Genomic DNA, 56,541 nt, shown 5'->3' on the forward strand with positions numbered 1-56,541 from the left:
TGAGCGCTTGCTTGTCCGTGCCGAAGCCCAAAAGCGTTTTGCCGACGTCAAGCGGACTGAGCCGTATGTATCCGGTGTTCATGCTGATTACGAAAACGACGACGACGAGCAGCGCCAATCCGACGACCGTGGACCATGCCTTCGCTCTTCGTTTGGTGTCCGAGGCTGCATAGATCGATTTCGCGGCCATCACAGCTCCCTCCTTTCGCGTCTGGCCAGATACAGGAGGAACGGCACGCCAATGATGGCGATAAGCGCGCCGACAGGCGTCTCGGAGCCCGGACGCACCATTCTGGCGCCCAGATCCGCGAGCACGAACAACAATGCCCCCAGGATGGCCGAGCATGGAATGATCCATCGGTAGCTGACGCCGACCAGATAGCGGGTAATATGCGGCACCATCAGCCCGATAAAGCTCACGAAGCCGACGACCGCCACGGATGCGCCCGCCAGGATCAGAATGATGATGGCACCGATAAACTTAATCAGGCCGACACGCACGCCGATGCCCGCTGCCGTCTCTTCGCCGAGGCTAAGCAGCGTGATGTACCGAGCCAGCACCATGGACGCCAGCAAGCCGCCGCCGATCCACCACAGAATGACGTCCACCTGCGCCCATCGGACGCCTGCGGCGCCGCCGAACAGCCAGAAATCCAGGCTCTGCCCGATCCGATACTTCAAGGCGATGCCTTCGCTGATTGCGAGCAGCAGTGCCGAAACGGCCGAGCCGGCCAGCGCCAGTCGGACCGGCGTCAGACCGCCCCGCGACAGACTGCCCAGGCCGTAGATCAGCGCCGTTGCGCCTGCAGCGCCGGCGAACGACATCCAGATCAACTGATTGAACAGCAGATGCGGGATAAACGCAAAGCTGATCGCCAGCATGAAGCCTGCGCCCGCGTTAATCCCGAGTAGTCCGGGGTCGGCCAGCGGATTGCGTGTCATGCCCTGCATGACGGAGCCGGCGACAGCGAATGCTGCCCCCGTGAGCGCGCAAGCAAGCGTACGAGGCATCCGCAACGAGCGGATAATCTGATGATCCGTCAGATCTTTATTAAAGTGCCGGATTGCTTCCCAGACGACGGATAAACTGATATCCTTGGCTCCGATCGAGATGGATAAAGCCATGGAAAATGCGAGCAGCGCCAAGCCGCCTATCAAGATGACGGACGCTGCCAGAGGCCGGGTGCGAAGCCTCTTCGTCGAAGCTGCCGCACCCTCCCCGTTCGAAACTGTTGCCATAGGTTCAATACCTGCCTCGACTCTAACGTTAAATGACTACCGTGCTGCGCTGAATTGAGCTTGGTGAAGACGGCTGTAAATACCGCCCGTCCGTACGAGTTCTTCATGCCTGCCTTGCTCCGCAATGCCGTCCTCCGTAACGACGACGATGCGGTCCGCGTCCTTGATGGTAGCGAGCCGATGCGCGATCACAAGCGTCGTACGGCCTTCGGAAAGCTCGGACAACGATTGCTGGATCGCAGCTTCCGTCTCGGTATCGAGTGCGGAGGTCGCTTCGTCGAGGATCAGGATCGGCGGATTTTTCAGGAACATGCGCGCGATGGCGAGCCGCTGCTTCTGACCGCCGGACAGCTTCACGCCGCGTTCGCCGATGATCGTATCCAGACCAAGCGGCTGCGCGCGGATGAAGTCCTCGAGCTTCGCTCTGCGCGCGGCCATCCAGATTTCCTCTTCGTCAGCGCCCAGCTTGCCGTAAGCAATATTTTCCCGTACCGTCCCTGAGAAAAGAAAGACGTCCTGCTGCACGACGCCGATCTGTCTTCGCAGCGAAGCGAGCTTCATCCGGCGGATATCGATGCCGTCAATCGTGATCGAGCCGCCGGACACCTCGTAGAAGCGCGGCAGCAAGCTGCACAGCGTCGTCTTCCCCGCGCCCGACGGACCGACGAACGCGATTGTCTCTCCCGCCCGAATAGACAGGTTGATGCCGCTCAATGCCTGCGTATGCGACTCATAACCGAACGATACGTTCTGGTAGCGTATTTCGCCGACGAGCTTGCGTACGTCGACCGCATCGTCCGCGTCGGACACGTCGGGCTCGGTATCCATAAGCTCGACGTACCTTTTGAATCCGGCGATGCCTTTCGGATACAGCTCGATAACCGCGTTGATTTTCTCGATCGGTCTGAACAGCACGTTGGTCAGCAAAATAAACGCCAGAAATTCGCCGTAATGGAGTTCGCCCCGAATGACGAACCAGGCGCCCGCGACCATAACAACCAGCGATACGAGACGCATCAACATATAGCTTGCAGTCGAGCTGCGCGCCAAAATCTTGTAGCCGAGCAGCTTAGCCTTCCGGAACAACTGATTGTTGACCTTGAACAGCGACATCTCGTGTTCTTCGTTGCCGAACGCTTGCACGACGCGGATGCCCCCGATATTGTCTTCGACCCGGGCGTTGTAATCTCCCATGCTGCCGAACATTTTGTTCATCGCGCCGGTCATTCTGCCGTTGAAATAGATCGAGAGCACGATCATGACGGGAACGGTGGCGAAGGTGATGATCGCCATCTCCGGATGGATGTACAGCATGAGACCGAACGCGCCGGCCAGCGTCATGACGGCGATGAACACGTCTTCAGGACCGTGGTGGGCGACTTCGCCGATGTCCATCAGATCGGTGGACATGCGGGACATCAAATGGCCGGTCTTTGTATTGTCGTAGAACTTGAAGGATAGCTTCTGCAAATGCGCGAACAGGTTGCGGCGCATATCGGTCTCGATGTTAATTCCGAGCATATGTCCCCAGTAGGTCACGACGAATTGCATAAAGGCGTTGATCACGTATACGGCGAGAAGGCCTCCGCACGCCCACAGGATGGGTTGCCAATCCTTGCTCGGCAAAAGCTTGTCGACAACATGGTTCAGCGCGAGCGGAAAGCCAAGCTCCAGGAGCGCCGCAAAAATCGCACAGCAAAAATCGAGATAAAACAGCCCTTTATAAGGTTTGTAATAAGACATAAAACGGCGAATCAAATCCATTTCCTCCCATGGACGGCAGCCGGTTAACGTTAGCTCCGCCGTTTGCGTCTGCGCTCCGACCGTCGAAACGCGATGTGACCAGCATACCCCGCCCGATCCGGGTTACACAAGGACGAATGCGCATGTTTCAATGATAATGAATATCATTCTTGATTTCAATCATTTTTGACAAATGAATTTTGAACGCCAAACAAAACCGCCGCCTCTCCGAAGAGAAAGCGGCGGCTTGTCTTGAAGCCATCGGTAAGATGGACGCAGTTGAAAGCTTATTGGCTTGCGCTGGCGGAAGCCGACGCGGATGCGGCCGGGGAAGACCCAGGCGATGCGGATGCGGACGCGGACGGTTCTTCTTTCTTCGTCAGCAGGTTTTCGTAGCCTGCATCCTTTTTAGCCGTTTCAATCCACTCGGATGCGCCCTCGTTCACTTTCTCGTCGAGATAAGCGGACTTGACCTTGTCCTTAACCGAGTCGTACGTAGCCGACACGGCGTCCTTGTGGTCCGTGACGAGTATGATGTGGAAGCCGTTCGGCGATTCGACGACGCCGCTCATCTCGTTTTTCTTAAGCTTAAAGGCAGCCGTCTCGAACTGCTCGTTCATAACGCCTTTGCCGAAGAAGCCTAGATCGCCGCCATTGGCCTGTGAGCCGGTGTCGGTCGACTTCTCCTTCGCGACCGTCGCAAAGTCCGCGCCGCCTTTAAGATCCTTGAGGACAGCTTCGGCTTCCTCTTTGGTTGCCAGCAAAATATGCGAGGCGCGAACCTGCTCGGCCGTATCGAAGTTGGCTTTGTTCTTATCGAAATAGGCTTTGAGATCCTCTTCCTTAGGCGCCAGCTTCTTTTCGAAAATCGCGCGAAGCTCGACTTGCGGCAGAATCTGGTTTTTTTTGTAAGCCTCTAGCGTCGTGCCGCTCGAAGACAATGCGTTTTCAAAATCGGCGTCCGTCGCGAAGTTGTATTGCGCCTTGATCTTGACGACTTCCTGATCGACGGCTTCCTGTGCAGCCGCTTCGGTCAGGCCCGCTTTCTCGGCTTCGCCTTCGATCAGCTTCAGCGTCATGTAGTTGTCAAGCATGGAGCCTGCCTGGTCCTTGCCGACCTGATCGTACATCACCGTATAAAAGTCCGACTTGGTGATGTCCTTCCCGTTTAACGTGCCGACCGCGCCTTTAAGGGTATCGCCGCCATCATTCTGGCGAATCAATACGACAGCAAGCGCGATGACCGCGATGACGGCGACGATCCAAGGCACGATGACCGATGCTTTGGATCCTGCAGCCGCCGGCGTGTTTGCAGCGGGTTCCACTGCCGATACAGGAACCTCCGGCGCGATATCTTCTTTGTACGAGTCGGCCGGTTCTGCCGCATCATCGATGGATTCTACACGCGTTTGATCGCTATTGTCGTCCGAAGCCCCATCCCTTCTGGCTGGGTTGTTCGGGTCCTTTTCCAAGTCGCTCATTCCTATTATTCCTCCTCAAATGTTAACGAATCATTCATCCACTATATCAAATTATGGACAAGATACCTTAAATCCAGCTAAAAATTGAAGCGCGAACGGATAAATTCGAGCGCCTTGCGATTTTGGTCGCCGCCAACCGCATGTCCCTGAAACGGGTAAACCTCGATCCGCTTGTCCGTTTCGATCCGGTTGTAGGCCGCGAATATCGTTTCTGGCATCGTGACCGGGTCCTTAAGACCGACCGAGACAAGCAGCGGAATGCGAATGCGGTGCGCCAGGTTCATCATGTCGAAGTAGCTGAGCGTCCGCAGCACCTGTTCGAGCTTGTCCGGAAAACGATTCAAGAAGTCGGCGGCTTCGGTGAGCGAGCTGGTTGAGTTCAAAATGCCGAAATCCATATGGCACATGTTAGGGATATGCGCAATTGCGATCGAGGGAACCTCGGACAACGCTGCGGCAAGGAGCGCAAGTCCTCCCCCCTGGCTGCCTCCCATTACGCATATGCGTCCGGCGTCGACTTCCGGTTGGGCGGCAGCCCACTCGAGCGCCTTCAGCGCATCAAGCGAGATCGCTTTATAGTAACATTCGTCTTTGTCCAAAATGTTTTGCGTCAGCCATCCGCGCGTCATTCCGTGCCGCTGCGCGAGCAAATTGCCCGTATCTCCGCCTTGACCGCGAATATCTATTGCGAATGCGGCAATGCCCATCATCGCATACTGCGCCAAGTCTTCGGGATATCCCTTGCTGCCCGTATAGCCGTGATAAAGAACGACGCAAGGGAGTTTCGCATCGATCGGCCTGTTACTCGGCAAAATGAACCAGCCGTGGATGCGGGTGCTGTCGAAGCCTTCATATTCGACTTTATACGCTTCCATGCCGGAAAGCGGCGTCTCTGTCAACTGCCGCGTGCCGTTAAGCGGCTTAGCTTGCGCAGCCGAGAGCGTATCGTTCCAAAAGGATTCTAAATCCGGTTCCGCTGTCAACGCCGGACGGTACTGCTCAAGATCGGCGATGCGTCTTTCGATCGCATGATTCATTTTGCATGACCCCCTTGTTTCTATTGCCTAGTCTCGCGTTCACCAATTGGACACAACAGGCCTATCTTACCATCCTATACCAACAGTGTCGACAATAAATAACGCCGCCACATCGTCGGCTGCAAGCATCCGATGATGTAGCGGCGTGTCAGAAACAATTGCGCGAACGTACGATTCGCTTTATTTCGCCCCGTTTCCTAGCTAACCTTGTGCTCGATCCGAAGTTTGTCGGCCACCATCGCGATGAACTCGGAGTTCGTCGGCTTGGACTTGGCGATATTGATCGCTCGGAGCCCGCGTCCTGACGGCAATCTGTCGGAGTTTCAGACGTAACCCTTTTCGCGATTCCAATAAACTTTACGCGTGTCTATCGGAAGCCCTAACGTAACCTTTATCGCTAAGGAGATGCCGATAAATATGAAACGTAGTGAACCGAAGTTTGGATTCGTCAGCCGGCGCAGTCCCGCGGTTAAATTCGATATGGAAACTCAGCTTCAGCGATTTTTGGACGCAAAGCGTTTAGCCAAACGGTCTAATGAGACGATCGACGCGTATTCACAGGCGCTTGGTCAATTTCGTAAATGGCACGCTGAAAAAGGGGCTCCTCCAATTGACTCGGAGTTCATACGGGACTACATACGTTTCCTCTCATTTGAGAAGACGCGCTGGGACGATCATCCTACGAGTCCGAGCGCTGGCGTAGGTCTCTCCGCGAGAACAGTTAACAATGTGATACGAAATATGAAGATATTTTTCAACTATCTCGTCTCGGAGCGTGTTATTAATGACACTCCTCTCGATTCAATCGATTATCAGACGGAGGAAAAGGAAACCTTCGAGGTCTTTACGGATGAGGATGTATTAAAATTACTCTCCGCGCCAAATCGCAGAGTCTACACAGGCCGCCGCGATTACTGTATGATGCTCGTTTTAATTGACGGAGGTCTTCGCATAGGTGAGCTAACTAACCTCCGTAAAACGGATATCAACCTTAAGCTGCGTCAAATCGTCGTTCGTGGTGAGATTGCGAAAACTAAGACTACGCGGGTAGTCCCTATGTCCCAACGCACGATAAAAGAATTGGAAACGCTCATTAACTATATGGATACGGGTGAGGATGACTACGTTTGGTTAACGCAATTTGGGGAGAGATATTACGGGGATTCCTTTGCGAAGTTGCTGAAGATGTACGCTAAGAGGGCCGGAGTAACCGGTGTCCGAGTATCTCCGCATACCTTCCGTCATTATATGGCGGTGAAGTTCCTACGTGAAGGCGGCGATCCTATGGCACTAGCGCGAATTCTCGGACACACCTCGCTGAATATGACGCAAGTTTACGTAAGATTCACCGGTACAGACTTGCGCGAGCAACACGATAAGGCATCGCCCGTTACGAATCTGATCGACGATGGCAACGATCGCAAGCGCGGTAAGCACAAGTTTAGATAAACGAAAAAAAAGCCCGTATGATCCACGATATTATTCGCAGACCATACGGGCTCTTATTATTGAAGGAACGCGGAAATGGAATTCAAAGGTATTTTTGATGCGTAGATTTGTGTCGGACCTGATTCGGCGGCTCCTCGATACCCCCTTGGGGGGTCACGCCGTCCCGTCGCTTCAGGACGCAGCTTGCTGGAACCTTCCCATCGTACCGATCGATTTATGCATCCTTATACATAACTAACGTCATAAAATCCACATTTTGTGAAGTAGTCACATTTCAAGAACCGCGTCATTACGCGCTTTTTCTGATGCGCAACAGTATTCGAATATGCATCGTTTATGCATAACACTGAGAACCCGCGTCCTTATACGTTTTGATACGAAATGACACGCAGGCACATTATGTACCCCCCTCTCCGTTTATGCATCGTTTATGCATCGGCCGATCGCATGATTAAGACGTGATTGCCCGGTCGCTGGCGTCGTGTTTGAAAAATTCCGGATAGACGCGCGCCGGAGGCTCCGTGCAGATAATTTCGGATAGAATCCAGTAATGTAACGGTCTATCCCGTCCGCTCAACGCTTCTCCGGCGCGTGTATACGAAAGAATCCGAAGACTTATACGAATCCACTTGCGTTAAAGAACCACACGTGGTCCTCTAGCGTAGTTAGCGCGAACTTATCCTTGAGCTCACGTTCCCTCTTGCGCATCACCTTCGCCGTCTCCTTACGCAATTCCCTCGCGAAGTCAGGACGATGCCGCCAACGGTATAACGTCATCCTACTTACGCCAAGCTCCGCAGCTACATCCCCGTAATTGACGTGCAGACCGGCGAGTTGCTTAATCGCGCGTCTATGTTCCGGCTGAAGCGGTAGGCGACGAGAGGGTCGTTTACGCAGGCTCCGACGTTTGGTCCGACGATACGGTCGCGGCATCTGTCGTAGCTCCCCTCGCTCTCAGAGCTTCTACGCGCGCCTTCAACGCTTCGATGTCCGTTGGCCTTTGTTCAATCGCAGTCGACCGAAGCTCAAGCTTATCCGTCAACATCCCGTTAATTTGTAGTGCAAGCTTAGCGCCGGCGGCGTTTCGATCCGCGATAGCCATCGAAGTAACTGCCGCGACGATATCCGGCAAATCATCGCGAGCATAACGGACGATCTGGCGAAGCAACTCCTGTTCGAATACGGGATCACGCTGCCAATTGTAGATTGTAGCTTTGCTTACGCGACATTCTGCGGCAATTTCTTCGATTGACGGCCGCTGTGCTTTCGGAAATGCGAGAAATTGAATCGCGGTTAGCTGGGCCGCGCTTAGTGTTTGTGATACCATATAATCCCTCCGTGTACGTTTTGCCCTATAATAGGTTTGTTTATCTTATTGCAACGCTAATCTTACACATCCTAATCGAGAGTAGCGGTCGCTAAGCATCGTTACAGACGCTTGGTCCCAACGCTTAACGACTGTAATATACTGCGTCAATAGCCGGCGTACGCGATGATTTGCCGAGCGATCGCGTCGATATCCGAATCCTTACGTACGGTCATCGACTGCACGTTAACCGTAACGTTCGGGGCAGCCTTCTTTCCGGATTGCTCCGCGCGCCAATCGGACGCTTCCGTTTTAGTAAGGACCGCTTCGTCGCGGTGCAAGCGCGATACATATCCGTTGTATGGCACGCGGTCTAGACCGGACGCGTTAGAACCATCAACCTCCGAGTTGCCGCCGCCGAATACAAACGACTTTACCGCGCTAAATCCCTTCTTGGCGATGGTAGCCGGTAACTGCGCAGGAGAAAAGCTATTTGCTTTCTGAACTACGCTGGCGACATCGTTCAGTTTAGTGATATTCTTCGGATTTTTTACGGCGTCCATTACGGAATTGCCGATCCCCTCCGCAATACCTGCCGCTATCTTCGACCCGATGTCAATGCCGATCTTTGCGAGAATGGGGCCGCTCACTTCGACCGCACTAGCCATGACATTGATAACACGAGAAGTCGCGTCGATAATTGCTTGCCTGCCGCCCGATTCATACCACGCATTAAATGAGTCCATCAACTTACCGAAAATAAACTCGATCTTCTGTTTAACGGTAGGAAGCTGTGAAAACTCCGGATTGTTGATGAAATTTTCCTTGATGTACGCTTTCGCCTTGTTGACCGCGTTTTCCATGCCGGCCGTAATTTGCGGAGTATATTTCGTAACATAATCCGCGGCGGCGTTCGCGAGTTTCTTTAGAATTGGTAGCGTCGGCATCAACGCAGAAATTTGCAAGGTGTCAATTGCGCTACGGAACTGTTCGACTGCCCCTGCCGCGTTGTTCAGCTTCTTCTGTGCGACGTCTAGCGCAGTTACTTTCGACATTTCCTTTCGGAAACTATCTACTCCTTCTGCGCCCTTTTCGTAAAGGATATTCGCGGCTCTCACAGCGTCCGTGCCGAATAGTGTTTCGAGCGCAAGGGATCGTTGCTGATTCGTCAACTTGGCGAGTCTATTATGCAGCAAGCCAGCAATATCACGCATTTCCTTGATGTTTCCCTTCGCATCATAGAACGCGTTAGAACCCTTCGAGGTCATTAGGCCAAGCGCTTTAAACAACTTAATTTGATCCTTCGTAGTGGGCTGCAGATTCTGCAACATCGTTTTCAGTGAAGTACCTGCGTCAGATCCCTCGATACCTTTATTTGCGAACAAGCCAATTGCAATGCTTGTATCTTCTAACGTTAGCCCTAGTCCAGCCGCTACGGCAGATACTTGTGCAAGACCCGTTTTTATCTCGGAGACTCCTGTTGCTGACGCGTTCGCGGTCCCTGCGAGAATATCCGCAGCTCTTGCCGCAGCTAGTCCGTCATTACTGAATGCGTTGAGGGACGTAGACATAATCGCAGCAGCATCGGCGAGATTAAGCTCACCTGCCGTTGCTAGGTTTAACGCGGCTTCGAGTGCTCCCGACTGTACTTTTGCCGGCGTAATGCCCGCCTTCAGCAACTCTTCGATTCCTTGCGCAGCTTCAAATGCGCTGTACTTCGTGTTCGCGCCCATCTTCAATGCGAGGTCTTGCATATTCGTCATTTCCGCCGCCGTTGCGCCGGTTAGCGCTTGAATCGTAGATAACTCTGACTCAAAATCCATCGCTTTCTTTACACTGTTTGTCGCGATCGCTGCTGCGGAGAAGGTCGCGCCCAATCCAGCTACTGCTACGCCAGCCCCGAGAAGTTTACTTGTTAAATTAGTCGCGCCAAGTGCGGCCTTTTTTAGTCCCGACGTCATCATATCGTCGAGGCGCAGCCGCGCAAGTAAATCAATCACTATTCTCCGCCACCTTTGCGTCTAACGCCCTTGCTGCAGCGTCCCACTGAACCGCTGCGACGTACATTTCCTGTATTTTCGTATGAAAATCCGCTGTTTCCGCTTCTGCTGCATCGACCGCCGCAACTGACGCAATAAACTCACGCATTGTAACGCCAAGCCTGCGCAGTAATAGTTTTTTGGATCGTATAAACAACGCGGCTGCGTTTGTCATAACCGCGTACTCACGCGGGAACAGTTCGCGGAATTTAAATTTCCCCGGTCGGTTATATTCGAGAATCTGCACCAAGACCGCGCCAGCTATCCGTATCGCCTCTAATGCTCCTATCTCTTTCTGCGTAACCTTCACGCGCTCACCTCCGTAAATTTGCGTAATGAAAAAGACGGCCCGTTATGGACCGCCTACTTCGAGTTCTTTCTTAAGCTCTGCTATCTGACGATCAGTTTCCGCAATTCGGAAGCCACCGACAACTAACGGACCACTTGTACCAGTAGACCCGTCTTTGTACCTAACCTCTACCGGAGGATATCGCGCTATTAGTCGATCGCGTTCCACCATAAGGTCACGGATAAACAACGCCTTCTGAAGATTATTCACCGATCTGAATCCGCAACGCGTAGCCCAGGTTGGAAGCGCGCATACTCTGTTCGTGTCGAGATTGTCGCGATTGGCTGTCCGGATTGAACGAGACATACGCTTCTTTCGCAAAAAATTCGTGCGACGAGTTGAGATGACGCTGATATTCCTGCCCGAACATTTCTTGCACCGTTGTCCCCAATGAGTGAACGTTAAATAGCGAGGGGTTCGCCTCGCTCGCTTTCGCCGCTTCAAGGATTTCGCGGGCTTCGCTCACTTCATCCGTGTCGTGGCTCGTTTTGAGCCGCTGAAACAGCGTCGATAACTGCGCCCGCACCTCCGAATCAGATCCCGGAGCGCCAATAATACTCGACGCCAGCGTACCGTATTCCTCACGAAATACCCCCGCGAGATAAGGATCGTCAAGCTTACCGGCAAACTCCGACAACTTAGCTAGCCCTCGTCCCGCGTTTGGCGAAAGTAGAAGCTCCGTCTTCAGCTCGCGGAGATCAGCTTCAAATTTCGCTACTTTTTCCGCCTTCGGTTTCTTGACCGCGGAGTTGATAAAGGATTCAGCGGCCGTAACTGCGCTGCGTAAATAACCGAGGTATTCACTACGACGCTTATGGACCGCCTGCATAAACTCCATCCCAATAACGCCGCGAATCTCGTCTTTTACGATCTGCCGGCCTTCCTCATTCAACCCTTTGTTACGGGAAATCTTTGCGTTCTCCTCGTAGAACCGGTTACGGAACCCCAACACAAACGTAGCGCCATTCTGTCTAAGTTCGAAAGCTTGATTATAGCTATCACGTGCTTGCTGTAATTTGGTCATTTAACTTCTCCTTTAGTTTGAAGTACGCTTAACGCCGGCTGGCAACGATTTACGGTCATGAACGCAACTAAGGTCGTCATTAGTGATTTGCGGCAGATCGCGAAGTGTTGCGACTTCGTGCGTCGTCAACCAACCGTCAGGTCCACGCATTGACCCGGCCTTATCTCTCATATCGTTATAAAGCGGTGCGTATTTACGGCGCAGTTCGTAGAAGTCGAGGACAGCGTTCAGGTACGTTTCACGCGCAGCCGCCATACGCTCCGTAATCGGCTTTAGCTCCTTATCGCGGACTTGCGCGCGGTATGGCCCATTCCATTCCTGCACGAGCTGGACCGGAGTGATGCGGTCTACCTCGCCGGCCTCTCGTGCAAAGTCGTAAGCTTTTGTCCGCTCTAACTCGGCCGCCGCTAGTTCGCGTTCTGCCTCCGTAATGTCTGCGCGCGTCCTGGTCTTATCTACTTTGCGATCTTTACCCGTAGCGAACTCTTCACGCAGAATGGCGGCTTGCTGCGCTTTGAGATCGGCTAGTCTCGTACCGGCTTCGCGCGCTTTCTGCTCGTACCGTTCGATGACACCTCGGAATTTCTCGCCCTGCACGTCATACTTCTCTTTCAGATCAAATTTTTGCATCGATTAACATCCCCTTGGTTTAGTTTTTAAGTCACCGCCAGATTGACGGTCGCTTCGTTTCGACTTCCGTATTTGCTAATCTTCTATGCGCCTCATTCGTGGATCACCCGTACATTCGCGGCTCCGTCCTTTTACGCGGCTTGTCGTGCCGGCGCGGACTAATCGCCATACTCCGACCGATCCGCGAGAATACTTCGTCCATTTCCGGTCCCTTAAGGCCGTCCCATACGTAATTATGCTGCTTCACTTTCTAACTCCTCCACTTCCTCTATAAATCGATCGTCGACGCCCGCGCCTTTCGAATGGACAAAAATCCAATCAACATCGCATTCGGCACTAACAGCTTCGTTGACGCCATTAGTAGAGGAATTGTACGCAATAGGAACATTCGGAAGCATACCGTCTTTCACTAAATCCTCCGCCTCATAGATTCCTCGCCACATCGCCCCTGTTCCCGACTTTACTGCGTCTTTACCTAACATATTTGCAATCGCATATGCCTCTAAGACTCCATCGTAATGAATGGTGACAATGTCTTTGCCTTTACTTTGTCTATGGCCGACGGCAATACAGTTCACTTAATCCCTCTCCCCTTCGCTACAAATGGAGCGCGCCAGTAAATCGACGCCTCACTAATCGAATCTCCGAAGTAAACTTCGTGCCGTTCGCCCGTCTTCACGTTGACCATCCGCACGCGCTTCCGGTGATACGGCGCAGGCTCAATCGCGATGACCATTACTTCGGGTTCATACGCTTTCCTCTGCTTGGTTCGCGCCACGTTATGCGCCTCCTCGGAGTTATCGTTTTGGACGCGGCCAGGTATCGCAATTAACCCGCCGGCACGCGGTATTCCCTAATCTTTGCACAGCAAAAAAGCCGGACGGTACGCGGCCGACTTCGCTCAATTAAATAAAACGGACATTGCTCGGACCTGTGTGAGGCCGCTATGATTGCCTGCGAAAATCACGCGAGGATTAACAACGATTCGACGCTTACGTTTATCGTGAACATCTTCAACGAAGACGAACACGGGAGCGCCTCCGAGTTTCACGCCGTTCATTGCACGCTTCATCTTTCCGGTATCGGAGTAGTGAAGCAGCGCGGCCAACTTATCGACGGTCATCGGCTGTATTTTGTCCACGTAGTATTCCTGCGGATTGTAGCAGACGACGTTTGTATTGTAGTGCAGAAACGGAATTACGCTGAAAACTATCGCGAGCTGCTTTACGTCGCGTCCCTGACCATACCGTTCGTAAAGTTCCCGGATAGTTTTCCTGTAGACCCGTATCCGCTGAATATCGGCCGACTCACCATCGATCTCCCCACGCTGAAATAATTCGGGGTTCATTAGTAGTACGTCGTCAGCCTCGCGGATAACTTCGGCTGACACAAGCCGTCCGTAGAACTCGGAGAACCGTGCGCGGCTTAACCCAGTAAGTTTCGCTAGCGATGCTCGGGTTATTGACGTACCATTATCGTGGCGGAGCCGGCCGTCATCGTAACCCGTATATGTTCCGATAAACATCAACCTCGCGAGATCGGACTGCGATAACGACGGGAACCGGTCGGCCATCGTCACGCACGATTCATAGAACGCAGTAACATATCCGCCATTCTCCTCCGCGAACATCCCCATTATCGAGCGGTTGCGAACGAATGCCTGCTGCGCGTATGTTTTCCTAACTACGAGTTGAAGTCGGTGAGAGACGTTCACTCCGTCAGGCGCGATTACTGACCCATTTACTATCGATGCGTTTTGCATCGTTTCAAGTAATCGGGCTTTCTGTCGATGCGGCATTTGCTTCCATTCCAGCATACTTTCTACGCTCAACCGAACACCTCCTAAAAATACATGGCCTTTCGGGAACAAACCAGGGCAAATACCATGCCTTTCGGGAACACTTAAAAATCCCCGACTTACCTACTGCCACAAGGGATTTCAAGTATTTCGAAAGGCTGTGTCCCTCTTCTCTTATAATTTTCCGTTTTCAAAATCCGCGATCCATATACTATGTGAATCTAACTTCGAGCATGATAATCAAATTGCTCGCGTTGAGTGTTGCCACTCTTCGGGAGCGTAGATGGCTCCGGATAAAGCGTCCCGGACCCCCGTATTCGAGTAAGACCGTCTCGAATCCGGAACAATTGATATACAGGGTTCAATCTCATTTGTTTAAGAATCCGCGAGAAAGTCTTGTTGTCCTAGACGCGGAAGGTTTGGCCGCGGCTAGTATCAATTGACCTTAAGCTCCCGAAGAATGTCCACATTCAACGCGAGCACTACGTTATTATCCTGTAGCGTACACTTCCGCGAACCTCGCAAACTTACCGGACTTCTGAATCGCTAGTATTCTCGTCAGCTTCTCCGGAGTCAAACCGAGTTCATCTTCCAGTCTCATCGCGCGATATTCGGGGAGGATTCGTTCACCGCGCTCTACGTACGAGACGAATCGACCGGAGACGTCCATTAATGCGCCGATCTCATCGCATGACAGCCGGTAGAACATGCGTATCTTTCCGAGGTTGTCTCCGTTAACGATCGACATTGGCGTCACCTCCTCCCGTTCTAATTTTCGGAACTATATGCGCAATTAAAAAGACGCCATCACCCGGCCAAGCATCCCGGACGATCGCGAAACTTTACCCCTCATATACATAGCCATTAAATCGAGAAAAAAGGAACTCCTACTTACGTAGCCGTGAGATTGCGGAAAATATACGGTCCCCTCATATACATAGCCGTTAAAACGTGTAAAATACAGGGTCATTACGAAAATGTTCATAAATTGTTCACATATTACAAGCGGTCCGCTCGCTCTCCGACTCGTCCGCTACCATTTTGCATCGCGCATACCCTCATGTACCACTTATCTCCGAGATGTTGCTCCGGCGCACACGTATCCTATTTCGTGGTAAGTACCACGGTTTGAATCGCCAAGTTACTTCGTGGCAAGCGCGCCATCCGAAAAGCACCCCACATAGTCGCTTTCGTCTACTAGGTGTTTGCACGCTCGAACATCCACGATCGGACTCGATTATATATATACTCAAATGGGACACCGCGCCTGAATCGTTACCTTCCGATATACACGTCTTGACAGCGGAAATCAACGCCTACAAGCGGATAGCGGGCGAGGCTATCTTTGAAATCGGACGGAGGCTAAAGGAGGTACGCGACGCTAAGCGCGATAGTCCAGACGCGCGTATTCAGATGCGGAATCACTTGCCGAACTGGTCGCGGCGTTCCGTGTTGAATATCAACGTGTGACCGACGTTGTAACGCGGCAATTAATCCACCGGAAGACGAGCGGAGTGTAATCGTAGCGGCCAGCGCTTGACGGCGTGTTTTCACAAAGGGACTGGAATGAGCACAATACAGGAAGCAAAATATTCCATAGTTCTACAATATCAATTATAATTAATTTCGTACTTTATCCGAGAAATGGAAGGTTGTTTATGATGGCTGCATACGTCGACTATAAATTCAAGAGAGGGTTCATCTTAACCGAAGAAAATATTAGAAAAATTCACGACATTCTTAGTAAACGATTCCATGAACAGAATGTACCAATATTATACCGTGTGTACCGTGAGGATTCCTTTAGCTATGTTACAAGTGACGTAGATAGCTTAATAAATGAGGATAATAATAAAGGTTATAGAATTGTTGAACTAGTCATCTCTGTAGTTAAATCAGATGTGGAAAATGAAGACATAAATTTTAAATTAATATTTTCAAAAGAAGGAAGTAGACTGAAGATTGAAGGCTATAATCGTGACTTTGTCTTTTTATTAAGCTCTGACATTAAAGAACACTACTACAATAATATTGCTACCTCTTTAGTTAGTTCGTACAAATTGCTAAATTTCAGTTTATTTAGAATAGTTATCTTAATAACAATGTGCTATTTAATATATTCTTTTATCATTGCACCCAGCACTTTAGTAAGAACGGATAGCAGTGGTGCTGATGCAGCTTTACACTCCAAATCCATCGAGGAAAAATTAAATTTCTTGATTACAAATACGACTTTAGAATACGCTTTAAAAACTTTTAATTTATCTCGCTTATGGCCATTATTACTACTCCCCTTAGTTATAATTTTAGACTTATCCGGAACTCCCAAATATTTAATAAAATCGCTGTTCCCGACTAATATATTTCATATTGGGCGAGAGAAGGACTATCAAGAAAAGTTAGGAAAGTTAAAGGGAAACATTCTATGGGGCGTAATTATTGCATTTGTTATTGGTGCTGCAGCAAGCTTCTTAGTTTGGAAGTTAACTTTACCAGGTTGACAAATAGAATCTTGGAACTTGTGAACATTTAGCACGTATTTACCAACATAGCGACTCACTCCCCAGCTTGTCGAGAACGAGCCGCTCATTAAATGTTAGCCCCCGCCGATCGGTTGCCGCCAACCAACGGGGAGATATCGCGGTAAGGACTGTTAGCGCAGCCCGGCCCCGCATGGTGATAGCGCAGTTGCCGCTACGCCGACGTACATAACCCGCGTGAAACCGTTTCCGAGGCAGATTCACGCTGGGACAACGAGGTTAACCCGCCAGCTTTCTTAACAATTGAAACGAACGCCGTACAATTTCGTGATGTATGCCGTGGTCCTCTCCGATCTCCGAGACAGTAGCGCCGCGATAATATGCGTTTGCCACTACTCGTGCGCGCTCACTCGGACATCGGTCGATCAACTCCGCAATCGTGGCGCGACTAATGACGCTATCCTCTACAGATTCGGCCGCGGGCTCGGTGAGCGTTGACCGTTCGTACGCTTCCATACGCTGGCGCCGGCTACGAAGCTTGCGGTAAAGGTCGATCGCCGCGTAACGGAGCGAGTTAAATACCATCCCTTCGTCCGTATAGCCGCCATCGTACAAAATCCATAACCTTTCCGTCATTACGCTTACGTAGTCGTCGTGCGTGGTCTCAGATGGCCGAGTGAAGTGGCGGGCGATCCGCGTTATCTTTTCGCGGTGAATAGCGTAATAAGTATCAAATGGCACGTTGACCCTCCGCTTCAATATACATTTCTTAAAATTTTCCGCGACAAATAAGCCGGCCCTAGGCGCTGACCGGATTCTCTTTGATTTATGACGCGGATGCACTACGTAGATGACTTGCGGTTTACGTGAGATCTCTATGTGAAGGGGAGATTGCGCGTCTCCCTCTTGGCGGAATCCCGCGACCGTTGCGCAGCGTGAGCGCTCCGGTTTCGTCCTGCTCCGCGGCAGGACTCATCAGGCGGGTTTATTCTGAAATAGTTCAAAGTCGATGTACTGAGGTAACAGAACGCGCGTAACCAGCTCAAACGCGGTCATTTCGGTGAGGACCGCATATATCTGCATTAACTTTCGTTCCCCGCCGGCCGTGTTATTTGAAATAATGATTCCCTGGCCGTTTTGGTGATCGTTGGTGTAAACGTCAGTTAAGCCCTCGACCGGTACAACGCGATCAAGACGTATTTCGTGGAATTTACGATCAATGTGCATCGCGTAAGCTTCACCGAACAACAAACCGCGGTGTATAGCGTAGCCTTCCGTAAGTGGCCCCCATTGGATAGTAACGCGGCGAGGACTTGGAACATCCTCTACCATAGCGGCCGCCTCCTCTCCGCTTCAAGACGCGGTCGTAGCGCATCACCATACGCCTTGAGACGCGCGTAACGGTTAGCCGGCGGCGGTGTCTTTCCGGATGGATTGCGTAAGTTAGCGAGGCGGGCGGTTTGGAAACGGCTAATCTTACGCGTATGCCACGCCATGCGGTCTAATAGCGTCTTTGGCCGTCTCATCGCGCGATTACCTGGCGGAAGACTTCGACGACGAGTGCGGCGGCAACACGGATGAGGATGCGGTGGGCGCGGCGACTGCGGAGGATCGGACGGGATTGCGGCGGCATTGGAACGTACATCATCATTACGCGGATACCTCCTCTCGATTCGCGGAGTCAGTGACGATGAAGCCGAGCGCCGAAGCCTGCGCGTATGTTACGGACGTGGAGCCGAGTACGGCGCGTGGAGTGACGCGGGCATAGCGTTGCATTGCAGTCGGCTGGACTACGATCGATTGCGTTGGAGCGAAGGAGTTGACGAGGCTGACTACGTAGAGACCGGTCATGTAATCGAGGACGTAGCGGATTTGAAGCGGTTGATTATGCGACATAATGGCGGAACCTCCTTGTTATTGTCGAAACGCTCTGATAAAATTTTCGTATAACTTTAAAAGTCAAAATTTCACCATGTCAACATGTTGTGCATATGTATATATTAGCGCTCGTATTTCGACATGTCAACATGTTGTGCAAAATAAAATTGGGGGAAGTATATGCCCGTTCGATGCAGGCTAGGCGAGATTATGAAGGAACGCGGATTATCCAATAAAGATGTCGTGGATTTAACGGGGATTAGCCGCAATACTATAACCTCTCTTGCAGCTAACGCAACAAAGAGGATTGACTACGACACTTTAGAGGGCTTATGCAAGGGACTGAAGTTAACACCAGGCGACATCATCGAATACATACCAGACAACGACGAATAGACCGCAGCGGCCCGCGCCGTGTTTGCGGTCTTTATTTTTAGGAGGATAACATCTGTGAACAAGAAGCTTCAGGTTTTCATTTCATCTACGTTTATTGATTTGCAAGAAGAAAGACAAGCAGCCGTCGAAGCTGTTTTAAGAGCTGGCCACATCCCTGCAGGAATGGAACTCTTTACCCCTGCGGATCAATCCCAAAAGGACACTATTGAAAGGTGGATAAGAGAATCAGATGTTTATCTGCTCATTCTTGGCGGAAGATACGGTGCAATTGAGCCCGTATCAAAGAAAAGCTATACCCACTGGGAGTACGACCTTGCCGGAACACTCGGAATTCCTCGGTTTTCTGTCGTAATAAAAGATAGGGCATTGGATGAAAAAATAAAATCCATGGGTGCAGCAGCCCTCGAAAGGGAAAATACTCAAGCATACAACGATTTCAAATCAACAGTATTGAGTAGGATATCTCATTTCTTTGACGATACAAAAGACATTAAATTAACAATTCTGCAAGCCTTGGGTGATTTTAAAAATGACGATAATTTAAGTGGATGGATCTCAGGCAAGGAAATAGAGAACGTTAATCAGCTTACAAAATTGGTCGCAGAATTGATGGATGAAAATAAAAAGCTAAAAAGCAAATTACAGAGTATTACTCAATCGAACAATGCAAAAGAAGCGCAGAAAACCGAAAAATCATATGATGATGGAGACGTCCCATTTGAAGATAGAATTGATAGAATTCTAGACACCTTAGAAGCATCAAGAGTAAACACTAAAGGCTATATTTCCTGGGGAGTCAATGAAGAGGATAACGAAGAGGGGGTTAAAGAGGAATCCGAAGAAATAAGACCGAAATCTATACGAATTCCCCCACCACCAAGAGAATTTAATCCTTACTTTATCTTCGAGGAAGATGGAGAAACATATAAGGAACTCATCATTCTTAGTATTTTAGAAGATATTGAGGAGGTAAAACCGAGATTAGCAGACATTCGAGTGTTATTAAGTGATTATAAAATTATAGAAGCTGTCCCGATAAAGTTTGTAATTTGCTTGGAAGGCGAACACACGGAACTAAAAGAAAGGGCTAACTTATTTTTGCAAAAAGGTCTATCTATTGTTTCGGCCATAGATCCAGAGTTGTTTAGTATTGAAATATGGGATACCAATGCAGTTGAGAATTTTGAGGATGACCTTGGGTTGAAATTTTAAAAAAATCCCGTCTAGTTTTTCCTGTCAGTTGATCGGAAGTTATAAATTATACGAAGAAGAACGGTCCATAGCGAGGGCAGCTTTGTTAACGCGTTACGCATTATCGGTTACATGCAATTCCTTATCGGAATCATTGTCGCGATTCAAGAGACTACGTGGACACTGCTGTTAACATGGGTCGGCGTATACCTTTTCTTCGGAGCCCTCCTCGTTGGCCTCGCGGAAGTCCTCTACTTTATTCGCAAGAAAGCGTTAAACATTCGCTAAACGCAAAAAAAGCCCCGTACGATCCGCGTAGTAATAACACGGGTCATACGGGGCTTTTATTTATACGCTATTATGCTAGCTTGTGTTCGGTCAACTATTCTGCTGATCCGTCATGCAATCCCTCCTGAAGCTGCAACCGTAAAGACAAAAAAAGTTCTTTAAATATAGTCAACGAAAGCGCAAAGTCATAATAATGGTAATGTCCTGGTGACAAACTTGGAAAGTCCTTTAGATACCTTACCGTCCTCCCTTCATCGCTCAAATCAAAACCTATTGATAATCCAATGAAATTAGGGTGGCAAATTTCAGATAGTTTATCGTAGCACTCTCGAAAAATAGGCGACGGTAGTGCTTGTTTTTTTGTAAAGTCATCAACAGCGTCGATTAAAGTCATTACGTTTACAGAATCATGAATACGATTTTCCGCAATCGGAGAAAATGCTTGTTTCGTCCGAGTCCCCCTCAAGAGCTTAGACACGGATATCCTTAAAGCATCTTCATCAATTCCTCCAAAGTGATAACTATTAATACGCTTCTTTAGGAAAGCTAACCCTCCGGTAGTTTCATAATGTGTTCTGACCAATAAGGCCGTAGTTAGAGGATTTCTCAATTCACATGATTGCAAAAATGAGCTTAGAATCAGCTTTGAACGAAATAACGAAAGCTGTAAAAATAATTGCATTTCTGTGTAATCTGTACTTTCCTCTATGTACATCGACTCGTGCCATTGGATAATATGCTCTAAAAATTCAACTTCTTTTGCTTCACCTTCGAAAAGTAATCCCTCTGTTAGTTCGGTAGGTATATTCACAAAGTCCCTCCCTATCATACAGCTTCAAGGCCCAATGCAAAAAAGTGATGTATGACTCTTTAACAATTAGTTACTTAATCGCGGGATCCAAACGTTGGGGCAATCCGAAATCCGGAAGAGCATCGTATAATTCTTTGTCGATCGAATAAGCCCGCGCGAGTTGATAGGCTATGGTATAATCCCCCATTAAGTCGTCTAAGGCTTTGTCCGGGTCTACTCCCTCTATGTTCTCACGTCTCCAAGAGATATCGACAGCCCTGTTTTCCCCGCCACCTACATTATCTATTCGAGTTTGTACCGAGACTTCAGCAACGTTTGGATTCTCAAACAGTATTTTTGAATAAGCAATCAACGATCCACCTGACCGTTTAACGAAGTCTTTTTCGTCTAGAAAAAATCCGGGGTTAACTACGACGTAAATTAACGAATCCTTGCCCCAATCATTCGCGACTATCTTTCGAACCGTATCGTCGTTGACCGGAAATGCCGATCCGATGCTAATTCCGTCCGCTAGCGCCTTCCTGACGTTCTCTTCCGTTAATTCGGCCGTCACCCAGTCGAAAGGTGCTTCGGTCGGTTTCGCGGCTTCTGACGGGCTTGGAGAAGGTGATGGCGGTGTTGACGACGCTAACGACGCTGCAGCCGACGTTTGGCTCGCGGAACTACTGGACACTGCGGAAGTTTCTGCGCTACAACCTGCTAGAATGATCGCAAATAAGGCGCTGGCATAAACGACTTGTTTCATATGTATCCCCCGTATTTACCGTTTATTTACATACGTATATTGTGACAGAACGTCGCGTAATTCTCAACGAAAAAAAGACGCCCGAAGGCGTCCTTTCCGTATCCAGCCGTTGCTATTCGCATCCCATTACGATAAAATATCCGCAGTTAGACGACCGATAAATATGCGCAAGAATCGAGGTGTACTTCGTTAGTTTAACCGGAATCGCGACGATTTATTTATCGGAACCCTGACGCTAATCAGCCGATAAACTTCAACGTAAAACCCTTACGTTAAAACCCTCCGTCCTTACTCCCACGCGGGATTACGATACCTTGTGCTCGATCCGAAGTTTGTCGGCCACCATCGCGATGAACTCGGAGTTCGTCGGCTTGGACTTGGCGATATTGATCGTATAGCCGAAAAGGTGGCTGATGCTGTCGATGTTGCCGCGCGTCCAGGCGACTTCTATCGCATGGCGGATGGCGCGTTCGACGCGGCTCGGCGTCGTCTTGAACTTTTCGGCGATGGCCGGATACAGCGTTTTGGTGATTGCGCCCAGTATCTCAATGTTATTGTAAACCATCGTGATCGCTTCGCGCAGGTACTGGTAACCTTTGATATGCGCCGGTACGCCGATCTCGTGGATGATGCTCGTGATGTTTGCGTCCAGATTCTTCGGTTTGCCGATCGGCACGATATTAGAGCGCGAACCGCCGCTGAAGGAAGAGGATGCGGACGAATTGACGGATACCGGAATCTGCGACGGCGTGCCTGCAAGTTGGCGAATCCGGTTCGCGAGCACGTCCATGTCGAACGGTTTCAGAATATAATAGGAGGCGCCCAGCTGTACCGCGCGTTGTGTGATGTTCTCTTGGCCGAATGCGGTGAGCATGATGATCTTGGGCATGGGGGACAAGTTCAAGTCCCGCAGCTTTTCCAATACGCCGAGGCCGTCCAGGTGAGGCATAATAATATCCAGAATCATCACATCCGGAATATTCCGGGTTTCTTCCAGCTGACGAATGACCTCTTCTCCGTTGTACGCCACGCCGATGACGGTCATGTCCTCCTGCTCTTCGATGTACTCGGACAGCAGGTTGGTGAATTCACGGTTATCATCTGCAAGAAATACTTCGATCCGCGGCAATGTTGTATCCTCCCTCACAAGCTTAAGATAATGTTAGAAACGCTCACCGTTCCCTGCTTATCCGAATTCGACAAAGCGTTTGCAATTCCTTCTTATCGGAATTTTTTTCTTTATTTTTTTATGTACATAACATATAATAAAGAATTTACGTCATTTGGCGATCTATTTCGTTTTTTTTCGACAAGACGATGTCGTTTAAAATAACATGAAAATCCAAGGCGTCAAACCGCCTTGGATTTTGCTTGACCCGGCTTCAGCATAATGCCCGCATCTTGAAGCATCCATTCGATGTAGCAGCCGTAACCGGATGCCGGATCGTTGACGAATACGTGGGTAACGGCGCCGACAAGCTTGCCGTTTTGCAAAATCGGACTGCCGCTCATCCCTTGAACGATGCCGCCCGTCCGCTTGATAAGGTCCGGATCCGTAACACGGATGACCATCCCTTTAGTTGCAGGAGACGACTGCCTTGATACGTGCACGATCTCGATCTTGAAGCGCTCGACCTTCTGGCCGCCGACGACCGTCCAGATCTCGGCCGGTCCTTCCTTGACTTCTTCGGCGAAAGCGACCGGTACCGGCTGCGCCTGGTAGGCATGTCCCGGAAGCTCGCCCATTTGACCGAAGATCCCAAAAGGCGTATTTCGTTCCACATTGCCAAGCGTCTTGCTGCCCGGTACGAATTCCGCCCGCTTCTCGCCCGGATCTCCATTTTCGCTTTTGGCGATGGACGTGACATTCGACTGCAGGATCTGCCCGCTGCCCACCGTAATCGGCGTCTGCGTGTCCATGTCGGTGATCACATGACCGAGCGCGCCATATACGCCTTGATCTGGCGCATAGAAGGTCAAGGTACCGACCCCGGCCGCTGAATCCCGAATATAAAGACCAATGCGCCATGCCTTGTCTTCCTGATCGTAAACCGGCGTGAGCGTCGTTCGAAATTGGGACTTGCCCCGCTGCACGACAAGCTTGAGCGGATGCCCCGTCGTACCGGCTTGCTTCGCGAACGGCGCAACGCGCTTCACGTCGTTGACCGGTTCCCCGTTGATGGAAACGATCAGATCCCCCATCCGTAGCTTGGCATCCTCGCCAGGCGATACACGAGACTGGCTCCCCGTCTGAACGAGGTGATGCCCGACAACCATAATGCCAGCCGACTTCACTTTAACGCCGATCGTTTGGCCGCCGGGAATGACTTTGAGATCCGGTACGACCTGCAGTCTGACGGTTTTGAACGGTATTCGGCCGAATAGCTTAAGCTTGAGTTCGGTTTGACCGCTGCGTTTGGAATGAATGGACACCGGATGATTAAGATCGATCCGCACGTTCGCACTTGCCGAGCCATTGACTTCAGCGACCGTCGAATCCAGCGAGCCCTGCGCGTGTACGGGCATCGCATAATGAAGGTGCTTGTCTTGTCCCTCGAACAACCGAAGCTCGTTCGGGAATGCGGCATAATGACGCATCGGTGCGGAACAGACGGCAAATCCTAGAATAAGCGCTAGGAATAGACCAAAAACGCGACGCCAAGAGGTCTTCCCGTTCAAGTTCTCACCACTTCCCTACAGACTACACCGGCGAACCGTGACACTGCCCGGCGACGTAACTATAAGGTAACCGCGGCCTCCCCCTTTTATGTTGCCGAAAACCTTCCTCGAATCACGAATTTACGCGTCCTGGCGCGATTTTTGAGCTTCAGCCAGCGTTAACATTTCTTGCGCATGATGGCGGGTCCGATCGGTCACTTCCACGCCGCCCAGCATACGGGCGAGCTCCTCCACGCGCTCTTCGGCGCCAAGCATCCGGACGCGGGTCGAGGTACGGCCGTCGTCGGTGACTCGCTTGGCGATCTCGAATTGATCGTCGGCCATGCAGGCGACCTGCGGCAGATGCGTGATGCAAAATACCTGACAATGCGCTGCAAGCCGGGACAGCTTGTCGGCGACCGATTGGGCAGCGCGTCCGCTCACGCCCGTATCGACTTCGTCGAATACGAGCACCGGAATTTGGTCGATTCGGGCAAATATCGCTTTTAGCGCCAGCATGACGCGAGACATCTCGCCGCCTGACGCGATGCGGGCAAGAGGCTTAGGAGGCTCGCCGGGATTCGTGGACAGCAGAAATTCGGCCGCATCGGTTCCCGTCGGACTCAAATGCTCCGTGCTTACCAGCCGTACCTCGAATACTGCCCGCTCCATTTGGAGCCCCTTTAGCTCTTGCTCGATCTCCGCGGCGAGCAATGCGGCGGTCTCCCTGCGGATGGCGCCCAGACGTTCGGCGAGCGAACGGAGCTCCTTCTCCAAACGAACTTCGCGTTCGTTGAGCTCCTTCAGAAGCTCGTCGCGATTTTCGAGGCGCTGCGTATCTTCCTGAATTCGGGCATAATATTGAAGGATGTCCGCCACGCTCTCGCCGTATTTGCGGCGAAGCCCGAACAAAAGGTCCATCCGCATCTCGATCTCGGACAGACGCTCGGGGTTAAATTCGATGCCTTCTTTATAATCGCGAAGCTGGTAAGCGACGTCTTCCGCCGCATAATAAGCGGACTGAAGCTGTTCCACGAGAGGTCCAAGCTTCGCCGGATCTACCTTGACGATGTCCTCCAGCTTGGCGATGGCCTTGGACATGACGCTTAGCCCCTTATTGCCGTAAAGCAAGTCGTAGGCCTCGGTCGCCGACTCAGCCAGCTTCTCGGCATACGAAAGCTTCCGCCGCTCCTCCACCAGCGACTCGTCCTCGCCCGGCTTCAGACGCGCTTCGGCGATCTCTTCAAGCTGATACCGGTAAAGGTCCAGCATCTGCATCTGTTGACGAGTGAGCTCGTCCAGCTCCCGGCGCTCGCGGCTGACCGTAGCATACTCTCTGTACCGGTTCTGATATTCGGACTTAAGCGAGGCGATGGCGTCTCCCGCGAAGGAGTCCAGCCATTCCAAATGGCGGTCGGTGCGCAGCAGGGACTGATGCTCATGCTGCCCGTGGATGTTGACGAGGTTCTCGCCGATCTCGCGCAGCATCGTCAGCGTGACGTGCTGTCCGTTGACGCGCGCTGACGATTTGCCTTGGGCCTGCAGTTCGCGGCGTACCAACAGCGCCTCCTGCGGGTCGGCGTTCACGCCGTGCCGGTCAAGCACGCCCCATACTGGATGGGCAGGATCGAGGTCGAATACCGCCTCGATCTCGGCTTTGTCGCAGCCGTGCCGGATCATCTCGGCGGACCCGCGTCCTCCCGCGATCAGGCCCAGCGCATCGATGATAATCGATTTGCCGGCGCCGGTTTCGCCTGTCAGCACCTCGAAGCCCCGTTTGAACGATACCCGAATATTTTCGATTACCGCCAATTGGCGAATGGACAGCTCTTGCAGCATATGACGCTCATCCTCCCCAGCCGGCACAGGTCGCCTGGCTACTAACGAATAATGTCCAAAATGCGGTTGACGATGACTTCGCCCTGCACCTTTGTGCGGCATATGAGCAATGTCGTATCGTCTCCGCCGATCGTGCCGACGATTTCGGGCCAATCCATACCGTCCAGCAGCGCGGCAATCGTGCCGGCCGTTCCCGGCAGACACTTGACGACGACCAGATTCTCGGCGGCCTCAGCATGGATAAAATGGTCCATCATTGCCCTTTTCAGTTTCATCGTCGGGTTGAATCGCTGATCCTGAGGCATGGCATATTTATACCTGCCATCCCCAAGCGGCACCTTGATGAGCTGCAGCTCCTTAATATCGCGCGAGACGGTAGCTTGCGTCACATTAAAGCTTTGAGCGCGGAGGGCTTCTACCAGGTCTTCCTGCGTTTCGACCTCGCTTAAGCCGATGAGCTCGCGAATTTTCCTTTGCCGCTGACCTTTCATTCTTTGCCCTCCTCTATTTTGAATTTAACCGTTCTAAGCGTCCTGTCGCGCAGATCGGCGACGATGATGCCTTCGCATTCGGGAAACAAAAGCGCGTAAACGAGCAGCCGCTCGCGGATCCCGCTGGCCGTCCAGTCCATCGGTTGTCTCGCCCGTTCGAGCTTTACCAGATAATACCGTTCTTCCTTGGCGGCCACATAATCAAAATATAAGCGTGTCGCTTCGTACGGCCCGTCATCGACCGATACGCCCAGAGGAATCCGGTGCTTGCCCGAGAGCGCTTCGTAGCCGTGCTCGAGCAACAGCGCCGCGCCTTCGTCCTCGGCATCTAACGCGCCGTCTCGTGCAAGCCTGCGCAGCCGAGAGCTCGGCGGCTCGTGCAGCCAATGCCTGAACCTCCGCCAGATCCACCATACTATCGCCGCTACAGCGGCCGCAAATATCAGGCCGTCTCCGAACCGAGCCATCGCCCCGCCTCCTCCGCTTTCTCATTCATTCGCGGCGTCTAGCCGGGTTTCCTCTATCGGAGCAAGCAAAAAAACCGGTGCGGAGGGCGCTAGCGCGCCTACCGGCCGGCCGTGCTTCGGCGGACGCGGAATCGTAAGTACCCTAACGGCCTTGCGTCCGGGAACGATTGCCGATATCGGAGAGTCAATTAATCCTATTGGCTTAACACATTAACAAGGCGGTCACTATGAGCGATGCCTGAATTTGGCTCCCGCTTCTTCGACCACGATTCGCAGCAGACTGTCGCTGCTCGCGTAGTCGATCCGTTCACCCTGTCCTTCGGACATCACCGCCGCAGCGTGTTCATTCGCCGGCCGTTCCCCTTCCGACTGCTCGGAACGTGGTTCCGGAATGCGCCAATAGGCCAGAAATTCGATATTGCCTTCGCCCCCTGTAATCGGGGAATACGTCAGGCCTTGGAGCACAAAGCCGAGCGCATTCGCAACGGACAACACTGCCCGCAGAACGCTCAGATGAACGTCCGGATCGCGTACCACGCCAGACTTGCCTACCTGCTCGCGGCCAGCCTCGAATTGAGGCTTAATGAGCGCGACGGTACCGGCTCCGGGTCCAAGCAGCGGGCGCAGCGCGGGCAGGATAAGCTTCAGGGATATAAAAGATACATCGATCGTCGCAAAAGCCGGCGTCGGGCCCGTCAGTTGATCAGGCGTCATATGCCTAAAATTGCAGCGCTCCATCACGCAGACCCGTGGCTCCTGTCGTAGGCTCCAATCGAGCTGATTGTAGCCGACGTCTATCGCATAGACGAACGAAGCGCCATGCTGAAGGGCGCAATCCGTAAATCCGCCGGTCGACGCGCCGATGTCCATCATAACCGTATCCTTCAAGTCGATGCCGAACGCTCGAATCGCTTTTTCAAGCTTGAGGCCGCCGCGGCTCACATAGGGATGGACGGCGCCTTTGACGGTCAGCGATGCATCGCGCGGAATCTTGGTTCCAGGCTTATCTACTTGCTCGGTGCCGACGAGGACAAGTCCCGCCATGATGGCTGACTGCGCCTTGGCACGGCTTTCGAAAAAGCCTTGTTCGACGAGCAGTGTGTCGATTCGCTCTTTGGCTATCGTCGACATCGCGTCAGTTCGCCGTCTGCCGCTGACGCTTCAGCAGCGCGAACGCCCGAACCTGCTTCGCCGCTTCTTCGGCAGTCAGGCCAACTTCGGCACGCTGCTCCTTGATCGTCGCATGCTCGATGAATCGGTCCGGAATGCCCGCAAGCTGCACGGTCGGCTTCAAACCATGCTCCGCGTAATGCTCGAGAATCGCACTTCCGAGTCCGCCAGCGACCGCCGCCTCTTCTAGCACAAGCATCGGCAGGTGTTCCTTGGCAAGCTGAGCCAGCATTGCCACGTCAAGCGGCTTGACGAAGCGCGCATTGACGACACGCACGCTGAGTCCCTCGCGCTTGAGAAGGTCTGCCGCTTCCTCGGCGACTTGAACCATCGGGCCGATCGCGAGGATCGCGGCATAGTCTCCGTCTCGCACGACTTCCCAGGATCCGATCGGGATCGGGGTCAGTTCATCGTCCATCGCGACGCCTCGACCTTGTTCGCGAGGATAACGGATCGCGATCGGACCGTCGTCATAAGCGACAGCCGTCCCCATCATCCCGCGCAGCTCGTTCTCGTCCTTCGGCATCATCAGCACGAGATTCGGAATGTGACGAAGATACGCGATATCGTAAACCCCTTGGTGTGTCTCGCCGTCGCCGCCGACGAAGCCCGCGCGGTCGATGGCGAAAATCACGTTGGCATTATGGCGGCAAATATCGTGGACCACCTGATCATAGGCACGCTGCAAGAAGGTCGAATAAACCGCATAAACCGGCTTCATGCCCTCCATCGCCAGCGCTGCGGACATCGTGGCTGCATGCTGCTCCGCGATCCCGACATCAATCATCCGTCCTGGGAAGCGCTGCGCAAAGCCAAGCAAGCCGGAGCCGCCTGGCATGGCCGGCGTAATCGCCATGATCCGATCGTCCTTCTCGGCAAGCTCGATCAGCGCATTGCCGAACACTTCGGTGTACATCGGCGGGCCGACCGGCTTGAGCACCTGGCCCGATTCGATTTTGTAGGATCCGGTAATCCCGTGCCACTTGTGAGAATCCGCCTCCGCCGGGGAATAGCCCTTCCCCTTGACCGTGAGGATGTGAACGAGCACAGGACCTTCGCAATTGTCCGCTTGACGGAACGCTTCGATCAGCTTCTCCGTATCGTGACCGTCAACCGGTCCCAAATACTTGAGGCCGAACTCTTCGAACAGCATGCCCGGTACGACGAGGTACTTCAGGCTGTCCTTGAGACGCTCAGCGGTCCGGGCAAGCTTACCGCCGATCGCCGGAACCTTGCGGAGCAGCCATTCGAATTCGTCCTTGGCTTTGCGGTATGTCTTGTCGCTTCGAACCTTGCCCAAATAATTGTGGAGCGCACCCACATTCGGCGCAATGGACATCTCGTTGTCGTTCAGAACGACGGTGAGCTTGCGCTTTTCGTGGCCGATATGGTTAAGCGCCTCGAGTGCCATTCCCCCGGTGAGCGCGCCGTCGCCGATTACCGCGATCACCTTGTTGGAGCGGCCCTGCATATCGCGAGCGAGCGCCATGCCCATCGCGCCGGACAGAGAGGTGCTGCTGTGACCGGCCTCCCACACGTCATGCTCGCTCTCCGAGCGTTTGACGAAGCCGCACAATCCGTCCTTTTGCCGCAACGTGTCGAACCGGTCCATGCGTCCGGTGAGCATCTTGTGGACGTACGCCTGATGCCCCACGTCGAACAAAAATTTGTCCGTCGGGCTGTCGTACAGATAATGCATTGCGAGCGTCAGCTCGACGACGCCCAGATTAGGCGCCAGATGCCCGCCCGTTGCGGACAGCTTTTCAATTAGGAATTGTCTGATCTCTTGGGCCAACTGAGGAAGCTCTGACATGGACAGCCGCTTCAGGTCGGTTGGACTATGGATGCTGTCGAGCAGCAATAGGAATTCCCCGCTTTCCAAAAACGATTGCTATGTTGAATTTAGTCAACGTATCACGATTCGTCGATTTTAGTCTAAACATATTATAGCATAATGACCGTTTAAAAACTCCTCCGCTCTCCCTAATCCCTCCCATTTGCATACGAATCTGCAATCCGCCGGGTGTCATTAAGATAAATTTAAGCCGATCCCTATGTATGAAAAGACGGCGCGCCGAAAGCGGAACACACCTGTCGACAGTTTTACCCATCGGAACGTCACATTAAACAGCAAAAAAGCATCTCCGTTACGGCCCTGCATGGCTGAGGACCGCTGAGAAAATGCTTGGTTGCGCCGGCGAGTCGTGCCGGCTGGTTCTAATTGTCCCTGGAAATCAGTCGATTGGCGATTTGCTCCAATCGTCCGCAGTGGGCGAGCTCAGCAGATCTGACTGCTTGGATCGCTTGCTCCGTCAGCTCCGCGACGCGCCTGCGACTCTCGTCAAGGCCGATCAAATAAGGATATGTGACTTTGCCCTGTCGCTCGTCGCTGCCCACGGGCTTGCCTAGCTTGTCTTGATCGCCCGTAATATCCAGAATGTCGTCCTGGATCTGGAAGGCCAGGCCCACATTCGTGCCGAAGCGTCCAAGCGCTTCCAGCTGCAAGTCGGTGGCGCCTGCCGCATGCCCGCCCGCCCGCAAGGAGAATGCGATAAGATCGCTTGTCTTGTGCAAGTGAATATGCTCGAGCTGACCGATGCCAGTGATTCCTTGCTCGCCTTCCATATCGTCGGCTTGTCCGCCGACCATACCCGGAAAGCCTGCCATCCGGGACAAGTCTCGGACAACGGCGAGCGCCCGCTCGGCCGGCACGCCCAGTGCCGCAGCTTCGGAAGCGACATAAAAAGCATGCGTCAGCAATCCGTCGCCGGCCAAAATCGCCGTCGCTTCTCCGAACACTTTGTGATTGGTCGGAATGCCCCGTCTGTAATCGTCATTATCCATCGCGGGAAGATCGTCGTGGATCAACGAGTACGTATGCACCATTTCCACGGCGACGGCGAACGGCATCGCCAGTCTTACTGCCTCTTCGTCGCCGCGAACGGCCTCTGCCGCAGCCAGCACAAAAATCGGGCGAAGACGCTTGCCGCCTGCGGCAAGCGAATACATGGCCGCTTCCCTTAGCCGTCCGTTTACGCGCCAATCCCCGGGTATCGCATTTTCCAGCGCTTGCTCGACCATCGTCTTTCGGGACGCCAGATAGACCGATAGTTCTTCCGTCTGCACCTGTTCGATTACTCTCCTTTGCCGCTTGCCTCTCCCTGCTGCGGCGCGAACGGTTTGCGCTGCAAGCCGTCTCCGTCCTCCATCAGCATTTCGATCCGACGCTCCACCTGCTCCAGCTTTTGACCGCACAGTCTGGACAAAGACATACCTTCCTGATAGAGCTCGATCGCCGCTTCAAGCGGCACGTCACCGCTCTCCAGCTTGGATACGATGCCTTCAAGCCTTTCCATCGCCTGCTCGAAGGAAAGCGCCGTCTCCGATTCATTGCTCATTCGAATTCGCCTCCCCATGAACCGCCGCTACGCTGCAAGTCAGCTTGCCGTCCGCCAGCCTCACGACAAGCCGGTCGCCGGCTTTCGTCTCGCGCACGGAGCGCAGCAGTTTTTTCTCTTCTTCGTCATAAGCCAGACTGTAGCCCCGCGCCATGACCTTAAGGGGGCTGAGCGCATCGAGCTGACGGATCGCGGAGCCGAAGGCGCTTCGGCCGTCCCGCACGATACCGCGCATAGCCGCGGTCAAAGCCTTTTCAGCGGACTCCTTGCGCCTGCGCGCGTAGACCGCCTGCTCGGTCGGGCTCGCCCCGGCCAGCCGTCCGTTGAGGCGCGCGAGCTTCTCCCGGCTGCGGTCGACGAGCGCGCCGGCACGGTAGCCAAGTCTGTCCCGCAGCCGATCGAGCCGTTCGGCCGAAGCCAGCAACGAACGCCTGGGCTGCGTAAAATACGGCGACCTGGCGGCATGACGGTATCGCTCCCGGGCGCGGCCGAGCTGGCTGCCGAGCGAGCGCGCCATCCGCTGTTCCAGATGCCCAAGCCGCTCCTGCAGCTCGGCGACATGAGGCACAGCCAGCTCTGCGGCAGCCGTAGGCGTGGCCGCCCTGAGATCGGCCGCGAAGTCCGCAATCGTGAAGTCCGTCTCGTGACCGACAGCAGAAATAACGGGGATCGCCGACGCCCGAATCGCGCGCGCGACCGCTTCCTCGTTAAACGCCCACAGCTCCTCGAGCGAGCCTCCGCCGCGGCCGACGATCAGCACGTCCGTCTCCGCCAGCCGGTTCATTGCCTGAATCGCCTTCACGATCGACTGCGCCGCGCCAGTCCCTTGAACGGATACCGGGTACAGCACGATCGCTACCGTCGGATGCCTGCGTTGCAGCGTGATGATGATATCCCGTACGGCCGCCCCCGTCGGGGAAGTAATGATGCCGATTGCTTTCGGATATTTAGGAATAGGGCGTTTGACAGCCTCGTCGAAAAGCCCTTCGCCATGAAGCTTCTTTTTCAGCTGCTCATAGGCGAGGAACAGGCTGCCGATGCCGTCGGGCTGCATGGCCGTCACATAAAACTGGTACTGCCCGTCCCGCTCGTAGACCGACACGCCGCCGCGCGCAATTACCTTCATGCCGTCCTTGGGACGGAATGGCAAGCGCTGGTTGTGAGACGCGAACATAATGCTCTTAAGCCGCCCGCTCTCATCCTTGAGCGTGAAGTACATATGACCGCTGGAATGGTGTGTGAAATTGGAGATCTCGCCGCGCAGCCATATATCCTGAAGCTTGGGATCCCCTTCGAGCTTCATCTTGATGTAGCGATTGACGTCCCTGATACTGAGGACGCGGGCCGGTTGATCCGTCATGGAATCGCCCCCGTCCTATTCGATGCCGTGCGCTTGCTTTGCCGACTTCAGCGTGTTCATCATCAGCATCGTGATCGTCATCGGTCCGACGCCGCCCGGTACGGGCGTAATCCAACCGGCAACCGGCGCGACATCGTCATAATCGACGTCGCCGCAGAGCTTGCCGTCAGGCAGCCGATTGACGCCGACATCGATGACGACGGCGCCAGGCTTCACCCAGTCGCCCTTAACCAGTTTCGGTACGCCGACGGCAGCCACGACGATGTCCGCGCCGCGGACGACCGCAGGCAGATCCGGCGTACGGGAATGGCAGATCGTTACGGTCGCGTGCTCCCGCAGGAGCAGGATCGACACGGGCTTGCCCACGATATTGCTGCGCCCGATGACGACCGCATGCTTGCCCGAAGGCGCGTTGCCCGTACGCTTCAGCAGCTCGATGACACCGGAGGGAGTGCACGGCTGCAGCGCGTCGTCGCCGATCAGCAGATTGCCAACGCTTACGGGGTGGAAGCCGTCGACATCCTTTTCCACCGAGATTGCGTCGATAACGGCCTTTTCCTCGATGTGCTTAGGCAGCGGCAACTGAACGAGAATGCCGTTTATATCGGCTTGCGCGTTCAGCCGGTCGATAAGCGCCAGCAGTTCGTCCTGCGTCGTCTCGGCAGACAAGCGATGCACCTCGGAGTAAAATCCGAGCTCCTCGCAAGCCTTCGCTTTGTTCCGTACGTATACTTGCGATGCCGGATCTTCGCCGACGAGCACGACGGCGAGTCCGGGGCGTACGCCCTTCGCCGCTAGAGATTCGGTCTCCCGTTTGATCTCCTGGCGGATCTCGCCAGCGATTTTCTTGCCGTCAATGATTTGCGCGCTCATGCTCGTTCCTCTCCTTCAACAGCGGGGTCAGATCCGGCTTCTTCTGCTGCGGCATCTTTGCCTTTCGTTTGACCGCGCTCGCGGATCAACCGTCCAAGCACGCCGTTGACGAACTTGCCGGATTCGTCCGTGCCGAAGTGCTTGGCAAGCTCGATCGCTTCATTCACGGCGACCTTGGCGGGCACGTCCTCGCGATGGTTCATTTCGTAGGCGGCCAATCTTAAAATTTGCCTGTCTACCCGGGACAGCCGGTCGACCTGCCAGCCGGTCAAATACCCCGCCAGCTGGGCGTCCAACGCATCCTGATTCGACTTCACGCCTAATACGAGCTCACGCGTGAAGCCGTCAACGGCCGCCAGCTCGGCGACCTCCGTCTCCATCTCGTTGTCGCCCTTCGCTTCTTCCATAACGGCATCGACGGCCTCTTGCACCGACACGCCGTTCATTTCCATCTGGTACAGGCTCTGTACCGCAATTTCTCTCGCCAATCTGCGCTTCATGAATCCTCCCGAATTAAGTCTTAACTACGTCCGCCCGGCCACCTGTCGGTCAGCCATTCCGTCAATCTGCCCCATTGAAAAAGCGGGCCCCGCCGCTCGTCCCGCTGCTTGCCGACGGCAAAGCCGATGCCGACGAGCAGTGCGCAAAACAGCATGTCCCAGAATCCGACGATTAAATAAATAAGGCCGCAAAGCATGCCAGCGGCGACGCCGAGCGTCCGGCCACCGTAATTGTCCCACCATATTCTCCACATGGATGGCTAGGCCTCCTATTCCACGCGGCTTTTGAATGTCGTCGGCGCCTGCGTCACATTAGCGATATACACGGTCACATCCGAAACGGGAATGCCGGTCGTCTCTTCAATCTGCTGGGAAACCGTGCGCTGCATATCCTCGGACAACGTCGGAATCGAGCCTTCTCCGTCCACGAAAGCGCGAATCGTAATGTGCAGCCCCGCTTCCGCAATCCGGACGCGCGCGCGAAGATCCTTCACGCCCTTAGAACGGGACGCTGCCTTAAGCGCCAGATTCTCGACCGTCTCGATGGATATCTGGATATCTCCATGTTCCGTGCGCTGGTTAATCGTCGGCGCCGTGCTATTCAAGCGTCCGACGGACAGCACGAGGAAACGCAGGCTGATCAGGATCATAACGGCAGCCACGACAATCACCGCGATCTGAAGCGGCCGGTAATCGCCGGTCGTCTGATCGACGACTTCGGTCAGCCATTCCATCGAAAAAGCGCCGAGCGCTACCGCGACGACAAATGCCGAGGCGGCGACGATCGCCAAGGAATAAATGAATAGCAGCAGCCTGTCCCATACTTTCAACACGTAACCGACTCCTCCTGTCATGGACCTACCCTAAGCGTCGAACAGCCTATATGGTCGAAAAAGCGCCCGATGCGCCCTCCCTCGTAAGGTCAGGCCATCAAGGCGCCGTCACCCGCAATTCCAAGAGAGACGACTGCCATGTCCGGCAACGCCGGCGTCATCTCACGCGCAGTTGCGCATCTTCCTCTTCGATCTTCTCCGCAGGCTTAAAAAGCACGTCATGGACATGAACATTCACTTCGACGACGTTCAGGCCGGTCATCGTCTCAATCGAGCGCTTGACGCCGTGTTGAACTTCCGAAGCGATCTCCGTGATCCGCCTGCCGTACTCTACGATGATCGATACGTCGATCGCCGCTTCTCTTTGACCTACTTCAACCTTGACGCCCTTGGACAAATTCTTGCGCCCCAGCAGTTCGGCGATGCCCGAGGAGATGCCGCCGCTCATACCTGCGACGCCTTCCACTTCTACCGTTGCCAGCCCCGCGATGATCTCGATGACTTCGGGTGCGATCTGGATGGTCCCCATGTCGGTTTTCTCGTAATCAGACACCAATGTTTCCATTCGCTGGTCCACCTCCTCGCGTCTTGTCGTCGGCCAGGCCTCCATTATTAATACTATAGCAAAGGCCAAGAATTATGACAAACCTCCATGCCGGCGTCGAAAGAAGGGCGCAACGCGCCCGCCTGTTCATTGACCGGTCCCGGAAGCTCTAGGCTTCTTCGCCATACGGCGCATCCACATCATGCTCCTCGAGGAACTTGATATCGAACGTGCCTTTGTTGAAAATCGGATGATTAAGGAGCTTAAGATGGAACGGAATCGTGGTCTTGATCCCTTCGATCATGAACTCGCCCAGCGCCCTGCGGGCTCTTGCGATCGCCTCTTCCCGCGTCGGTCCCCAAACGATAAGCTTGGCAATCATCGAGTCGTAATGAGGCGAGATCATGTAGCCTTGATAAGCGCCGCTGTCTATGCGCACGCCCGGACCTCCCGGCGGCAGATAAAAGCTGATTCTGCCCGGAGAAGGCATAAATCCGCGATCCGGATCCTCGGCGTTGATGCGGCACTCGATGCTCCAGCCGTCGAAGCGGACTTCTTCCTGTGTAAAACTGAGCGGACGGCCTTCGGCGATGGAGATCATCTCTTTAATCAGATCGATGCCCGTGATGAGCTCGGTGACGGGATGCTCGACCTGGATGCGGGTATTCATCTCCATGAAATAGAAATTGCCGTCCGGCCCAAGCAGGAACTCGATCGTCCCGGCGCCTGAATAGTTAACGGCGCGCGCCGCGCGCACGGCCGCCGTGCCCATGCGCTCCCGCAGCTCGGGCGTCATGACCGGACAAGGGGCTTCCTCGACCAGCTTCTGGCGTCGGCGTTGCACGGAGCAGTCGCGCTCGCCAAGATGGCAGACGTTGCCGTGCTTGTCCGCGATAATCTGAATCTCGACATGCTTCATGCCCGTCAAATATTTCTCCAGATACACGCCGGAATTGCCGAACGCCTTTTGCGCCTCTTGCTGCGCGGTCGAGATTTCCCGTACAAGCATCTCTTCGTCCTCGGCGATACGAATGCCCCGGCCGCCGCCGCCCGCCGTTGCCTTGATAATGACCGGATAACCGATCTCCCGCGCGACGCGGATCGCCTCGTCGATATCATCGACGAGCCCGTCGGACCCTGGAATAACCGGTACGTCCGCGTCCTTCATCGTCTGCTTGGCGACCGACTTGTCGCCCATCCGGCTGATCGCTTCGGCAGACGGTCCGATAAATACAATATTGCACGTCTCGCAAATATCCGCGAAATCGGCGTTTTCGGAAAGGAACCCGTAGCCGGGGTGAATCGCGTCGCATTCGGTAAGCGTAGCAACGCTCATGATGTTCGTCAGATTCAGATAGCTGTCCTTGGAAGCGATCGGCCCGATGCAATAGGCTTCGTCCGCAAGCTTCAGGTGAAGGGACTCGCGGTCACCTTCGGAATATACGGCCACCGTGGAGATGCCCAGCTCGCGGCAGGCGCGGATGATGCGCACGGCAATCTCGCCGCGGTTGGCCACCAGAATCTTATGGATATTCAAAGCACAAGTCCCCCTTCGTAGTTCCGGCCGCCTGATACGGGCCGGAAATAGCGCACGTTATTCCGGTTTGACGAGGAACAGCGGCTGCCCGAATTCGACGAGCTGGCCATTCTGCGCCAGTACTTCGACGATCTCGCCCTTCACTTCGGCTTCGAGAGGGTTCATCAGCTTCATCGCTTCGAGAATGCACACGACCGTCTTGTCGTGAACCTTGTCGCCTTCGTTCACGAACGACGGCGCGTCCGGAGACGGCGCGCGATAGAACGTGCCGACCATCGGCGATACGATCTGGTGCAGGCCCGACAGGTCGCGGCCGGCGGGCTGCGACGCTTCGGCCGGCGCCGCCGAAGGAGCCGGTGCCGCCTGTACGTATGTATGAGGAACCGAAGCTGCCGTCTGCACGTTCACAACCTCCGTGCGCCCGGGTTTGCGGATGGAGATCCTCGCGCCTTCGTTTTCGATCTCGAGCTCATGCACGGAGGTTTGATCCACGAGTTTAATTAATTCCTTGATTTCGCTAAGTTTGAACATATTCGCCCTACGCTCCTTGGCTGTCTCATTTGCCGTATGAAATCCAAGCGGCCTCGCCGCCCTCGTTCAAAGGGCAATTAAAGCAAGCCGCCGTTCATACTGAGCCGGTGTACGGCCCCATCCTGTCTTCGTATGAATAGCAAAGCCTGTACGTACCCATAACGGACTCATTATAACATAATCGAAAGAAATGGAAAGAGCCGGCCCGCGGGCCGGCTCCTGGCCGGTATGCCCGGCGCGCCGATTCGGATTACTGGATAAACTGCACGGATACGGCATCCGGCGTTACGCTCAGCTCTTTGGTGGCGAGCTTGACGATCTTGACCGCCTGCTTCGAGTCGAGCGCGTCCGCCTGCACGATGATCTCGAACTTGCCGCCCTCCTGCTTGACGACTGCGTTCTCGTAGTCGGACACGAGTTTGTCCTGGAGGCTTGCGATGCGCTCTTCGGTAGCGGTGATGCGGCCTTGCTCTTCGGCCGCCGAAGCCGCCTCCTCCTGCGTCTTGGAGCTGTCCGCGAGAATTTTATCCAAATCTTCATAAGCCTTGGACGCCGCTTGCTCGCGATCGAGTTGAATCTGGTCGAACTGCTCGCGCGCGGACAGGTTGTTCATGCCCTTCAGCACTTCCTTGTCGGCAGGCGATACCGCGGATTGTCCGTCCTTGCCGGCATCCGGAGAAGCGGACGTTTCCTTGTCGGTGCCCGACGATGTGCCGGCGGATGCCGCCGTTTCTTTGTCCGGCGCCGTGGAAGCGTCGGGCGATGCGGCCGCACCCTTGCCCGTCGCAGCTCCGCCGGCGGCGGACTTGTCGACGCCGCTGGCGGCTGCCGCGCCATCGTCGCTCAGGCCGCCGGCGCCGTCGACGGACGAAATCTCGATGCCGTCGTCCTTCGCGGTGCCGGTCACGCCCGTCGCGTCCGTAGCGAGCTTCTGCTCCTGCGCCGTGCGGTCGGGCTGCGTGACATCCTCGGTGAACAGGTAGTAGGCGGAAAGGATGACCATGAGCGAGAGCATCGAGACGAGCCAGATCGTTTGCCGTTTGTTGTTCATTTGTTTTTGACCTCCTGCATATTGGGAAATGGTCTTGCCTGGTTCTTCCTTACTCTGCCGTGCGCGGCATGACCGACACACGGTGAATGGGTACGTCCAATCCGGATGCGACAGCCTCCGAGATCATCCGGCGAACGGTCGGACTCTCGGCCCCTTTCGCCACGATTAGCACGCCTCTTAGCCGAGGCTTGATTTTCTTGATGACGATGGGCGATTTGCCGCCGGAAACCTCGTATAACACGACCTGTCCGTCTTGCGTTACGTCTGTGATATGGCGTTTGGCGCCGTTTTTGTCCGTTTCGTCGGTAATTTGCTGGGTTTTCTTTTCATTCAGCTGCACGACCGTCTCCTCCGTCGAATCGACCGTCACCATGACGTCGGTCGTACCGACGCCGGCGATTTTCTCAAGCATCTCCTTCAACCGGATATCGAGCTGCGTCTCGATCTCGGCGAAGGGGTAGTCCTTGCCTTCTCCCGCGCCGAGAAACGTCTCTTGCTGGGCCGACTTGTCTCCGTCCCCCGGCGGCACGGCGCCATCCCCGCTCGGCGGCGTCACGGGCTTCATCTTGATGAACGAGGAAGCCAGGATAAGAGCGGCGCCGACAAGCCCGATCAAGATGAGCCAGCGAAACGTCTTCACCCGCTTGGGGCCGCCGGGCCCGCCTCCGATATAGGTTTCCAGCTTGTGCAGCCACTTGGCCATAATCCTGCTCCCTCCTGTCATCCGCCCGGTACGACAACCTCGACCTTGGACGTCCCGATACCGAACCGTCCGGCGATGAGCGCCGCAATCCGCCCGTCTCGCCCGTCGTTCGCCGCAATCTCCGCTTGCGCGGCCGCCTGTACCGACCGTTCGCCTTCGATCTCGCTTCGGCCGTCCGTGCCCGTGCCGACTTCGATATCGACGACGACTGGCGAGACGGGCTCCACCTCGGCGATCTGCTCGCCGCTGTCCGCCGTGATCTCCGCTCCAGGCGCCGCCAGGCGCACTTTTACAGCGTCCACCGCGATCGTTCCGTCCGGCGCCGGCTCGGCCCGAACCTCGACCGAATCGACCTTGACGTTCTCTTCCTGCTCCACCGCTGCCTTGATCTGAGCCTCGAGTCCGGATACGGCAAGCTTGGCGGCTTGTTCGTCCCTTCCGGCTCCGATCCGTTTCGCTTCCGCCATGATGGCTTCCAGCTGACTTCCGTTTTCACCGTCTACCGGCTCTCGCTCCGCCCATTCGATCCCGGCAGCCAGCTTGACGTCCATATCTCCCTGGATCCAGGAGAGCAGCGGTCCGGCCAGCGTCAGCAGGATGAACAGTCCCGCCACGAGACGCACGTACCGCTGCATCGTTCGGTTCGGCAGCAGCAAGTCGATCAGCGCAGCCAGAAGGACTGCTGCCACGACTTGTCGAAGCCAGCCGCCGAGCGCTTCAACCACGGTAGTCGCCTCCCTCCGGAAACGCCGTCCGGCTTATCTCATCAAAATGGATGCGTTGCCCGCCGTCAGCACGATCGTCACCGCCAGAAAAAACATAAGACCTACTGAGGCGAGCGCGGCGAATACGTAGACGAGCGTTTTGCCGATGACCTGAAGGCACTGCACAATCGGCGTGTCTCCAAGCGGCTGGAGCACCGCAGCGGACAAGCGGTAGATCAGCGCAAGCGTCAAAATCTTGATTGCCGGGAAGGCGCACAGAAAAATCAGGATGACGACGCCGGCGAGGCCGACCGCGTTTTTGACCAACAGACTTGCCGACAACACGGTATCCGCCGCGTCCGAGAACATGCGCCCGACGACCGGCACGAAGTTGCCTGTAACAAACTTCGCTGTCCTAAGCGCGACGCCGTCCGCGATTGCGCCCGTAGCGCCCTGGATGGACAGCACGCCCAGGAACAGGGTCAGCATCGCCCCGAGTAGTCCGACGGCTACCGTACGGAGCAGATTGGCGAGCTGCGTGACCTTGAACCGCTCGGATACCGTGCTGGCCAGATGCAGTACCGCCGAGAAGAACAAAAGCGGAAACACGACAAGGTGGATGACGGTACCGATCGAGTGGACCATGAACACGATAACCGGATGCAAGACGGCGACGGTCGTCACGCCCCCCGTGCTGGCTAGCAAGGTGAGCAGCAGCGGGACCATCGCGAGCATGAACTGCACCATTCCCGCGATCGCGGCAGCCGCATAGCCCGCTCCCGTTCGGAAGCTGTTAACGGCGATAATAAGCAGAACCATATAAGCGATAGCATAGGCGACCTGGCTGACGGCCTGACGTTCGAACGCGCTCTGCATCGTCTCCAGGAGCATGGTGAAGATGGCCAGCAAAACAATCGTGACGATCAGCTTGCCGCTGTATAACACCTCGTGAAGAAAAAAACGCGCCAGCGCCAGCAGAACATCCTTCACGCTCCACCCTTCGCCGTCCTTCGGAAACATGAGTTCACGCAGCGTAGGCGCTTCGCCTTCCGGAAAATATCCGCCGTAGTCGTTTTTGAGCTTGTTCCAGAATTGCTCGATCTGTCCAAGGCTGAGATCGTCGGTCTGCGATTTTGCCAGCTCGTCGGACAGCGCTCCAGGATCGGTATCGTCTGTGCCGTATGTGCCGTAGGTGCCGTCTTTGTCCGAGGCAACGACAGCCTCCGAGCGCGGTGCGCCGACGGTGGATTGGCGCCCTTCCTGCGCAGCAGCATCGGCCGGTCGGGGCCAGAAAGAAAGCAGCATGGCGCACATGAGCAGGATAAACGGGATCCAGCCTGTCCGGCGCTCGAGCCATTCTGTACGACGCATTCTCAAGCCCCTCCCCCAGCCGGCAGCAATCCCAGCACCGTCTCGATGATAATGCTGATGATCGGCACCGCCATGACAAGGATCAGCATTTTTCCCGCGAACTCGATCTTCGAGGCGATGCTGTCGAGCCCCGCGTCGCGTACGATCTGGGCGCCGAACTCGGCGATATAGGCGATGCCGATGATCTTAAGCATCGTCTTGAGGTACACGGACTGAATGCCGGAGCGGTCGGCCAATTCCTCGATCATCGAGACGACGCCGCCGATCTTGCCGATCAGCGCGAGGAAAATCGCGATGCCGAAAAACGTCGCCAGCAGAAATGCGAACATCGGCTTCTGTTCGCGGATGACGAGAATCAGGATAGCCGTCAACAATCCGATGCCGACGATCTGCAGGATGTCCATAGGCGGTCGCCTACTGGAACAGGAAGATCGTCTTGATCTCCTGGAACAGATCGTTCAGCAGCCGGACGACCATAAACAGCACGACGACGAATCCGATCACCGTAACCCAGTGCGCCATGTCTTCCTTGTTCATCTGCTTGAGCACGGTATGAATCATCGCGACGATGATTCCGATGCCCGCTATCTGGAAAATCGTGCTCACGTCGATATTCATGAATACGGCCCCCTACTACATCATGAGAATGACGACCAGGGCGGCCGTGAGCACTCCCAGACTTCGGCACAGCTTCTCGTATCTCTGCTGGTCTTCGCGTGCCGCCTGTTCTTCTGCCTGCAGCTGATGCATCGCCAGCTTCAGGTGCTTCAGCTGGTCCTCCGCACCGCTCGCGCCAAGCGTCTCGCCGAGCCTGAGCATCGTATCCCGCTCCGGCGGCCGCATCGAAGTGGCCGGCCAGCCTGCCTTGAAAGCCCGCTCCCAGCACTCCGACACCGTCTCGCCGGTTCCCGAAGCCAGACGGACGGACGCCTCCGCGAACAGGGCCGACACCGGCGCCGTCAGCGCGGCCGCGATCCGGGAGAGCGCTTCTGGCAGCGGCGTCTGACCGTAGCCGATCTCCGTCTCCAGCCGCTGCAGCGCATGGAGCAGCTGCCGGATCTGCCGGGGCCGCTGCGCGAACTTCGCAGCCTGCATAAAGCCGATCATCGTGCCCGCGAACAGAATGAGCGCCGCGCCTACCAGCTTAAGCATGGCGCACCCCGTCTCCGTTCGGCGACCGGATAACCGGCACGGACCTGCAGCCGGCAGACTTGCGAGCCTCCGCTTCCGCCTCTTCTGCGCCGACGACGCGATGTCTCACGATGCCGCCCGAGCGCGACAGCAGGACATAGGCGCCGAACATGCCTTCGGCTGCGAGCTCCGCCAGCACGGGCCTTGCGAACACGTCGCGCAGGTCAAGCGCATGCGCCGTCGCGACGACCCGTACGCCGGCATGCAGCGCCTCCTTGAGCGCGTACGCGTCTTCCGGACGGCCGATCTCGTCGGCCACGACGACCTCCGGCGACATCGATCGCACGAGCATCATAAGTCCCTCGGCCTTCGGACAAGCATCGAGCACGTCGGTACGCGGACCGAGGTCGAATGCCGGCACGCCGCGGTCGCAGGCCGCAATCTCAGAGCGCTCGTCCACGACGCCGACCTTACGGCCTCCCCAGCGCTGCGCATGGGGGTGATACCACTCACCGGTACTGATCGAGCGTGCCAGATCCCGCAGCAGCGTGGTCTTGCCCTGCTGCGGCGCGGATACGATCAAGGTGTGTTTGACGGTGCGTGCGACCGGATCCAACAGCTCGGGCAGCAGGCTCGACGCGCAGCCGGCACGCGCCCTCGCTATTCGGATATTGAAGCTCGCGATGTCCCGCAGATGGCGCACATGTCCGCCCTCAAGCACAGTGCGGCCTGCCAGTCCGATCCGATGGCCGCCGGCGACGGTCACATAGCCTCTCCGAAGCTCTTCTTCAACTGCGTATAGCGAATGGTTGGTCACGCGTTCCAGCAAAGCCCTGCAGTCTTCGCGGGTCGGGCGGTAGGCTTCGGCGCTGTCCGCTGTGGCTTTCCCTTGCGGACAAACGAATGCCGAGCCGCCGCCGAAGCCGATCTCAAGCGGCCTTCCCTCTCTGACGCGAATCTCTTCGAGCGACAGCAGCACCGACTCCGGCAGCTTCTCCAGCCGCCCCCGCAGACCGGCGGGGAACAGTTCCAGCAACGGCAGCGACAAGCGTCCTCCCCCTTTCCGGCGTAAGCATGTTGTCCTTCGCTCTTCCATGCATATGCTTGGACACTTCTCTTTTATGCTTAGTAAATCTCTTTTTTTCGTTAATAGATTGGGCGATAGGGCCCGCTTATTTTTTGAGAATGCCGATCAAGAGGCAGGCGACTCCCGCGCCGATCCAGATTAATTTGACGGGAGAAAGCTTGTCCGACATGCCGACAAGGCCGATCGTCGTCGTAGAGATCAGAATCAGCGGTCCGACCAGCGCCAGCATCGCGTTTACGCTCAGCGCCTTGGTGACGTCGTTGAGCTTCAGCATGACCAGCGCCGCCGTCAATTCGATGCTCCCGGACAAAATCCGGAGCAGCGCCATGCTGAATACGGATTTATCCAAGCCGCTCTCACCTCCTTTCGCTAACTCGAATCATGTCCGTGGTAATACGCTATGCGGCGAAGCCGGACAACTTGCCTATCTCCGCGAAAAATGAGAGATTCATTTGAAAACGCAAAAAAAGACCCGTCCGCTGCCGGACGAGTCTGCCATACTTTCCTGCTATTTTGCTCGCTTCAAAGCCCTGATCTCCGTATCGTGCTCCAGCACGCGGAAGGCGAGCGCCTCGATCGCTTTGCCTTGCCTGGACTGCTCGGTCTGCAGCGAATCGATCGCGATCGCATGCTCCTCTTGAACGTCCATGACCTTCGAAAGCCGCTCGTTCGTGTCCATGACGGCGACCGCCACTTGATTCAACGTCGTCTCCAGGACGTCGAACCGTCGATCCATTCCGTCCAACCGTTGATCAATGGCGTCGAACCGCTGGTCCATGCCGTCCAACCGCTCATCAATGGCGTCGAACCGCCGATCCATGCCGTCCAACCGCTCATCAATGGCGTCGAACCGCCGATCCATGCCATCCAGACGCTGATCGATTCCGTCCAGCCGTCCCGACATCCCTTTCAACTCTACCAAAATCATCTCCAGCACCTGCTCGCTCAAACGCGCTTCCTCCTTTAATGGATAATACCGCCGACAACAAAAACAAATTGTAATTCGACAGGTATGACCTCCATAGGGTCGGAAGGAGGCAGGGACCTTTGCTAGTACCAGCTTAGCAAAAGCGCTAGAAATATCCAATATACACTTAAAGTGCTAAAATGTCCTTGACAGGATTAGCGACGATCCTGAGGTCCGCCGACAAATGCAGCGTCCGCCGTGTCGAGACCGTATGCGGTGTGAAGCGCGCGAACGACCTCGTTCAGCGGCTCGGCCGCGATGACGCAGGAGCACTTGATCTCGGACGTGCTGACCATCTTGATGCTGACGCCCGTCTTGGAAATCACGTCGAACATCTTGGCGGCCACGCCGGGGTTCGACACCATGCCTGCGCCGACGATGGATACTTTAACAAGGTTCTCTTCGTAGGTCGCCTCGTCGTACGGCACCTCTTCGCGCACGCGTTCGATGACGCCGAGCGCGCGCGCCCGGTCCGCCAGCGACACCGTGAACGAAAAGTCCGCTTTGCCGTTCGAAATGCCGCTTTGCACGATGATGTCGACGTCGATCGACTCGTCCGCCAGCGCGCCGAAGATTTTCGCCAACACACCCGGGATATCGGCCACGCCTACGATGCTGATACGGGCTACATTTTTATCAAAAGCGATGCCGCTTACGACGACGCCTTGTTCCATTGCCGCTTCCTCCCTCACGAGCGTTCCTTCATTCTGGTTAAAGCTCGAGCGCACTACGAGATGAACGTTGTAATGCTTCGCGTATTCGACCGCGCGAGGGTGCAGCACCGCCGCGCCCAGATGGGCAAGCTCCAGCATCTCGTCGTACGAGATGACGTCAAGCTTGCGCGCGTTTTTGACGACGCGGGGATCGGTCGAAAAGATACCGTCCACGTCGGTATAAATCTCGCATACGTCCGCTTTGATCGCTGCAGCGAGCGCGACGGCCGTCGTATCGGAGCCGCCGCGACCGAGCGTCGTAATCTCTCCGTCTTCCGTCATGCCCTGGAAGCCCGCGACGATCGCGATGTTGCCGGCGTCCAGCGCAGCATTCAGACGCGTAGGCGTAATCTCGGAAATTCTTGCCTTCCCGTGCACCGACTCGGTCACGATGCCGGCTTGCCAGCCCGTGAACGACTTGGCTTCATGGCCGAGTTTATGAATCGTCATCGCAAGCAGCGCGACCGAGATCTGCTCGCCGGTCGTCAGCAGCATATCCATTTCCCTGGCTGGGGGATTGTCGGTTAATTCCTTGGACTTGTCGATCAGATCGTCGGTCGTATCGCCCATAGCGGACACAACGACGACGACGCGATGACCCTGCAGCTTTTTGTCGATAATCCGCTGGGCCACGCGCTGCATCCGCTCCGTGGTCCCGACCGAACTGCCGCCGAATTTCATCACGAATAAGGACAAAGCGGTTCCACTCCTCATCTACACTGTGCATACAGCAATATATTATAGCATAAGGCCGACGGCCCAGAAACGAAAAAAAAATCCTCCAGTCCGGGAAGGACGAGGAGGATTTAGTCGAGGCTTAAGCGCGAGAGATGTACTTGCCTTCAGTGGTATTGATAAGCAGCACGTCGCCTTCGTTAATGAAAAGCGGCACTTGAACGTTGTGTCCCGTCTCGAGCTTCGCATTCTTGGTGGCGCCGGTCGCCGTATTGCCCTTGATGCCCGGCTCGGTCTCGATCACCTTCAGATCGACGTTGTTCGGCAGGTTGATGCCGAGAATCTCGCCTTGATAGCTGGTGATGTTGACCGTCATATTTTCCTTCAGGAAGTTGACTTCCCACTCGAGCTGCTTCTTGTCCAGGTTGAACTGGTCATAAGTCTCGTTGTCCATGAACGTGTACTCGGCGCCGGAGTTGTACAGGTACTGCACGGCGCGATTCTCGATATGGGCGCGGACGACGTTCTCGCCGGCGCGGAACGTCTTCTCGATCACGTTGCCGTTGCGCAGGTTCTTCAGCTTGGAGCGGACGAACGCGGCGCCCTTGCCCGGCTTGACGTGCTGGAAGTCGATGACGGTGCACAGATCGTTGTCCACTTCAATGGTAAGGCCTGTCTTAAAATCGTTAACGGAAATCACTGCTAAAATTCCCTCCTGTAGGAACGTGGCTCCCTATTCCAGAACGATCAGTTCCTTCGGGGAACGCGTAAGTATTTTAATCCCGTCATCCGTCAGAACGACGTCGTCTTCGATCCGTACGCCGCCGAAGCCCGGAACGTAAATACCCGGTTCGACCGTGACGACATGACCCGGGAGTAAAATCGTATCCGGCGCCGAATAGCTGAGCCGCGGCTCCTCGTGAATCTCGAGTCCGATCCCGTGACCGGTGCTATGGCCGTATTGATCTCCATAACCATACCGCGTGATGATATCTCTCGTCAAGGCGTCGCCTTCCCGTCCGGTCATTCCCGGCTTCAGATGCGAGAGCGCGTGCAGCTGGGCTTCGAGCACGATGCCGTAAATTTCCCTGTGCCGATCCGTCGCAGGTCCCACGACGACCGTCCGGGTCAGATCCGAGCAGTAACCCTTGTAGTATGCGCCAAAATCAAGCGTGACGAATTCGCCGATCCCGATGATCCGGTCGCTCGCCACGCCGTGCGGCATCGCGGAGCGCTCGCCGGAAGCGACGATCGTATCGAAAGACGTCCCCGTAGCGCCCAGCTTCCTCATATAGAACTCCATCTCCAGGGCGATGTCGGATTCCTTGGCGCCCGGCTTAAGGAAATTCAAAATATGCGAAAAGGTCCGGTCCGCAACGTCGGCGGCTTCCTGGATGACCGCAAGCTCCGAAGCTTCCTTCACGGCACGAAGCCGTTCAAGCGCCTTGCCTGCTGGCACAAGCTCGACCGGCGACAGCCGTTCCTTCAGCAATGCATAAGCCGCGTAGCTGACCGTGCCGTCCTCGAACAACAGTCGCTTAGCGCCGGCGCTGCGCAGACGCTCCGCGACCCGTTCGTAATAACCGGTCGGCGGATGCTCCGTGACTTCGATGCCCTCGGCCTGGGCATTGGCTTGCTCCGTATAGCGGAAATCCGTGAACAACACGGCATCGGCTGGCGTAATCAGCACGACGCCCGCGGTGCCGGTGAATCCCGTCAGGTAACGCCGGTTGTGCTCGCTTGTCACCAGCATGGCGTCACCGCCGAGAAGAACCATCTCGCCTCTTAACTTCGCGATTCTAGCTTCGCTCATTTATCGCAACTCCTTCCTGTACCTTTACGGCCGGGCCGCTTGACGCAAATGGCGCAGAAGCGCCAGCAAGCCGAGCTCGTAGCCATAAGCGCCGAAGCCCGCGATCTGGCCGACGCATACCGGCGCAAGCATCGATATATGCCTGAAAGACTCGCGCTTATGTATATTCGATAAGTGAACTTCGACGGTCGGAAGTCCGACGGAAGCGATCCCGTCGCGAAGCGCGATGCTTGTGTGCGTATAGGCGCCCGGATTGATCAAAATGCCGTCGTGCCGTCCGAAGGCCGCATGCATCTCATCGAGCAATCCGCCCTCGTGATTCGATTGATAAAAGGAAAGAGAAGCCGCTTCGCGATCGGCCGTCTCTCTCAGGCTGCGCTCGATGTCGGCGAGCGTAGCGGTGCCGTACACGCCAGGCTCCCTGACGCCGAGCATATTTAAATTCGGTCCGTTCAGAACCAGGATACTGGGCAAGACCGGCACTCCTTCCTTGATTTTCAGTTATAAATTCATCAGTCATTGTATCATAACGGCCCAAGGCGGTGCTACACGCGGTCCTATTGATACAGCCGGTCAGGCAGGCTGCGGATCGCCGGAACGGCCACCCTCCTCTCCGCCCGCGCTCTTCGGCTCGCGCGCGGACTCGTTGTGGAATTCAAACGCAAACGAATAACCGATGAAAAGACCCCACAGCAAATATAAGGCGCATTCTGTAAATGCACTGCCGAGTCCGATTTCCTTGAAGGTCGGCACGGCGCCCGTCATCGGTCCGATCCACAAAAACAGTAACGCCCACCAGGCGGCGCCGAAAAACAGGCCCGGCCACGGCCCCTTCAGTTTGCCGAGAATCAACCAGTACAAATAAGCGGCTACGATGGACATGAGAACAAACAGCACCAGGCCGGTGCAATGCCATGCAATTGTGTCCAGACGCTCCCGCTTGATGAACGGATCGACCAAAAAAGCTTGCGGCACCTTGGTCAGATTCATCGCGACGGTAAGCCATCGCAGCAGTCCCCAAATGAACCCGGCACATAATCCGAGCGTCAGGCAATAGACGGCGGGACGTTTCGTACGCCCCGTTCCCTGCTTCTTGCTCTTTGCGTTTTCCATGTTTTCCGTACCGTCCTTTCGGGAGCTTCCGTTTGTACGTCATAGTATGGGCTTCCTGCCAAAGCGCTAGTCGAGTGGAGCCGGATCATGTGGCATTGCAAGCCCTTATCCTGTAAAATAGGAACATACTCGAAGCCTAAAGCTTCAAGAGATTCAGCGAGAGATGGTGAATGGTTTGGCAGAACAACCGACCTCCATATATGGAGGACAAGCCGTGATTGAAGGCGTCATGTTCGCCGGACGGAACGTCCACGTGACCGCGGTGCGGCGCAAGAACCAAGAAATCGCTTTTTTTGAAGTTCCCCGCAAGCAGCAGCAGAGCCGGGCGCTCGCGGTGCTGAAGCGGATTCCTTTTATCCGGGGCATTGTCGGCATCGTCGAATCTTCGGCCAAAGGCTCTCAGCACCTGAACTTCTCGGCCGAAGCGTACGCGGAGGACGAGACGCAGCCGGAGGCGGTCGAGAAGCCGAAGGAAAAAGAAAAATGGAGCCTGTCCATGGTGCTGGGCGTGGCCGTCGTAGGCGTGCTGTCGTTCGTCTTCGGCAAGCTCGTGTTCACGACCGTTCCTGCGCTGCTCGAACAGTTTCTGTTCGCCCGCGTATTTAGCAGCATGATCCTGCATAACCTGTTGGAAGGCGTCATCAAGATCGCACTATTGCTCTTTTACCTTTGGTTCATCTCCAAGACGCCTCTGATCAAACGCTTGTTCCAGTATCACGGCGCGGAGCACAAGGTGATCAGCGCTTATGAAGCGGGCGTCGATCTCACGGTCGAAAACGTCCAGCGATTTACGCGCCTTCATTATCGCTGCGGAAGCAGCTTCCTTGTTTTCACGGTCATTGTCGGCGTCGTGCTTTATTCGTTCCCGATTTTCCACTGGGACACGATCTGGGAACGCATCTGGATCCGGATCGCCCTGCTGCCCGTCGTGATCGGCATCTCCTACGAGGTGCTTCGCTGGACGAACGCGGCACGCGATATTCCGGGACTGCGCGTGCTCGGATACCCCGGCCTGTGGCTTCAACTGCTGACGACCAAGGAACCGAACGACGATCAGGTAGCCGTATCCATCGCTTCGTTCAATCGCATGCGAGAGCTCGACCGCGAGATTCGGCCCGTATAAATTTAACTTCAACGGGAGGGACACCAATGCGCAAACGCAATCGAATGCCAACCTGGTTCGTCGCGTTCCTGGTGCTGGTCGCCATCGGAATCGCGTCCAGCATCTTGAACGGCGGACAGACGCTTATCGTTCCCGTTGTCCTCATCGCGGTTATTTGGCTCTTGTACAAATTCCCTCCGAGCCGCTGGAGCCGCGGCGGATCTGCCCGCTCCGATTACCAACGGGCGGCGGCGCAGAGCAAGAAGCGCCAGCAAACCAAGGAAACCGCCGCCAAACCGCGGCGCAGCTCCTCCCCCTTCCGAGTCATCGAAGGCAGCAAAGGCCGCGACGATGAACCGCCGACTTATCACTGACGCGCGATGCAAAAAAGGATTGAGGCTACCCGCCTCAATCCTTTTTATTTAACCCCTCGGCCGGCTTGCCATATCCGACTCGAACCTTGGGAGCGCCTGTTCCGGACTGCGTATGGGGTTGGGGATGGATATTCGGCAGGTCTGGCGGACACTTTCCCGTCCGATAATCGAACAAATCAAAAAACTCGCTGCCAGCATCCAATCCGGATTGATACAAGCTTTCGCTTTGCGCTTCCGACAAGTGAAAATCCGTCGTTCGTACGCCGAGCGTCGGAATCTTGATCGTACGCACGCGGTTGTTTTTCTCGATGTAGCGCTCGTCGTGAGCGCTCAGCATCGTTTCGAACATGGCGTAGAACATCGTGAACGGTCCGCTGATCCGGTGGCCTTTCGGATTCGGCCTGCCGACCATCTGAAAGCCGACGACGGGCAACAGGGGCCCCTTCGCCTCCGGCTCCTCGAACAACCATAGCGGGAAATTGCTGAGCAGTCCGCCGTCTACGATATAGGATCCGTGCGCGACCAAATGTTTGCCGTGACGCTTTGCACGCTTGAACGGGCGGTAAGCATAGGCGCTGCGTACGATGACGGGATCAAAAAAGTAAGGAATGCTTACGCTCATTCGGATCGCCTGGGCCACGCCCAGATCGCGGGGATCCATCCCATAATCGGCGATGTCATCCGGTAAAACAAGAATTTTACCGTTCGTAATGTCCGATGCGACGATGCGGAGGCGACCCGGAGGCAAGTCTCCGAACGTCCGGATCCCGCGAGCCGCGAGCAGTTTTTCAGCCCACGCCTCCAGCGCGTCCCCGCTGTATAGCCCCTTGAACATGAGTAGACGTGCGGCAGGTCCGATGAGCTTGATGTTAAAGATAGGCGCCCGTTTTAAAAAAGCGGAAAAAGGCGTACCGTCGATGATCATCTTCATTTCCGATGCATTGTAACCCGCCGCGACCAGAGCAGCCACGATGCTTCCGGCGGAGGTGCCGGCCACTTGATTAAAGCCGTAGCCGTTCAACTCGGCCGCTCTTACCGCGCCCGCAAGCGAGATTCCTTTGACCCCGCCGCCTTCGAAAACCGCATTGATCATTTTCAAATGCATCAGGCTACCTCCGTCCGCTCTAAGCCGGCTATAGCAAGCTTATGCAGGAGCAAGGCGGCGCAGACCGATGCCGAATATCCTTCTTATTCTCCTTCATGCCAGAAAAAAGAGGACGCCGCCGCGTCCTCTTCCGTCATTCGGTATCCAATTCGGTACGGATGCGCATCAACTCGGCCCTGCGCGCATCGTCACGGTTAAAATATTCGACCAGCGTCTCGATGCAGGTAATGGAGTCCCAGCTCAAATGGTGCTCTATTCCTTCTACATCGCGGTAAATATTTTCATGCTGCACGCCGATCACGCTCAAGAACGATTCGAGCAGATGATGCCGATCGACGAGCCGCTTTCCGATTTTTTTTCCTTTGCTCGTGAGGATAAGTCCCCGATACTTCTCGTAAATCAAATATTGATCCTTGTCCAGCTTCTGAATCATCTTGGTCACGGACGAGGGGTGCACTTCCAGTCCTTCGGCGATGTCGGATACGCGCGCGTATCCCTTCTCGTCGATCAGTCTGTAGATGCGTTCGAGATAATCTTCCATGCTTGGCGTCGGCACCGAACTGTCCCCTTTCCCGACGGTTAATAACTCTTTGTATCATACAACGCTCGACCGACAAGGGCAAGCCGTAGCCGAATCCCCGCCCGATTCCTATCCAGAAGTTAACCGGTGTCCGCAGCCGATGGACGAAGCATACTACGGATTCAAAGGGGGCGAGCGCACAATGAGCGTAGGCGTTACTGATAAACCTCGCAAAGCTGTTTTCACCAAGCCGTTCGTACCTGAGCTCGTCTATTTCGAGCCGGAAGCGCTGAATTACCCGATGGGCATTCGAATTCGCGATTGGGCGCTGCGCGAGGGCATTCCGCATCGGATGACCTCTTCGCACAACCGGATTACGAATCTGCCCGGAGAGACGGAGACGGAGCAGTACAAAATTGCGAAAAGAACGCTCGTCGTCGGTCTCCGCAAAACACTGAAATTCGACACGTCCAAGCCCTCTGCCGAGTATGCGATCCCGCTCGCTACGGGGTGCATGGGCCATTGCCACTATTGCTACCTGCAAACGACGCTCGGCGCGAAGCCCTATATACGCGTATACGTCAATATCGACGACATCCTTGCGGCTGCAAAAAACTACATCGACGAACGCAGTCCGGAGATCACCCGGTTCGAGGCGGCCTGTACGTCGGATCCGCTTGGACTTGAACACATCACGGGATCGCTGGCAGAAACCATCGCCTTCATGGCGAAACAGCCGCTTGGCAGATTGCGGTTCGTATCCAAATTCCATCATGTCGACTCATTGCTTGGCATTGAGCACGGCGGCCATACGCGCGTACGCTTCAGCGTCAACGCCGATTATGTCATTCGCAGCTTCGAGCCCGCCACTTCGCGATTCGCCGAACGTATCGAGGCGGCCGGTAAAATCGCAAGAGCGGGGTATCCGCTTGGCTTCATCATAGCACCCATCATCTGGTTCGACGGCTGGGAAGAAGGCTACGCCGAGCTGTTAAAGCGCCTGGCAGCCGAGCTGCCGCCGGAGGCCGGACGCGATTTGACCTTCGAGCTGATTCAGCATCGCTTCACCAAAACGGCCAAAACCATTATCGAGAAACGTTATCCGAAAACCAAGCTCGAGATGGACGAGGCCAAACGAAAAAAGAAGTGGGGCCGCTGGGGCCAAAATAAATACGTTTATCCCGACGAGCAAGCCGATGCGCTGCGCATGTTTATAACGGAACGCATATTTGAAGCTTTCCCGAGCGCAAAAATCGAATACTTCACTTGAACGCAGCGGCTAAAACAGCAGCCAATCCGGCGTAATCCGGTTCAGCCAGATGGTAATGGCGGTCATCCGGTCGGTGAACAGCAGAATGCCCATGAGGATCATCAATGCGCCGCCAATTTTCATCAGCTTGTCCGAATACTTCAGGATCCATCTCGCCGATCCGATAAAAAACGCGAGCACGAAAAACGGGACGCCGAAGCCCAGCGAATACGCGGCCGTCATGCCTGCCCAGGTGCCCGGCTCGCTGGCAGCCAAAGCCAAAATCGCCGTTAAAATCGGTCCCACGCAAGGAGACCATCCGGCGGAAAAGCCGATTCCGAAAATAAACGAGCCCAGATAACCGGCCGGTCGCCAGCTCACATTCATCTTGCGTTCTTTAAGCAGCAGCTGCGGCTGGAACACGCCGAGCAAAAACAAGCCCATGAGCACGATAAGAATGGCCGAAATCTGGCGAATCAAATCCTGATATTCGCGGAACGTATAAGCAAAGGTGTTGGCTGTATAACTGAGCGTAAAAAATACGGCCGAGAAGCCCAATATAAAGAAAAACGTATGAGACATCGTCTTGGCTCGAATTTCTTTGCCCGATTCCGACTTGAGACGAGACACGGAGATGCCGGTTATGTAAGAAAGATACGACGGATATAAGGGCAGGCAGCAAGGAGAAATAAAGGAAGCGAGTCCTCCCGCAAAAGCGATTCCCAAATTAAGCTGACTCATATGCTCCTCCTTACGATATGAAAGTGGGGCCGGAAAAACCGGCCCCACCGCATTAAGCTTCTACCTTCATCTGAGCGACCATGATCGAGATCAGTTGCTGAACTTGAACCGGCTTGCTGATATAAGCGTTGGCTCCAGCCTCCAGGCACTTGTCCCGGTCTTCCTTCATCGCTTTGGCCGTCACCGCAATGATCGGCGTGCTTAGCTGCAGCGTATGACGGATCTCGTGGATCGCCTGGAACCCGTCCATGTCAGGCATCATGATATCCATCAGTATACAGTCGTAAGTGTCGCCGCCGCGCAGCCGGTCCATACATTCGAGACCGTCGTGCGCAATCGTAAACGTCATCTCAAGCGACTCGAGCACATGCGACAACGCGTACAAATTGCGAGCGTCGTCGTCAACCAGCAAGACGTGACGCCCCTTTAATTCCGCAGTGCTAAGCGGCATTTCGGATACGGCGATAGACACCGGATCTGCAATGGCCAACGAAGTCGAAGACGGCGCAAGTTGCTTGGACGCCATCGCCTCGTCCAATTGGCCGATCGAACGCTGCGCCGGCAAATATAGGGTGAATTCGCTTCCTTCGCCTTCTTCGCTATGCACCTCGATCCGACCGCCGAGCATATTCGCGAGGGACGACGAGATCGTGAGGCCAAGACCGGTCCCCCCGAACTTGCGGGCTGTTCCGCTGTCGGCTTGGGTAAAGGCTTCGAAGATCAGTCCGAGCTTGTCGCCCGCAATCCCCCTGCCCGTATCCGTAACGGTAAAGGCGATCTCCTGCTGTCCCCACGAATTGTTCGCATGAACGCCGATCAGCAGGTCCACCCTGCCCGCGTCGGTGAACTTGAAGGCATTGGACAGCAGATTCTTCAGAATTTGCTGCAGGCGGAATCCGTCGGTTTCCAGCCATGGCGGCGTTTGCGGCGCGATCCGGACCGCGAAGTCCAGTTTTTTCTTGGCGGCGACTTCCTGGAAGTTGCTCATGATGGTAAGCTGCAGATCCTCCAGGATAATGTTGCCCATCTCGATATCGAGCTTGCCGGCTTCGACCTTCGACAGATCGAGAATGTCGTTGATAAGATTGAGCAGATCGTTGCCTGCGCTGTAAATGGTATTGACGTAGCTGATGTCGTCGTCGCTCAAATGGCCGTGCCTATTCTCGGCTAGCATCTGCGAGAGAATCAACATGCTGTTGAGCGGCGTCCGCAGCTCATGCGACATGTTCGCAAGGAATTCGCTCTTGAAGTTGGAGCTGCGCTTGAGCTCGTCGTTCATCGTCAGCAGCTCGAGCGATTGGGCGTTGAGCTCCTCGGATTGAACCTGCAGCTCTTCATTCGCCGCTTGCGCCTCCGTATAGAGCTGCTCCATCTCCATGCGGCTCTTGACCGATTGGATCGTCACGCCCAACATGCCGCCAAGCTGCTCGAGCAGCTCGATGTCATCCCTGGCGAGCGCCGTGAACGAGCCGATCTCCACGACGCCGACGACGTGACGCTCGAACGTTACCGGCACTAGCGCGATAATCGTCGGCGAAGCCTGGCCGATGCCGGACTGAATCGCGGCGTAGCCGCTCGGAACATCTCTTACGACGATGGTCCGGTTCTCTGCCGCACATTGGCCGACGAGTCCTTCGCCAAGCTGGAATTCCTTGCGCCCGAAGTTGTCGGAAGATTGGGCGAAGGCTGCCGTCTTGACCAGCTGATTGGATTGGCTGCGCACGTACACGACGGCGAAAGGTAAATTGAACACCTGGACGAGCTGGTTCAGGAACTGCCTGCCGACTGCATCGATGTCGTTCTGTTCCTGGAGGAGCGTGGCGATATGCGCAACCTGATCCTTGCGCCGGTTCTGGCGCTCGAGCATGTCGAGGAGCGCGTTGGTCGAATCCCCCAGTTCCATCATCTCGTCCCGGGTATTGACTTCGATTCTTTGATTCAAGGTCTCGCCCTGAACGGCAATCTGCCGGATCGTCTTACTGACCGTCTTGATCGTCTTGATGACGGTGTTCGAGATAATCCAAGCCGTGGACACCG

General features: G+C 55.0%; 64 protein-coding genes and 1 pseudogene (2 of these 65 only partly in view). 7 read left to right on the forward strand and 58 right to left on the reverse strand.

Going from position 1 to position 56,541, the window contains the following annotated elements:
• From ACFSR7_RS23570 to ACFSR7_RS23595, 6 genes and pseudogenes are all read right to left on the reverse strand, one after another.
• Nucleotides 1-190, reverse strand: partial view of a FecCD family ABC transporter permease gene (locus ACFSR7_RS23570; RefSeq protein WP_378165791.1) — the 5' portion only. The gene continues 833 nt to the left of window position 1, outside the view; the window shows 190 of its 1,023 coding nt (coding positions 1-190); its start codon is at nucleotides 188-190; its stop codon lies off the left edge, out of view.
• Nucleotides 190-1,239: a FecCD family ABC transporter permease gene (locus tag ACFSR7_RS23575; protein ID WP_378165793.1), complete on the reverse strand. Its 1,050-nt coding sequence runs from the start codon at nucleotides 1,237-1,239 to the stop codon at nucleotides 190-192. Before ACFSR7_RS23575 ends, ACFSR7_RS23570 begins: the two co-directional genes overlap by 1 nt.
• A gap of 36 nt (nucleotides 1,240-1,275) precedes the next feature.
• Entirely contained in the window at nucleotides 1,276-2,997 is a 1,722-nt protein-coding gene (locus ACFSR7_RS23580; protein ID WP_378165795.1) for an ABC transporter ATP-binding protein, read from the reverse strand.
• A 272-nt stretch (nucleotides 2,998-3,269) separates the two neighbouring features.
• On the reverse strand, nucleotides 3,270-4,463 hold the full coding sequence (locus ACFSR7_RS23585; protein ID WP_378165797.1) for a peptidylprolyl isomerase: 1,194 nt from the start codon (nucleotides 4,461-4,463) through the stop codon (nucleotides 3,270-3,272).
• 77 nt (nucleotides 4,464-4,540) lie between these two features.
• The gene (locus tag ACFSR7_RS23590) at nucleotides 4,541-5,500 is read right to left on the reverse strand and encodes an acetylxylan esterase (RefSeq protein ID WP_378165799.1); all 960 of its coding nucleotides are present in this window, start codon (nucleotides 5,498-5,500) and stop codon (nucleotides 4,541-4,543) included.
• A gap of 197 nt (nucleotides 5,501-5,697) precedes the next feature.
• A pseudogene (locus tag ACFSR7_RS23595) lies at nucleotides 5,698-5,784 on the reverse strand (sporulation transcription factor Spo0A); the annotation flags it as partial.
• 133 nt (nucleotides 5,785-5,917) lie between these two features.
• Here ACFSR7_RS23595 and ACFSR7_RS23600 point away from each other — a divergent pair.
• Nucleotides 5,918-6,949, forward strand: a complete 1,032-nt coding sequence (locus tag ACFSR7_RS23600) for a tyrosine-type recombinase/integrase (RefSeq protein WP_378165801.1) — start codon at nucleotides 5,918-5,920, stop codon at nucleotides 6,947-6,949.
• A 615-nt stretch (nucleotides 6,950-7,564) separates the two neighbouring features.
• Here ACFSR7_RS23600 and ACFSR7_RS23605 read toward each other — a convergent pair.
• The 10 genes from ACFSR7_RS23605 to ACFSR7_RS23650 form a co-directional block, all read right to left on the reverse strand.
• Nucleotides 7,565-7,882, reverse strand: coding sequence for a phBC6A51 family helix-turn-helix protein (locus ACFSR7_RS23605; RefSeq protein ID WP_378165803.1), 318 nt, complete (start codon nucleotides 7,880-7,882; stop codon nucleotides 7,565-7,567).
• Nucleotides 7,839-8,276, reverse strand: a complete 438-nt coding sequence (locus ACFSR7_RS23610; RefSeq protein ID WP_378165805.1) for a phBC6A51 family helix-turn-helix protein — start codon at nucleotides 8,274-8,276, stop codon at nucleotides 7,839-7,841. The genes ACFSR7_RS23605 and ACFSR7_RS23610 overlap by 44 nt, the downstream gene beginning before the upstream one ends.
• A 146-nt stretch (nucleotides 8,277-8,422) precedes the next feature.
• Nucleotides 8,423-10,255, reverse strand: coding sequence for a phage tail tape measure protein (locus ACFSR7_RS23615; protein WP_378165807.1), 1,833 nt, complete (start codon nucleotides 10,253-10,255; stop codon nucleotides 8,423-8,425).
• Nucleotides 10,248-10,604, reverse strand: a complete 357-nt coding sequence (locus tag ACFSR7_RS23620; RefSeq protein ID WP_378165809.1) for a hypothetical protein — start codon at nucleotides 10,602-10,604, stop codon at nucleotides 10,248-10,250. The genes ACFSR7_RS23615 and ACFSR7_RS23620 overlap by 8 nt, the downstream gene beginning before the upstream one ends.
• Before the next feature lie 241 nt (nucleotides 10,605-10,845).
• Nucleotides 10,846-11,667 carry a hypothetical protein gene (locus ACFSR7_RS23625; protein WP_378165811.1) on the reverse strand — a complete coding sequence of 274 codons (822 nt, stop codon included), beginning with the start codon at nucleotides 11,665-11,667 and terminating at the stop codon, nucleotides 10,846-10,848.
• A 12-nt stretch (nucleotides 11,668-11,679) separates the two neighbouring features.
• Entirely contained in the window at nucleotides 11,680-12,297 is a 618-nt protein-coding gene (locus ACFSR7_RS23630; protein ID WP_378165813.1) for a hypothetical protein, read from the reverse strand.
• A gap of 233 nt (nucleotides 12,298-12,530) precedes the next feature.
• The gene (locus ACFSR7_RS23635) at nucleotides 12,531-12,875 is read right to left on the reverse strand and encodes a hypothetical protein (RefSeq protein WP_378165815.1); all 345 of its coding nucleotides are present in this window, start codon (nucleotides 12,873-12,875) and stop codon (nucleotides 12,531-12,533) included.
• Nucleotides 12,872-13,075, reverse strand: a complete 204-nt coding sequence (locus ACFSR7_RS23640; protein ID WP_378165817.1) for a hypothetical protein — start codon at nucleotides 13,073-13,075, stop codon at nucleotides 12,872-12,874. Before ACFSR7_RS23640 ends, ACFSR7_RS23635 begins: the two co-directional genes overlap by 4 nt.
• Nucleotides 13,076-13,198: 123 nt before the next feature.
• A complete protein-coding gene (locus ACFSR7_RS23645) occupies nucleotides 13,199-14,128 on the reverse strand; it encodes a hypothetical protein (RefSeq protein ID WP_378165818.1) in 930 nt (309 codons plus the stop codon).
• Nucleotides 14,129-14,585: 457 nt separating this feature from the next.
• The gene (locus ACFSR7_RS23650) at nucleotides 14,586-14,843 is read right to left on the reverse strand and encodes an XRE family transcriptional regulator (RefSeq protein WP_378165820.1); all 258 of its coding nucleotides are present in this window, start codon (nucleotides 14,841-14,843) and stop codon (nucleotides 14,586-14,588) included.
• 913 nt (nucleotides 14,844-15,756) lie between these two features.
• Here ACFSR7_RS23650 and ACFSR7_RS23655 point away from each other — a divergent pair.
• Nucleotides 15,757-16,596 (forward strand): hypothetical protein, encoded by an 840-nt coding sequence (locus tag ACFSR7_RS23655; protein ID WP_378165822.1) that lies wholly within the window; start codon nucleotides 15,757-15,759, stop codon nucleotides 16,594-16,596.
• Nucleotides 16,597-16,854: 258 nt separating this feature from the next.
• Here the strand turns inward: ACFSR7_RS23655 and ACFSR7_RS23660 are convergent, their stop codons facing one another.
• The 4 genes from ACFSR7_RS23660 to ACFSR7_RS23675 all read right to left on the reverse strand — a co-directional run bounded on the left by ACFSR7_RS23660 (nucleotide 16,855) and on the right by ACFSR7_RS23675 (nucleotide 18,471).
• Complete coding sequence (locus tag ACFSR7_RS23660) at nucleotides 16,855-17,316, reverse strand: sigma-70 family RNA polymerase sigma factor (protein ID WP_378165824.1); 462 nt, start codon at nucleotides 17,314-17,316, stop codon at nucleotides 16,855-16,857.
• Nucleotides 17,317-17,550: 234 nt separating this feature from the next.
• The gene (locus ACFSR7_RS23665; protein ID WP_378165826.1) at nucleotides 17,551-17,907 is read right to left on the reverse strand and encodes a hypothetical protein; all 357 of its coding nucleotides are present in this window, start codon (nucleotides 17,905-17,907) and stop codon (nucleotides 17,551-17,553) included.
• Between the two features lie 190 nt (nucleotides 17,908-18,097).
• Nucleotides 18,098-18,226: a hypothetical protein gene (locus ACFSR7_RS23670; RefSeq protein ID WP_378165828.1), complete on the reverse strand. Its 129-nt coding sequence runs from the start codon at nucleotides 18,224-18,226 to the stop codon at nucleotides 18,098-18,100.
• A complete protein-coding gene (locus ACFSR7_RS23675; RefSeq protein WP_378165830.1) occupies nucleotides 18,226-18,471 on the reverse strand; it encodes a hypothetical protein in 246 nt (81 codons plus the stop codon). The genes ACFSR7_RS23670 and ACFSR7_RS23675 overlap by 1 nt, the downstream gene beginning before the upstream one ends.
• Nucleotides 18,472-18,633: 162 nt before the next feature.
• On the opposite strand from ACFSR7_RS23675, the gene ACFSR7_RS23680 reads away from it, so the two are divergent.
• Both ACFSR7_RS23680 and ACFSR7_RS23685 read left to right on the forward strand, forming a co-directional pair.
• On the forward strand, nucleotides 18,634-18,849 hold the full coding sequence (locus ACFSR7_RS23680) for a helix-turn-helix domain-containing protein (protein ID WP_378165832.1): 216 nt from the start codon (nucleotides 18,634-18,636) through the stop codon (nucleotides 18,847-18,849).
• Between the two features lie 54 nt (nucleotides 18,850-18,903).
• Nucleotides 18,904-20,061: a DUF4062 domain-containing protein gene (locus tag ACFSR7_RS23685; RefSeq protein WP_378165833.1), complete on the forward strand. Its 1,158-nt coding sequence runs from the start codon at nucleotides 18,904-18,906 to the stop codon at nucleotides 20,059-20,061.
• Between the two features lie 361 nt (nucleotides 20,062-20,422).
• Here the strand turns inward: ACFSR7_RS23685 and ACFSR7_RS23690 are convergent, their stop codons facing one another.
• From ACFSR7_RS23690 to ACFSR7_RS23855, 34 genes are all read right to left on the reverse strand, one after another.
• Entirely contained in the window at nucleotides 20,423-21,139 is a 717-nt protein-coding gene (locus ACFSR7_RS23690) for a hypothetical protein (protein ID WP_378165835.1), read from the reverse strand.
• A 70-nt stretch (nucleotides 21,140-21,209) separates the two neighbouring features.
• Nucleotides 21,210-21,884: a hypothetical protein gene (locus tag ACFSR7_RS23695; RefSeq protein ID WP_378165837.1), complete on the reverse strand. Its 675-nt coding sequence runs from the start codon at nucleotides 21,882-21,884 to the stop codon at nucleotides 21,210-21,212.
• A 304-nt stretch (nucleotides 21,885-22,188) separates the two neighbouring features.
• On the reverse strand, nucleotides 22,189-23,013 hold the full coding sequence (spo0A, locus tag ACFSR7_RS23700; RefSeq protein WP_378165839.1) for a sporulation transcription factor Spo0A: 825 nt from the start codon (nucleotides 23,011-23,013) through the stop codon (nucleotides 22,189-22,191).
• Nucleotides 23,014-23,234: 221 nt separating this feature from the next.
• Nucleotides 23,235-24,563, reverse strand: coding sequence for a SpoIVB peptidase (gene spoIVB / locus ACFSR7_RS23705; protein ID WP_378165841.1), 1,329 nt, complete (start codon nucleotides 24,561-24,563; stop codon nucleotides 23,235-23,237).
• A 120-nt stretch (nucleotides 24,564-24,683) separates the two neighbouring features.
• Nucleotides 24,684-26,381 (reverse strand): DNA repair protein RecN, encoded by a 1,698-nt coding sequence (gene recN, locus ACFSR7_RS23710; protein WP_378165843.1) that lies wholly within the window; start codon nucleotides 26,379-26,381, stop codon nucleotides 24,684-24,686.
• Nucleotides 26,382-26,422: 41 nt separating this feature from the next.
• Entirely contained in the window at nucleotides 26,423-26,872 is a 450-nt protein-coding gene (ahrC, locus tag ACFSR7_RS23715) for a transcriptional regulator AhrC/ArgR (protein WP_378165845.1), read from the reverse strand.
• Entirely contained in the window at nucleotides 26,869-27,339 is a 471-nt protein-coding gene (locus tag ACFSR7_RS23720) for a hypothetical protein (RefSeq protein ID WP_378165847.1), read from the reverse strand. Before ACFSR7_RS23720 ends, ahrC begins: the two co-directional genes overlap by 4 nt.
• 225 nt (nucleotides 27,340-27,564) lie before the next feature.
• On the reverse strand, nucleotides 27,565-28,470 hold the full coding sequence (locus ACFSR7_RS23725; RefSeq protein ID WP_378165849.1) for a TlyA family RNA methyltransferase: 906 nt from the start codon (nucleotides 28,468-28,470) through the stop codon (nucleotides 27,565-27,567).
• 4 nt (nucleotides 28,471-28,474) lie between these two features.
• Nucleotides 28,475-30,370, reverse strand: a complete 1,896-nt coding sequence (gene dxs / locus ACFSR7_RS23730) for a 1-deoxy-D-xylulose-5-phosphate synthase (protein WP_378165851.1) — start codon at nucleotides 30,368-30,370, stop codon at nucleotides 28,475-28,477.
• A gap of 356 nt (nucleotides 30,371-30,726) precedes the next feature.
• Nucleotides 30,727-31,590 (reverse strand): polyprenyl synthetase family protein, encoded by an 864-nt coding sequence (locus ACFSR7_RS23735; protein ID WP_378166104.1) that lies wholly within the window; start codon nucleotides 31,588-31,590, stop codon nucleotides 30,727-30,729.
• 53 nt (nucleotides 31,591-31,643) lie between these two features.
• Nucleotides 31,644-31,907: an exodeoxyribonuclease VII small subunit gene (gene xseB / locus ACFSR7_RS23740; protein ID WP_378165853.1), complete on the reverse strand. Its 264-nt coding sequence runs from the start codon at nucleotides 31,905-31,907 to the stop codon at nucleotides 31,644-31,646.
• The gene (gene xseA, locus ACFSR7_RS23745) at nucleotides 31,897-33,267 is read right to left on the reverse strand and encodes an exodeoxyribonuclease VII large subunit (protein WP_378165855.1); all 1,371 of its coding nucleotides are present in this window, start codon (nucleotides 33,265-33,267) and stop codon (nucleotides 31,897-31,899) included. Before xseA ends, xseB begins: the two co-directional genes overlap by 11 nt.
• A gap of 15 nt (nucleotides 33,268-33,282) precedes the next feature.
• The gene (gene folD, locus ACFSR7_RS23750; protein ID WP_378165857.1) at nucleotides 33,283-34,140 is read right to left on the reverse strand and encodes a bifunctional methylenetetrahydrofolate dehydrogenase/methenyltetrahydrofolate cyclohydrolase FolD; all 858 of its coding nucleotides are present in this window, start codon (nucleotides 34,138-34,140) and stop codon (nucleotides 33,283-33,285) included.
• On the reverse strand, nucleotides 34,137-34,640 hold the full coding sequence (nusB, locus tag ACFSR7_RS23755) for a transcription antitermination factor NusB (protein WP_378165859.1): 504 nt from the start codon (nucleotides 34,638-34,640) through the stop codon (nucleotides 34,137-34,139). The genes folD and nusB overlap by 4 nt, the downstream gene beginning before the upstream one ends.
• 20 nt (nucleotides 34,641-34,660) lie before the next feature.
• Nucleotides 34,661-34,894, reverse strand: a complete 234-nt coding sequence (locus ACFSR7_RS23760) for a DUF2273 domain-containing protein (RefSeq protein ID WP_378165861.1) — start codon at nucleotides 34,892-34,894, stop codon at nucleotides 34,661-34,663.
• Nucleotides 34,895-34,909: 15 nt separating this feature from the next.
• A complete protein-coding gene (gene amaP, locus ACFSR7_RS23765) occupies nucleotides 34,910-35,473 on the reverse strand; it encodes an alkaline shock response membrane anchor protein AmaP (RefSeq protein ID WP_378165863.1) in 564 nt (187 codons plus the stop codon).
• Nucleotides 35,474-35,630: 157 nt separating this feature from the next.
• Nucleotides 35,631-36,038, reverse strand: a complete 408-nt coding sequence (locus ACFSR7_RS23770; RefSeq protein ID WP_378119195.1) for an Asp23/Gls24 family envelope stress response protein — start codon at nucleotides 36,036-36,038, stop codon at nucleotides 35,631-35,633.
• A gap of 148 nt (nucleotides 36,039-36,186) precedes the next feature.
• Nucleotides 36,187-37,554, reverse strand: a complete 1,368-nt coding sequence (gene accC / locus ACFSR7_RS23775; RefSeq protein WP_378165865.1) for an acetyl-CoA carboxylase biotin carboxylase subunit — start codon at nucleotides 37,552-37,554, stop codon at nucleotides 36,187-36,189.
• A gap of 57 nt (nucleotides 37,555-37,611) precedes the next feature.
• Complete coding sequence (accB, locus tag ACFSR7_RS23780) at nucleotides 37,612-38,085, reverse strand: acetyl-CoA carboxylase biotin carboxyl carrier protein (RefSeq protein WP_378165867.1); 474 nt, start codon at nucleotides 38,083-38,085, stop codon at nucleotides 37,612-37,614.
• A gap of 250 nt (nucleotides 38,086-38,335) precedes the next feature.
• On the reverse strand, nucleotides 38,336-39,136 hold the full coding sequence (locus tag ACFSR7_RS23785; protein ID WP_378165869.1) for a SpoIIIAH-like family protein: 801 nt from the start codon (nucleotides 39,134-39,136) through the stop codon (nucleotides 38,336-38,338).
• 49 nt (nucleotides 39,137-39,185) lie between these two features.
• On the reverse strand, nucleotides 39,186-39,839 hold the full coding sequence (gene spoIIIAG / locus ACFSR7_RS23790) for a stage III sporulation protein AG (protein ID WP_378165870.1): 654 nt from the start codon (nucleotides 39,837-39,839) through the stop codon (nucleotides 39,186-39,188).
• A 17-nt stretch (nucleotides 39,840-39,856) separates the two neighbouring features.
• Nucleotides 39,857-40,564 (reverse strand): stage III sporulation protein AF, encoded by a 708-nt coding sequence (locus ACFSR7_RS23795; RefSeq protein WP_378165872.1) that lies wholly within the window; start codon nucleotides 40,562-40,564, stop codon nucleotides 39,857-39,859.
• A gap of 33 nt (nucleotides 40,565-40,597) precedes the next feature.
• Complete coding sequence (gene spoIIIAE, locus ACFSR7_RS23800; RefSeq protein WP_378165873.1) at nucleotides 40,598-41,914, reverse strand: stage III sporulation protein AE; 1,317 nt, start codon at nucleotides 41,912-41,914, stop codon at nucleotides 40,598-40,600.
• 2 nt (nucleotides 41,915-41,916) lie between these two features.
• On the reverse strand, nucleotides 41,917-42,318 hold the full coding sequence (spoIIIAD, locus tag ACFSR7_RS23805) for a stage III sporulation protein AD (protein ID WP_282908289.1): 402 nt from the start codon (nucleotides 42,316-42,318) through the stop codon (nucleotides 41,917-41,919).
• Nucleotides 42,319-42,328: 10 nt separating this feature from the next.
• Nucleotides 42,329-42,532 (reverse strand): stage III sporulation protein AC, encoded by a 204-nt coding sequence (spoIIIAC, locus tag ACFSR7_RS23810; RefSeq protein ID WP_090113099.1) that lies wholly within the window; start codon nucleotides 42,530-42,532, stop codon nucleotides 42,329-42,331.
• Between the two features lie 15 nt (nucleotides 42,533-42,547).
• A complete protein-coding gene (spoIIIAB, locus tag ACFSR7_RS23815) occupies nucleotides 42,548-43,066 on the reverse strand; it encodes a stage III sporulation protein SpoIIIAB (RefSeq protein ID WP_378165875.1) in 519 nt (172 codons plus the stop codon).
• Nucleotides 43,059-44,093: a stage III sporulation protein AA gene (gene spoIIIAA, locus ACFSR7_RS23820; RefSeq protein WP_378165877.1), complete on the reverse strand. Its 1,035-nt coding sequence runs from the start codon at nucleotides 44,091-44,093 to the stop codon at nucleotides 43,059-43,061. The genes spoIIIAB and spoIIIAA overlap by 8 nt, the downstream gene beginning before the upstream one ends.
• Before the next feature lie 124 nt (nucleotides 44,094-44,217).
• Nucleotides 44,218-44,481, reverse strand: coding sequence for a YqhV family protein (locus ACFSR7_RS23825; protein ID WP_378165879.1), 264 nt, complete (start codon nucleotides 44,479-44,481; stop codon nucleotides 44,218-44,220).
• Between the two features lie 159 nt (nucleotides 44,482-44,640).
• On the reverse strand, nucleotides 44,641-45,081 hold the full coding sequence (locus ACFSR7_RS23830) for a hypothetical protein (protein ID WP_378165881.1): 441 nt from the start codon (nucleotides 45,079-45,081) through the stop codon (nucleotides 44,641-44,643).
• Between the two features lie 173 nt (nucleotides 45,082-45,254).
• Entirely contained in the window at nucleotides 45,255-46,508 is a 1,254-nt protein-coding gene (locus tag ACFSR7_RS23835) for an aspartate kinase (RefSeq protein WP_378165883.1), read from the reverse strand.
• A gap of 121 nt (nucleotides 46,509-46,629) precedes the next feature.
• On the reverse strand, nucleotides 46,630-47,187 hold the full coding sequence (efp, locus tag ACFSR7_RS23840; RefSeq protein ID WP_378119222.1) for an elongation factor P: 558 nt from the start codon (nucleotides 47,185-47,187) through the stop codon (nucleotides 46,630-46,632).
• Nucleotides 47,188-47,220: 33 nt separating this feature from the next.
• On the reverse strand, nucleotides 47,221-48,300 hold the full coding sequence (locus ACFSR7_RS23845) for a M24 family metallopeptidase (RefSeq protein ID WP_378165885.1): 1,080 nt from the start codon (nucleotides 48,298-48,300) through the stop codon (nucleotides 47,221-47,223).
• 24 nt (nucleotides 48,301-48,324) lie between these two features.
• Nucleotides 48,325-48,774, reverse strand: coding sequence for a type II 3-dehydroquinate dehydratase (aroQ, locus tag ACFSR7_RS23850; RefSeq protein ID WP_378165887.1), 450 nt, complete (start codon nucleotides 48,772-48,774; stop codon nucleotides 48,325-48,327).
• A gap of 99 nt (nucleotides 48,775-48,873) precedes the next feature.
• A complete protein-coding gene (locus tag ACFSR7_RS23855) occupies nucleotides 48,874-49,413 on the reverse strand; it encodes a YqhR family membrane protein (protein ID WP_378165889.1) in 540 nt (179 codons plus the stop codon).
• A 163-nt stretch (nucleotides 49,414-49,576) separates the two neighbouring features.
• Here ACFSR7_RS23855 and ACFSR7_RS23860 point away from each other — a divergent pair, with 163 nt between their 5' ends.
• The gene (locus tag ACFSR7_RS23860; RefSeq protein ID WP_378165891.1) at nucleotides 49,577-50,536 is read left to right on the forward strand and encodes a DUF1385 domain-containing protein; all 960 of its coding nucleotides are present in this window, start codon (nucleotides 49,577-49,579) and stop codon (nucleotides 50,534-50,536) included.
• Nucleotides 50,537-50,562: 26 nt separating this feature from the next.
• Nucleotides 50,563-50,889 carry a hypothetical protein gene (locus tag ACFSR7_RS23865; protein ID WP_378165893.1) on the forward strand — a complete coding sequence of 109 codons (327 nt, stop codon included), beginning with the start codon at nucleotides 50,563-50,565 and terminating at the stop codon, nucleotides 50,887-50,889.
• Between the two features lie 34 nt (nucleotides 50,890-50,923).
• Here ACFSR7_RS23865 and ACFSR7_RS23870 read toward each other — a convergent pair whose 3' ends face one another.
• Both ACFSR7_RS23870 and mntR read right to left on the reverse strand, forming a co-directional pair.
• A complete protein-coding gene (locus ACFSR7_RS23870; RefSeq protein ID WP_378165895.1) occupies nucleotides 50,924-51,994 on the reverse strand; it encodes a patatin-like phospholipase family protein in 1,071 nt (356 codons plus the stop codon).
• Between the two features lie 133 nt (nucleotides 51,995-52,127).
• On the reverse strand, nucleotides 52,128-52,550 hold the full coding sequence (mntR, locus tag ACFSR7_RS23875) for a transcriptional regulator MntR (protein WP_378119235.1): 423 nt from the start codon (nucleotides 52,548-52,550) through the stop codon (nucleotides 52,128-52,130).
• 166 nt (nucleotides 52,551-52,716) lie between these two features.
• Between mntR and splB the strand changes: the two genes are divergently transcribed.
• Nucleotides 52,717-53,784, forward strand: coding sequence for a spore photoproduct lyase (splB, locus tag ACFSR7_RS23880; RefSeq protein WP_378165897.1), 1,068 nt, complete (start codon nucleotides 52,717-52,719; stop codon nucleotides 53,782-53,784).
• 9 nt (nucleotides 53,785-53,793) lie between these two features.
• Here the strand turns inward: splB and ACFSR7_RS23885 are convergent, their stop codons facing one another.
• Both ACFSR7_RS23885 and ACFSR7_RS23890 read right to left on the reverse strand, forming a co-directional pair.
• Nucleotides 53,794-54,504, reverse strand: a complete 711-nt coding sequence (locus ACFSR7_RS23885; protein WP_378165899.1) for a cytochrome c biogenesis CcdA family protein — start codon at nucleotides 54,502-54,504, stop codon at nucleotides 53,794-53,796.
• Between the two features lie 52 nt (nucleotides 54,505-54,556).
• Nucleotides 54,557-56,541: the 3' portion of a CHASE3 domain-containing protein gene (locus ACFSR7_RS23890; RefSeq protein ID WP_378165901.1), read on the reverse strand. 619 nt of this gene lie beyond the right edge of the window; the window shows 1,985 of its 2,604 coding nt (coding positions 620-2,604); the start codon falls outside the window, past its right edge — the gene reads right to left on this strand; the stop codon is at nucleotides 54,557-54,559.

Source organism: Cohnella sp. GCM10020058, assembly GCF_042683485.1.
Taxonomy (GTDB): Bacteria; Bacillota; Bacilli; order Paenibacillales; family Paenibacillaceae; genus Cohnella.

Coding starts and splice junctions, on each gene's coding strand:
- ACFSR7_RS23655 (WP_378165822.1), top strand. CDS start 15,757: ATGGCTGCATACGTCGACTATAAATTCAAGAGAGGGTTCATCTTAACC.
- splB (WP_378165897.1), top strand. CDS start 52,717: ATGAGCGTAGGCGTTACTGATAAACCTCGCAAAGCTGTTTTCACCAAG.
- ACFSR7_RS23575 (WP_378165793.1), bottom strand. CDS start 1,239: ATGGCAACAGTTTCGAACGGGGAGGGTGCGGCAGCTTCGACGAAGAGG.
- accB (WP_378165867.1), bottom strand. CDS start 38,085: ATGTTCAAACTTAGCGAAATCAAGGAATTAATTAAACTCGTGGATCAA.
- ACFSR7_RS23845 (WP_378165885.1), bottom strand. CDS start 48,300: ATGAGCGAAGCTAGAATCGCGAAGTTAAGAGGCGAGATGGTTCTTCTC.
- ACFSR7_RS23665 (WP_378165826.1), bottom strand. CDS start 17,907: ATGGTAGAGGATGTTCCAAGTCCTCGCCGCGTTACTATCCAATGGGGG.
- ACFSR7_RS23770 (WP_378119195.1), bottom strand. CDS start 36,038: ATGGAAACATTGGTGTCTGATTACGAGAAAACCGACATGGGGACCATC.
- ACFSR7_RS23785 (WP_378165869.1), bottom strand. CDS start 39,136: ATGAACAACAAACGGCAAACGATCTGGCTCGTCTCGATGCTCTCGCTC.
- ACFSR7_RS23860 (WP_378165891.1), top strand. CDS start 49,577: ATGGTGAATGGTTTGGCAGAACAACCGACCTCCATATATGGAGGACAA.
- spoIIIAC (WP_090113099.1), bottom strand. CDS start 42,532: ATGAATATCGACGTGAGCACGATTTTCCAGATAGCGGGCATCGGAATC.
- folD (WP_378165857.1), bottom strand. CDS start 34,140: ATGAGCGCGCAAATCATTGACGGCAAGAAAATCGCTGGCGAGATCCGC.
- xseB (WP_378165853.1), bottom strand. CDS start 31,907: ATGAGCAATGAATCGGAGACGGCGCTTTCCTTCGAGCAGGCGATGGAA.
- spoIIIAE (WP_378165873.1), bottom strand. CDS start 41,914: ATGCGTCGTACAGAATGGCTCGAGCGCCGGACAGGCTGGATCCCGTTT.
- ACFSR7_RS23590 (WP_378165799.1), bottom strand. CDS start 5,500: ATGAATCATGCGATCGAAAGACGCATCGCCGATCTTGAGCAGTACCGT.
- spoIIIAB (WP_378165875.1), bottom strand. CDS start 43,066: ATGCTTAAGCTGGTAGGCGCGGCGCTCATTCTGTTCGCGGGCACGATG.
- ACFSR7_RS23735 (WP_378166104.1), bottom strand. CDS start 31,590: ATGGTCGAGCAAGCGCTGGAAAATGCGATACCCGGGGATTGGCGCGTA.
- ACFSR7_RS23865 (WP_378165893.1), top strand. CDS start 50,563: ATGCGCAAACGCAATCGAATGCCAACCTGGTTCGTCGCGTTCCTGGTG.
- ACFSR7_RS23870 (WP_378165895.1), bottom strand. CDS start 51,994: ATGCATTTGAAAATGATCAATGCGGTTTTCGAAGGCGGCGGGGTCAAA.
- ACFSR7_RS23625 (WP_378165811.1), bottom strand. CDS start 11,667: ATGACCAAATTACAGCAAGCACGTGATAGCTATAATCAAGCTTTCGAA.
- nusB (WP_378165859.1), bottom strand. CDS start 34,640: ATGAAGCGCAGATTGGCGAGAGAAATTGCGGTACAGAGCCTGTACCAG.
- ACFSR7_RS23605 (WP_378165803.1), bottom strand. CDS start 7,882: ATGCCGCGACCGTATCGTCGGACCAAACGTCGGAGCCTGCGTAAACGA.
- xseA (WP_378165855.1), bottom strand. CDS start 33,267: ATGACGGATCAACCGGCCCGCGTCCTCAGTATCAGGGACGTCAATCGC.
- spoIIIAG (WP_378165870.1), bottom strand. CDS start 39,839: ATGGCCAAGTGGCTGCACAAGCTGGAAACCTATATCGGAGGCGGGCCC.
- ahrC (WP_378165845.1), bottom strand. CDS start 26,872: ATGAAAGGTCAGCGGCAAAGGAAAATTCGCGAGCTCATCGGCTTAAGC.
- ACFSR7_RS23695 (WP_378165837.1), bottom strand. CDS start 21,884: ATGAAACAAGTCGTTTATGCCAGCGCCTTATTTGCGATCATTCTAGCA.
- ACFSR7_RS23720 (WP_378165847.1), bottom strand. CDS start 27,339: ATGGCTCGGTTCGGAGACGGCCTGATATTTGCGGCCGCTGTAGCGGCG.
- ACFSR7_RS23725 (WP_378165849.1), bottom strand. CDS start 28,470: ATGTCGACGATAGCCAAAGAGCGAATCGACACACTGCTCGTCGAACAA.
- spoIIIAD (WP_282908289.1), bottom strand. CDS start 42,318: ATGGACATCCTGCAGATCGTCGGCATCGGATTGTTGACGGCTATCCTG.
- ACFSR7_RS23650 (WP_378165820.1), bottom strand. CDS start 14,843: ATGTCGATCGTTAACGGAGACAACCTCGGAAAGATACGCATGTTCTAC.
- ACFSR7_RS23585 (WP_378165797.1), bottom strand. CDS start 4,463: ATGAGCGACTTGGAAAAGGACCCGAACAACCCAGCCAGAAGGGATGGG.
- ACFSR7_RS23885 (WP_378165899.1), bottom strand. CDS start 54,504: ATGAGTCAGCTTAATTTGGGAATCGCTTTTGCGGGAGGACTCGCTTCC.
- ACFSR7_RS23610 (WP_378165805.1), bottom strand. CDS start 8,276: ATGGTATCACAAACACTAAGCGCGGCCCAGCTAACCGCGATTCAATTT.
- ACFSR7_RS23600 (WP_378165801.1), top strand. CDS start 5,918: ATGAAACGTAGTGAACCGAAGTTTGGATTCGTCAGCCGGCGCAGTCCC.
- ACFSR7_RS23760 (WP_378165861.1), bottom strand. CDS start 34,894: ATGTGGAGAATATGGTGGGACAATTACGGTGGCCGGACGCTCGGCGTC.
- ACFSR7_RS23630 (WP_378165813.1), bottom strand. CDS start 12,297: ATGCAAAAATTTGATCTGAAAGAGAAGTATGACGTGCAGGGCGAGAAA.
- recN (WP_378165843.1), bottom strand. CDS start 26,381: ATGCTGCAAGAGCTGTCCATTCGCCAATTGGCGGTAATCGAAAATATT.
- ACFSR7_RS23855 (WP_378165889.1), bottom strand. CDS start 49,413: ATGGAAAACGCAAAGAGCAAGAAGCAGGGAACGGGGCGTACGAAACGT.
- ACFSR7_RS23670 (WP_378165828.1), bottom strand. CDS start 18,226: ATGATGATGTACGTTCCAATGCCGCCGCAATCCCGTCCGATCCTCCGC.
- ACFSR7_RS23675 (WP_378165830.1), bottom strand. CDS start 18,471: ATGTCGCATAATCAACCGCTTCAAATCCGCTACGTCCTCGATTACATG.
- ACFSR7_RS23680 (WP_378165832.1), top strand. CDS start 18,634: ATGCCCGTTCGATGCAGGCTAGGCGAGATTATGAAGGAACGCGGATTA.